Source organism: uncultured Altibacter sp. (assembly GCF_963972995.1).
Taxonomy (GTDB): Bacteria; Bacteroidota; Bacteroidia; order Flavobacteriales; family Flavobacteriaceae; genus Altibacter.
Window position 1 is genome coordinate 1 of sequence record NZ_CAXAXI010000002.1, and the last position, 57671, is coordinate 57671.

45 protein-coding genes (1 of these 45 running past the window's edge) are annotated in these 57671 nt (G+C 41.9%); 23 read left to right on the top strand and 22 right to left on the bottom strand.

Going from position 1 to position 57671, the window contains the following annotated elements; translation table 11 throughout:
- Positions 1 to 196 precede the first annotated feature (196 nt).
- Entirely contained in the window at positions 197 to 448 is a 252-nt protein-coding gene (locus AACZ11_RS01115) for a GIY-YIG nuclease family protein (protein ID WP_339831239.1), read from the top strand.
- Positions 449 to 563: 115 nt separating this feature from the next.
- Here AACZ11_RS01115 and AACZ11_RS01120 read toward each other — a convergent pair whose 3' ends face one another.
- A complete protein-coding gene (locus AACZ11_RS01120; protein ID WP_290628935.1) occupies positions 564 to 1262 on the bottom strand; it encodes a T9SS type A sorting domain-containing protein in 699 nt (232 codons plus the stop codon).
- 2 nt (positions 1263 to 1264) lie between these two features.
- Positions 1265 to 2368: a T9SS type A sorting domain-containing protein gene (locus tag AACZ11_RS01125; RefSeq protein WP_290628937.1), complete on the bottom strand. Its 1104-nt coding sequence runs from the start codon at positions 2366 to 2368 to the stop codon at positions 1265 to 1267.
- A gap of 94 nt (positions 2369 to 2462) precedes the next feature.
- On the opposite strand from AACZ11_RS01125, the gene AACZ11_RS01130 reads away from it, so the two are divergent.
- The 3 genes from AACZ11_RS01130 to AACZ11_RS01140 all read left to right on the top strand — a co-directional run bounded on the left by AACZ11_RS01130 (position 2463) and on the right by AACZ11_RS01140 (position 5147).
- Positions 2463 to 3041 (top strand): HupE/UreJ family protein, encoded by a 579-nt coding sequence (locus AACZ11_RS01130; protein WP_290628939.1) that lies wholly within the window; start codon positions 2463 to 2465, stop codon positions 3039 to 3041.
- Positions 3042 to 3128: 87 nt separating this feature from the next.
- Positions 3129 to 3560 (top strand): dCMP deaminase family protein, encoded by a 432-nt coding sequence (locus AACZ11_RS01135; protein ID WP_290628940.1) that lies wholly within the window; start codon positions 3129 to 3131, stop codon positions 3558 to 3560.
- Positions 3561 to 3563: 3 nt separating this feature from the next.
- On the top strand, positions 3564 to 5147 hold the full coding sequence (locus AACZ11_RS01140; protein ID WP_290628942.1) for a S41 family peptidase: 1584 nt from the start codon (positions 3564 to 3566) through the stop codon (positions 5145 to 5147).
- 4 nt (positions 5148 to 5151) lie between these two features.
- On the opposite strand, the gene AACZ11_RS01145 is transcribed toward AACZ11_RS01140, so the two are convergent.
- Entirely contained in the window at positions 5152 to 5346 is a 195-nt protein-coding gene (locus AACZ11_RS01145) for a hypothetical protein (protein WP_034259780.1), read from the bottom strand.
- Positions 5347 to 5373: 27 nt separating this feature from the next.
- Positions 5374 to 5958 carry a MarC family protein gene (locus AACZ11_RS01150; RefSeq protein ID WP_290628945.1) on the bottom strand — a complete coding sequence of 195 codons (585 nt, stop codon included), beginning with the start codon at positions 5956 to 5958 and terminating at the stop codon, positions 5374 to 5376.
- A 206-nt stretch (positions 5959 to 6164) separates the two neighbouring features.
- Between AACZ11_RS01150 and AACZ11_RS01155 the strand changes: the two genes are divergently transcribed.
- The 6 genes from AACZ11_RS01155 (at position 6165) to AACZ11_RS01180 (ending at position 12810) form a co-directional block, all read left to right on the top strand.
- Positions 6165 to 6746, top strand: coding sequence for a DUF3109 family protein (locus AACZ11_RS01155; protein ID WP_290628947.1), 582 nt, complete (start codon positions 6165 to 6167; stop codon positions 6744 to 6746).
- 144 nt (positions 6747 to 6890) lie between these two features.
- A complete protein-coding gene (locus tag AACZ11_RS01160) occupies positions 6891 to 7493 on the top strand; it encodes a hypothetical protein (RefSeq protein WP_290628949.1) in 603 nt (200 codons plus the stop codon).
- 426 nt (positions 7494 to 7919) lie between these two features.
- Entirely contained in the window at positions 7920 to 8897 is a 978-nt protein-coding gene (locus AACZ11_RS01165) for a ribonucleotide-diphosphate reductase subunit beta (RefSeq protein ID WP_290628951.1), read from the top strand.
- A 127-nt stretch (positions 8898 to 9024) separates the two neighbouring features.
- Positions 9025 to 11454 (top strand): ribonucleoside-diphosphate reductase subunit alpha, encoded by a 2430-nt coding sequence (locus AACZ11_RS01170; protein WP_290628954.1) that lies wholly within the window; start codon positions 9025 to 9027, stop codon positions 11452 to 11454.
- Between the two features lie 89 nt (positions 11455 to 11543).
- Positions 11544 to 12041, top strand: coding sequence for a zinc ribbon domain-containing protein (locus AACZ11_RS01175; protein ID WP_290628956.1), 498 nt, complete (start codon positions 11544 to 11546; stop codon positions 12039 to 12041).
- 10 nt (positions 12042 to 12051) lie between these two features.
- Entirely contained in the window at positions 12052 to 12810 is a 759-nt protein-coding gene (locus tag AACZ11_RS01180) for a CPBP family glutamic-type intramembrane protease (RefSeq protein ID WP_290628957.1), read from the top strand.
- On the opposite strand, the gene chrA is transcribed toward AACZ11_RS01180, so the two are convergent.
- The 3 genes from chrA to AACZ11_RS01195 all read right to left on the bottom strand — a co-directional run bounded on the left by chrA (position 12805) and on the right by AACZ11_RS01195 (position 17606).
- Positions 12805 to 13944, bottom strand: a complete 1140-nt coding sequence (gene chrA / locus AACZ11_RS01185; protein ID WP_290628959.1) for a chromate efflux transporter — start codon at positions 13942 to 13944, stop codon at positions 12805 to 12807. The two genes, AACZ11_RS01180 and chrA, sit on opposite strands and share 6 nt — an antisense overlap.
- Positions 13945 to 14059: 115 nt before the next feature.
- A complete protein-coding gene (locus AACZ11_RS01190; protein WP_290628961.1) occupies positions 14060 to 16303 on the bottom strand; it encodes an inorganic phosphate transporter in 2244 nt (747 codons plus the stop codon).
- 79 nt (positions 16304 to 16382) lie between these two features.
- Positions 16383 to 17606 carry a porin gene (locus AACZ11_RS01195; protein ID WP_290628963.1) on the bottom strand — a complete coding sequence of 408 codons (1224 nt, stop codon included), beginning with the start codon at positions 17604 to 17606 and terminating at the stop codon, positions 16383 to 16385.
- Positions 17607 to 17795: 189 nt separating this feature from the next.
- On the opposite strand from AACZ11_RS01195, the gene AACZ11_RS01200 reads away from it, so the two are divergent.
- The 4 genes from AACZ11_RS01200 (at position 17796) to AACZ11_RS01215 (ending at position 21388) form a co-directional block, all read left to right on the top strand.
- A complete protein-coding gene (locus AACZ11_RS01200) occupies positions 17796 to 18098 on the top strand; it encodes a hypothetical protein (RefSeq protein ID WP_290628965.1) in 303 nt (100 codons plus the stop codon).
- 74 nt (positions 18099 to 18172) lie between these two features.
- Positions 18173 to 20014: a SulP family inorganic anion transporter gene (locus AACZ11_RS01205; protein ID WP_290628967.1), complete on the top strand. Its 1842-nt coding sequence runs from the start codon at positions 18173 to 18175 to the stop codon at positions 20012 to 20014.
- Positions 20015 to 20056: 42 nt separating this feature from the next.
- Entirely contained in the window at positions 20057 to 20686 is a 630-nt protein-coding gene (locus tag AACZ11_RS01210) for a carbonic anhydrase family protein (RefSeq protein WP_290628969.1), read from the top strand.
- 342 nt (positions 20687 to 21028) lie between these two features.
- Complete coding sequence (locus AACZ11_RS01215) at positions 21029 to 21388, top strand: nicotinic acid mononucleotide adenyltransferase (RefSeq protein ID WP_290628971.1); 360 nt, start codon at positions 21029 to 21031, stop codon at positions 21386 to 21388.
- An 82-nt stretch (positions 21389 to 21470) separates the two neighbouring features.
- On the opposite strand, the gene AACZ11_RS01220 is transcribed toward AACZ11_RS01215, so the two are convergent.
- Both AACZ11_RS01220 and AACZ11_RS01225 read right to left on the bottom strand, forming a co-directional pair.
- Positions 21471 to 23405: a hypothetical protein gene (locus tag AACZ11_RS01220; RefSeq protein ID WP_339831253.1), complete on the bottom strand. Its 1935-nt coding sequence runs from the start codon at positions 23403 to 23405 to the stop codon at positions 21471 to 21473.
- Between the two features lie 41 nt (positions 23406 to 23446).
- A complete protein-coding gene (locus AACZ11_RS01225) occupies positions 23447 to 26221 on the bottom strand; it encodes a TonB-dependent receptor (RefSeq protein ID WP_290628975.1) in 2775 nt (924 codons plus the stop codon).
- Positions 26222 to 26470: 249 nt separating this feature from the next.
- Between AACZ11_RS01225 and dgt the strand changes: the two genes are divergently transcribed.
- Both dgt and AACZ11_RS01235 read left to right on the top strand, forming a co-directional pair.
- Positions 26471 to 27811, top strand: coding sequence for a dGTP triphosphohydrolase (dgt, locus tag AACZ11_RS01230; protein WP_290629003.1), 1341 nt, complete (start codon positions 26471 to 26473; stop codon positions 27809 to 27811).
- A gap of 109 nt (positions 27812 to 27920) precedes the next feature.
- Positions 27921 to 30515 carry a T9SS-dependent M36 family metallopeptidase gene (locus AACZ11_RS01235; RefSeq protein WP_290628977.1) on the top strand — a complete coding sequence of 865 codons (2595 nt, stop codon included), beginning with the start codon at positions 27921 to 27923 and terminating at the stop codon, positions 30513 to 30515.
- Between the two features lie 43 nt (positions 30516 to 30558).
- Here the strand turns inward: AACZ11_RS01235 and AACZ11_RS01240 are convergent, their stop codons facing one another.
- The gene (locus tag AACZ11_RS01240; protein ID WP_290628979.1) at positions 30559 to 32337 is read right to left on the bottom strand and encodes a 1-deoxy-D-xylulose-5-phosphate synthase; all 1779 of its coding nucleotides are present in this window, start codon (positions 32335 to 32337) and stop codon (positions 30559 to 30561) included.
- Positions 32338 to 32388: 51 nt separating this feature from the next.
- Here AACZ11_RS01240 and AACZ11_RS01245 point away from each other — a divergent pair, with 51 nt between their 5' ends.
- Complete coding sequence (locus AACZ11_RS01245; protein ID WP_290629005.1) at positions 32389 to 32844, top strand: nucleoside deaminase; 456 nt, start codon at positions 32389 to 32391, stop codon at positions 32842 to 32844.
- A 55-nt stretch (positions 32845 to 32899) separates the two neighbouring features.
- Here the strand turns inward: AACZ11_RS01245 and AACZ11_RS01250 are convergent, their stop codons facing one another.
- From AACZ11_RS01250 to aspS, 4 genes are all read right to left on the bottom strand, one after another.
- The gene (locus AACZ11_RS01250) at positions 32900 to 33097 is read right to left on the bottom strand and encodes a cold-shock protein (RefSeq protein ID WP_034259745.1); all 198 of its coding nucleotides are present in this window, start codon (positions 33095 to 33097) and stop codon (positions 32900 to 32902) included.
- 94 nt (positions 33098 to 33191) lie between these two features.
- The gene (locus AACZ11_RS01255) at positions 33192 to 33437 is read right to left on the bottom strand and encodes a hypothetical protein (RefSeq protein WP_290628982.1); all 246 of its coding nucleotides are present in this window, start codon (positions 33435 to 33437) and stop codon (positions 33192 to 33194) included.
- A 6-nt stretch (positions 33438 to 33443) separates the two neighbouring features.
- Complete coding sequence (locus tag AACZ11_RS01260; RefSeq protein WP_290628984.1) at positions 33444 to 35240, bottom strand: chloride channel protein; 1797 nt, start codon at positions 35238 to 35240, stop codon at positions 33444 to 33446.
- A gap of 40 nt (positions 35241 to 35280) precedes the next feature.
- Positions 35281 to 37035, bottom strand: coding sequence for an aspartate--tRNA ligase (gene aspS, locus AACZ11_RS01265; protein WP_290628986.1), 1755 nt, complete (start codon positions 37033 to 37035; stop codon positions 35281 to 35283).
- A gap of 181 nt (positions 37036 to 37216) precedes the next feature.
- Here aspS and AACZ11_RS01270 point away from each other — a divergent pair, with 181 nt between their 5' ends.
- Together AACZ11_RS01270 and AACZ11_RS01275 are read left to right on the top strand one after the other, a co-directional pair.
- A complete protein-coding gene (locus AACZ11_RS01270; RefSeq protein ID WP_290628988.1) occupies positions 37217 to 40195 on the top strand; it encodes a SusC/RagA family TonB-linked outer membrane protein in 2979 nt (992 codons plus the stop codon).
- A 17-nt stretch (positions 40196 to 40212) separates the two neighbouring features.
- Entirely contained in the window at positions 40213 to 41520 is a 1308-nt protein-coding gene (locus tag AACZ11_RS01275; protein WP_290628991.1) for a RagB/SusD family nutrient uptake outer membrane protein, read from the top strand.
- Positions 41521 to 41577: 57 nt separating this feature from the next.
- Here the strand turns inward: AACZ11_RS01275 and AACZ11_RS01280 are convergent, their stop codons facing one another.
- The 4 genes from AACZ11_RS01280 to AACZ11_RS01295 are packed head-to-tail and all read right to left on the bottom strand — an operon-like array spanning position 41578 to position 48247.
- On the bottom strand, positions 41578 to 45087 hold the full coding sequence (locus AACZ11_RS01280) for an efflux RND transporter permease subunit (protein WP_339831261.1): 3510 nt from the start codon (positions 45085 to 45087) through the stop codon (positions 41578 to 41580).
- Positions 45080 to 46258 (bottom strand): efflux RND transporter periplasmic adaptor subunit, encoded by a 1179-nt coding sequence (locus AACZ11_RS01285; RefSeq protein ID WP_290628725.1) that lies wholly within the window; start codon positions 46256 to 46258, stop codon positions 45080 to 45082. Before AACZ11_RS01285 ends, AACZ11_RS01280 begins: the two co-directional genes overlap by 8 nt.
- 25 nt (positions 46259 to 46283) lie before the next feature.
- Positions 46284 to 47642: a TolC family protein gene (locus tag AACZ11_RS01290; RefSeq protein WP_290628724.1), complete on the bottom strand. Its 1359-nt coding sequence runs from the start codon at positions 47640 to 47642 to the stop codon at positions 46284 to 46286.
- Positions 47642 to 48247: a TetR/AcrR family transcriptional regulator gene (locus tag AACZ11_RS01295; protein ID WP_290628723.1), complete on the bottom strand. Its 606-nt coding sequence runs from the start codon at positions 48245 to 48247 to the stop codon at positions 47642 to 47644. The genes AACZ11_RS01290 and AACZ11_RS01295 overlap by 1 nt, the downstream gene beginning before the upstream one ends.
- Before the next feature lie 166 nt (positions 48248 to 48413).
- On the opposite strand from AACZ11_RS01295, the gene AACZ11_RS01300 reads away from it, so the two are divergent.
- Entirely contained in the window at positions 48414 to 49388 is a 975-nt protein-coding gene (locus tag AACZ11_RS01300) for a polyprenyl synthetase family protein (protein WP_290628722.1), read from the top strand.
- Here the strand turns inward: AACZ11_RS01300 and AACZ11_RS01305 are convergent.
- A complete protein-coding gene (locus tag AACZ11_RS01305) occupies positions 49385 to 49915 on the bottom strand; it encodes an alpha-ketoglutarate decarboxylase (protein ID WP_290628721.1) in 531 nt (176 codons plus the stop codon). The genes AACZ11_RS01300 and AACZ11_RS01305 overlap by 4 nt on opposite strands.
- A 112-nt stretch (positions 49916 to 50027) precedes the next feature.
- On the opposite strand from AACZ11_RS01305, the gene AACZ11_RS01310 reads away from it, so the two are divergent.
- Positions 50028 to 52778 (top strand): 2-oxoglutarate dehydrogenase E1 component, encoded by a 2751-nt coding sequence (locus tag AACZ11_RS01310; RefSeq protein WP_290628720.1) that lies wholly within the window; start codon positions 50028 to 50030, stop codon positions 52776 to 52778.
- A gap of 33 nt (positions 52779 to 52811) precedes the next feature.
- Positions 52812 to 54116 (top strand): 2-oxoglutarate dehydrogenase complex dihydrolipoyllysine-residue succinyltransferase, encoded by a 1305-nt coding sequence (gene odhB, locus AACZ11_RS01315; protein WP_290628719.1) that lies wholly within the window; start codon positions 52812 to 52814, stop codon positions 54114 to 54116.
- 304 nt (positions 54117 to 54420) lie between these two features.
- On the opposite strand, the gene AACZ11_RS01320 is transcribed toward odhB, so the two are convergent.
- From AACZ11_RS01320 to AACZ11_RS01330, 3 genes are all read right to left on the bottom strand, one after another.
- Positions 54421 to 55053, bottom strand: a complete 633-nt coding sequence (locus AACZ11_RS01320) for a response regulator transcription factor (protein ID WP_290628718.1) — start codon at positions 55051 to 55053, stop codon at positions 54421 to 54423.
- Positions 55053 to 57071: a sensor histidine kinase gene (locus AACZ11_RS01325; RefSeq protein WP_290628717.1), complete on the bottom strand. Its 2019-nt coding sequence runs from the start codon at positions 57069 to 57071 to the stop codon at positions 55053 to 55055. The genes AACZ11_RS01320 and AACZ11_RS01325 overlap by 1 nt, the downstream gene beginning before the upstream one ends.
- Positions 57072 to 57145: 74 nt before the next feature.
- Positions 57146 to 57580: a retropepsin-like aspartic protease gene (locus tag AACZ11_RS01330; RefSeq protein WP_290628716.1), complete on the bottom strand. Its 435-nt coding sequence runs from the start codon at positions 57578 to 57580 to the stop codon at positions 57146 to 57148.
- Positions 57581 to 57626: 46 nt separating this feature from the next.
- On the opposite strand from AACZ11_RS01330, the gene AACZ11_RS01335 reads away from it, so the two are divergent.
- On the top strand, positions 57627 to 57671 hold the start of the coding sequence (locus AACZ11_RS01335; RefSeq protein ID WP_290628727.1) for a TatD family hydrolase. Its footprint extends 723 nt past the window's final position; the window shows 45 of its 768 coding nt (coding positions 1-45); its start codon is at positions 57627 to 57629; its stop codon lies beyond the right edge, outside the window.

Consider the following 57671-nt stretch of genomic DNA (forward strand, 5'->3'; position numbering starts at 1 on the left):
ATTGGAAGTCTGGAACAGGCAAAAGGCAGCTTCGCCAAATGAGGGAATCACTAAATAAATAACCTGGATTCAAAATCTAGTGACTTCGGTCGTGTGGGCTTGCCTGTCGTGCCTCTGGCAGGCAGGTTCGATTCCCACCTTGAGTACAAAATCCCCTTACGATTGTTCGTTTGGGGATTTTTCTTAATACCGGTATATGTTTTTTGTTTATGCTATTTCAAGTTTGTGCAGAAACTATATCTATGTTGGAATGACCGATAATCTTGAACGTCGGGTTCAACAGCACAACGATGGCAAGGAAAAGACTACAAAGCCATACCTACCATATATTCTTCTTTATTCTGAAAGTATAGATAATAGGATCGATGCCAGAACACGTGAAAAGTATTGGAAGTCTGGAACAGGCAAAAGGCAGCTTCGCCAAATGAGGGAATCACTAAACAATTAACCTGGATTCAAAATCCAGTTCTTTCGGTCGTGTGGGCCTGCCTGTCGTGCCTCTGGCAGGCAGGTTCGATTCCCACCTTGAGTACGAAAGTGCTTCTTTTTAAAAGGAGCACTTTTTATTTTTTAAAGAATTTCTGAAGGTGCTTCCCCTTGACCGTAATGATCTCCAAAAAATACAATCCTTCCGAAAGTCCTGAAACATTCAGCACGTTTGTATTTTCAGTGAACTCTATTACTTTTTTTCCCGAGACAGTATATACCGAAAGCGATTCGATTATTTCTCCTTCCGAAGAAATAATAAGGGTCTCGGTGACCGGATTGGGATACAACGTGAAGGTTTTCTTTTGATTTCCGGGTATTGAAAGTGGAGTATTAGAATACCAAAGATCGAAGCCGGCAGCTACAAACAATAACAATTCCTTAGCCCCTGTCCCACTATTATATACCTCGTAGGTGTAGGCAGCTCCTTCCCCAAAATAATCGAAATAGTCATCTTCCAGCGTTACGTGAGAAGCCGGGGGGTTATTACAACTCCCGCAGATACAAACGTAAAAAAAATCCATCACCAATTTGTCGGTAGCACTGTTGTAACTGAACGATCCTCCGTACTCATTACACACTTGCCCCGTAAAATTTAGATTGGAGTCAATCACTAAAGTAGGATTAATACGCGGGTTGACATCTTCTATATAAAAAGTATCACCAAGATCATAGCTGTATGATTTAAGATACCAAGTGTCGTAAAGCTCCGCATCTTGGGCAATGCATTGAAGGCTTAAGCACATTGCTACGAAAAGAGAAAAACATTTTTTCATATCTACTCTTTTATAAATTTTTGAATAGCTTTTCCACTTGAAGCAGCTATTTCTATAAAGTATACCCCCGGCGATAGACTTGAAATGTCAACACGGTTTGACTCAGCTTTAAAATCAACCATTTTCTGCCCAATCATGGAATAGATTGAGATGGATTCTATAAGTATTCCCGTGGCAGCAATAATAATTTCATCCCCCGCAGGATTTGGATAAAGGGAGAATGTAATCTCATTATGGTCTTTAACCCCCAGAACAGGTGAATTTTGAAAATTCATATATCCTGCGGCGGTATTGGTTGTATTTAGAAAAGCTCTTTCGGTCGTAGTGTCGTATGCGGTAAAGAACAAATTACCGCTTTCGGCAAGTACTTTTTCATAATCTTCTTCGAATGTTATGTGGTCCGCGTGCGAACAATCGTTATTGGTCTTAGAAAAATTATCAATGTAATATCCCCCGTTGGTTGTATCTTCTATAAAAGTCCCACTAAATGTATTACAGGCTGCTTGGGCTGTAAACTCATAATTGGGCATAATCACCAAGGTCGGATCAATAGGAGGGTCAATCTCTAAAATATTTAAACTCTCCTCCATATCATTATAATAATTCCTTAAGTACCATGTGCCAGGAACAGTACCTTCTGACAGGAATGGTTCACGCTGAAATACAAGACCAAATCCGGGGGCAAAATCTAATTCCAAAAATTCATTATCATTAGGATCTGTGTAAAGCCAATAACGTACTATTCCTTCATCACTATATTCACCACTAACGACACCGAAAAAAAAGTCTTCATTATTATTTTGCGTAGGAGTTCCACAGTCAAAATTGGTTCGTGTAAAGGAAACAGGAATAAAATTTGGATTACCACTGCCTTCCTCATATTGTCCCGAATATGAATTACAATTAACAGCACCCTCATAACTAAGGTCTGTATTTAAAATGAAGTAAGGGTTATTGCCACCAAAGTCTTCATGATTTATATACCAAAAAGGCCCTAAATCTCCTACTTGTGCAAACATATACCATGTCCCATAGAGGTTGGGGTCTTGCGAAAAACTCTGGAAGGTACACCCCACCCCGAGTATGAAAAGGAACAGTTTTTTCATAAGCCATAAAATTAAAACCGGGGAGTTCGTTTAAAGATATGAAAATTCTCACATATTGCATATATTTGACCAAATCTAACATCCCCAAAACTCCATGTCCGATTTCTGGTTATATTTTAAACTGGGTTTAGAACACGTTCTCGATTGGAAAGCTTACGATCACATCCTGTTTTTGATCGTACTCTGCGCTGCGTATACCTTCAATTCTTGGAAGCGGTTGTTATTGCTCGTTACCCTATTTACCATAGGCCACACCGTTTCGCTCCTTATGGCCAATTACAACGTAGTGAGCGTCTCAACGCGCTGGATCGAATTCCTTATCCCGGTAACCATACTTATTACCGCTTTGTTCAATCTTTTTACCGCCGGAAAAGAAAAGCGGGCAGAAAAATTAGGACTGTTTTACATAGCGACGGTGTTCTTCGGACTTATTCACGGTTTTGGATTTGCTTCGTATTACAAAATGATCAATGCCGATAATGACATTCTTCCGTTGTTAGAATTTGCTTTGGGCGTCGAAGCTGCACAAATTATCGTGGTCATTATCGTGCTGATCCTGGCCTTTATTTTTCAGATGCTGTTTCGTTTTAACAAACGCGACTGGGTATTGGTGGTATCTTCCATAGTAATAGGAATGATCATCCCCATGCTTATTGAGAACTGGATCTTCTAATTTCCCGGGAAACTTTTATAAACATTTAACAGCCAGAATTTTTGATAGGCTGTAACTTCGGCTTAATTTCGCTACTTATTATTCTATATGGCTTCCAAAAAACAGCACAAATACGATGTTGCCTATCTTCGCATGGCACAAGAATGGAGTAAGTTGTCTTACTGTCTTCGGAAACAAGTTGGCGCACTTATTGTTAAGGATAAGATGATCATTAGCGATGGATACAACGGAACACCCACCGGTTTTGAGAATTTTTGTGAGGATGAAGAAGGCTATACAAAATGGTACGTATTACACGCCGAAGCAAATGCGATCTCTAAAGTGGCTTCTTCCACACAATCCTGCAACGGGGCCACCCTCTATATAACGATGTCACCCTGTAAAGAATGCAGTAAGTTGATCCATCAAGCGGGAATTAAAAGACTGGTCTATCTGGAAGAGTACAAGGACAATTCCGGCGTAAAATTTTTAGAAAAAGCAGGCGTTAGTATAACGCACATCACAGATCTAAACAGTTAGCCTATGGGCTTTGACAGAAAATACCTTCCTTTGTTGATTGGTGCCGCTGTAGCGGCAGGGGTTTTTATTGGCTCTAAACTCAATTTTAATGATACTACTGAGAAGATATTTGCTACCAATTCAAAAAAAGACAAGCTAAACCGCCTCATCGATTATATCGACTATGAATATGTGGATAAGGTGAATACCGATAGTATCGTAGATGTTACCGTAAACGGAATCCTTGAAAATTTGGACCCTCACTCTGTTTATATTCCCCGGGATGACTATGCCAACAATGCCGATGACATGCGCGGAAAGTTCGTAGGCATCGGGATCAGTTTTTACACGTATAAAGATTCGATCGCAGTCATACGCGCTATTGAAGGAGGGCCTGCTGCCAAAGCGGGAATTAAAGGAGGCGATCGCATATTGTATGCCGATGGCAAAAAAATGTTCGGGGATAGTTTGAATAGAGACAGTATTTCTTCGTATTTAAAAGGTGAGATCAACACACGCGTCAATTTAAAAGTATACCGGGCAGGGAAACCCGAGTTGCTGGATATTAAAGTAAAACGAAAAGAAGTTCCGCTGGTAAGTGTCGACGCGGCTTATAAGCTTACCGACAATTTAGGCTATATCAAGATCAATCGTTTTTCTGAAACAACCTACAATGAATTTAAAAAGGCGCTTTCCCAATTAAAAGATGAGGGTATTACCCGTTTGGTGTTGGACCTGCGCAACAACCCCGGGGGATATATCTCTACGGCCGAACGGATTGTAGATGAATTCTTGGAAGACGACAAACTTATTCTTATCACCCGAAATAAAAGCGGGGAAGAGAATCAAACCTTTGCCACACGACGCGGGGATTTTGAAAAAGGGAAGTTGTATGTACTTATTAACGAGAATTCGGCTTCGGCAAGTGAAATTGTGGCCGGCGCTTTACAGGATAACGACAAAGGGACGATCATTGGGCGACGATCCTTTGGAAAAGGGTTGGTGCAACGGGAAATGTCTCTGGGAGACGGCAGCGCGGTACGCCTCACCATTGCACGCTACTACACCCCTACGGGACGATCCATTCAAAAACCCTACGGGAACGGAAACGATGCCTATTACAAAGATTATGAAAAGCGGTACCGCAACGGAGAATTGATTAGTGCCGATAGTATAAAAGTGGAAGATTCGTTGCGCTATGTAACTCCTAAGGGGAAAGTGGTCTATGGAGGTGGTGGGATCATTCCGGACATCTTTGTACCGAAGGATACCAGTGTGGAAAACGAGACCCTCCAGTATTTGTCCCGCAGCGGCTTCATGAGCTATTTTATATTTGAATTTTTAGAGCAGAACCGAAAGATCTTTTCTAAGATGACTTTCAAGGATTTTGTAAAATCGTATCAGGTGGAGGATCAATTAGCTCAGGATTTTATTGCGTATTCTCGCTTCAGTGAAGCGCAGATCGATATGAGTAAGTATTCCGAAGAACTAAAAAAAGCGCTTAAGGCAAACATTGCCCAGCAACTTTTTGGCCCGAACGCGTATGAGTACATTCTCAATGAAGGCGATTTTATGATCGCTAAGGTATTAGAGCTCGAAGCTCGCTAACACATTACTTCTTCTTTTTGGCGATTCGCTGTGACGTACGCAGAATCAGTATAAGTAAAATGGCACAGGCCGCAGCAAGAACGCTAATTACAGCCACACTGCTGTCTCCTTCAAAAGGAGCGCTATAGTCGATTTTGGTAAGGTTGAAAATAATGAGACCAATGGCGATGGCGATAAGGATATAACTAAATATTTTCATAGTACTGTTCTTTTGAACACTCAATGCTTAATTGAACAATTCTTGAATGTTCGAGGTGAATAATTTAACTGCAATGGCCAAAAGGATCACCCCAAAGACCTTCTGTATCACGGCGATCCCATTCTTTCCTAAAAAACGTTGAATGCGTGCCGATGTCTTGAGCACGATAAAGATAACTACAATATTAACAATAATCGCAACGATGATGTTTTCGGTCTGGTACTCAGCCCGAAGCGATAACAATGTTGTTAAGCTTCCGGGGCCGGCCAAGAGCGGAAACGCCAATGGGAAAATGGAAGCGAGATCAGGACTGGTATGTTCCTCGTCCTTGAACAAAGTAATGCCTAAAATCATTTCCAAAGCGATAAAGAAGAGGATGAGCGCCCCTGCCACTGCAAATTCATTGACGTTAATCCCAATAAGTCTTAAAATACTCTCGCCCAGAAATAAAAAGAGTGTCATTAAAACAGCTGCGATTATGGAGGCCTTTCCGGAATTGATATGACCCGCCTTTTCACGTAAATTAATAATGATCGGGATACTGCCAATGATATCGATTACCGCAAAAAGGACCATGGTGGCCGTCGCTATTTCCTTAAAATTTAAATTCATCGAGAACATTTCTATTTGGGTGTAAAATTAGCGATTCTCTATGGGCTTTCGACATTGATAAAAGCAATTTTTAAAATGTGTTGCTGTCCTTTTCTAAGGCCGAACTGATAAGAGTATCTTTTTACCTTCGGAAACTTCAGTGGTAACCCTTCTTTTTCTTCTGAAGGATGTGCTTTGGATGATGCATAAAAAAGTATCTTTGCCGAATGTTTCAGCTAGGTAAAACAATTATTTCCGAAGACCTTATTGAAAAGGACTTTGTGTGCAATCTCACAGCTTGCAAGGGTGCTTGCTGTATCGAAGGAGAGGCGGGTGCTCCTGTAACCGAAGCAGAGGTCGCCATACTGCAAGCGATCTATCCAAAAGTAAAACCCTTTCTTCGTCCCGAAGGAATTGCGGCCATCGAAGCGCAGGGAACCCATATTGTCACCGGCAACGACGAGTTGGAAACTCCGTTGGTAGAGGGGAAAGAATGTGCTTATGTCACGTTCACTCCCACAGGTACCGCAAGTTGTGGTATTGAAGATGCTTACAATGCCGGCGTTATCGACCCGATAGCTACCGGGTTTAGAAAACCAATTTCGTGTCATCTATATCCTGTGCGGGTACAACAGTATAGCGAATTTGCTGCCGTGAACTATCACAAATGGCCTATATGCAATGATGCGTGTGTGCTGGGAAAGGAGCTCAAAGTGCCTGTCTACAAATTTGTAAAAGACGCCTTGATCCGGAAGTTTGGAACGCATTGGTATGCTGAGCTGGAAAAGGTCGCTCAAAAAATGGCGTAAGTTATTGTCGTTATTGCTTCGGAAGGCTTTGAAGCGAATCTTCTCAATATTTTTTCAGAAATCACCCAAACGGGTATTGGTTAGCAATCTGATTATTAGTACCTTAGTTTTATGTTAATCGATTACTAACCAATGCATCATATTATGAAAAAACTACTCGTATTAATGGCTGTTGTGTCTATAGGATTTGCCTGTGACAATCCGGTTTCTAAGAAGATAAAAGAGACTAAAGAAAATGTTACTACCACGACCAAGGCTGTGCAAGAAATGAACAATATGCAGGAGGATATTCAAGAACTTCAGCAACAGGAACCTCTCACCAACGACGAATTGAAAGCTTGGTTGCCCGATGAGATCAATGGCATGAAACGAACCGGTTACAAGGCCGGACAAATGGGTGTGGCACAAATCGCCAGTATTGAAGCCACCTATGGCAATGAGGATAAGTCTAAAACTTTTAAGATCGAAGTGATCGACGGCGCCGGACAAATGGGTGCAGCGATGACGGCTGCGATGCGTATGGCATTCGCCTCTCAGGATTTTGAGGAAGAGGATGAATACAAAACACGCAGAACCGTTAAGAAAAAAGGCGTAAAGGCCATTGAAGAATACCACAAGAACAACAATCGATCGGTTATAGAATTTTTTAAAGATGATCGATTCTATATGAAGGCTACAGGAACGAACATGGATATTGAAGCTACTTGGGACGCGATCGATGAATTGGATGCCAACGATCTGGGATAGAAATAGAAAGTGAACGAAACAACCAACCGTTTCTAATATTTTTTAGGAGCGGTTTTTTAGTTCAAAAGTTCATAATTGACGCCCGAATTGTTAAATTGATAAAAATGTACTGATTTCATTTTGTTGAAAATTAATCGACGGAAATGCCTTTCAAAACCACAAAGGAACTCCTGTATAATCGGAGCCTATAAGGGTTTTCAACGAGTATTTTTCGAATTGTTCATAACAATTGAAAATTATTTTAAAGCACTGAAAACAAGATCATTAAATAGTGTTTTTAACAAAACAATAGTAACACTCACAAAAGGGTCGTGTTGAAAACTTTGTTGAAAACCCAACAGCCATTTTCGGTTTTTTGCTTTTTAAATTTTTCATATTTGTTAGTCCCTAGTAATCAGAAATAGTAAAAATTTAAAACGAAGGACAATGAGCGCAGTAGAACCCATTTTACAAGAAAACAAGAATCGATTTGTAATCTTTCCAATCCAACATCACGATATTTGGGAATGGTATAAAAAATCGGAGGCTAGTTTTTGGACGGCAGAAGAGATCGATCTTCATCAAGATCTTACCGACTGGACCGGAAAACTAAATGACGATGAGCGCTATTTTATAAAACACATCCTTGCCTTTTTTGCTGCCAGCGACGGAATTGTAAACGAGAATCTGGCAGAGAATTTTGTGAACGAAGTGCAGTACAGCGAAGCTAAGTTCTTTTACGGCTTCCAGATCATGATGGAAAATATCCACAGCGAGACGTATTCGCTATTGATCGATACCTATGTGAAGGATGACAAGGAAAAGGATCAGTTGTTCAATGCCATTGAGAACTTCCCGGCAATTAAAAAGAAAGCAGACTGGGCCTTGAAATGGATCGAAAGTCCAAGTTTTGCAGAGCGTCTTATCGCTTTTGCTGCTGTTGAGGGGATCTTCTTTAGTGGTGCTTTCTGCTCTATTTTCTGGTTGAAGAAGCGAGGCCTTATGCCCGGCCTCACCTTTTCGAACGAGTTGATCTCTAGAGATGAAGGAGTTCACTGCGACTTTGCCGTGCATCTGCACAACCACCATTTGGTCAATAAAGTGCCAAAGGAACGCATCCGCGAGATCATCGTAGATGCATTGAACATTGAACGTGAATTTATTACCGAATCACTCCCGGCCAGCCTTATTGGAATGAACTCAAAGCTCATGACCCAATACCTAGAGTTCGTAACAGACCGCCTTCTGGTTGAGTTGGAATGTGAAAAAGAATACAACGCCACCAATCCATTCGACTTTATGGATATGATATCCTTACAAGGAAAAACGAACTTCTTCGAGAAACGTGTATCCGAATATCAAAAAGCGGGCGTCACTAACATGGACAAAGAGTCGAATAAGATAAGTTTCGACGCAGATTTTTAGAAGAGTATCCGCTTTCTCCCCAAGAAGCGGGCTTTTCGCTATAAAATGCTGATTAAGTGTTGTTTATAAACTTCACCACGGCATCTTTTTTCAAAAAAAATTAAATAACCTCATAAAGTAGAACAGAATGAATGTAATTAAAAGAGACGGCCGCAAAGAACCTATCATGTTCGACAAGATCACCGCACGCGTGCGAAAGCTGTGTTATGGTCTAAATGAATTAGTAGATCCGGTAAAGATTTCAATGCGTGTTATTGAAGGCTTGTACGACGGGGTAACCACAAGTGAATTGGATAATCTGGCAGCCGAAGTAGCCGCTACCATGACCACATCACACCCCGATTATGCACGTCTTGCCGCTCGCATCTCTGTCTCTAACTTACACAAGAATACCAAGAAGTCCTTCTCTGAAGTAATGACAGACCTGTATACGTATGTAAATCCGCGTACAGGAAAGGATGCACCCTTACTAAGTGATGAAGCGTATAAGGTCATTAAGGAGAATGCCGAAGAACTGGACTCGACCATTATCTACAATCGTGATTTTGGATATGATTACTTCGGATTCAAAACATTGGAACGTTCTTATTTGTTGAAATTGAACGGAAAGATCGTAGAGCGTCCACAACACATGTTGATGCGTGTTTCCGTAGGGATACATCTTGACGACCTGGCCGCTGTCAAGGAAACCTACGAACTCATGTCCAAAAAGTTCTTTACCCACGCAACACCTACTTTATTCAATAGTGGTACACCAAAGCCACAAATGTCATCTTGTTTCCTTTTAACGATGAAGGATGACAGCATTGACGGTATCTACGACACACTGAAGCAGACTGCCAAAATCTCACAATCTGCCGGTGGTATTGGATTGTCAATCCATAACATTCGTGCAACCGGTTCCTACATCTCCGGAACTAACGGAACATCCAACGGGATTGTTCCTATGCTTCGTGTGTTCAATGATACCGCGCGTTACGTAGATCAAGGAGGAGGTAAGCGAAAAGGCTCCTTTGCGATCTATGTTGAGCCTTGGCACGCCGATATTTTTGACTTCCTCGACCTGAAGAAGAACCACGGAAAAGAAGAGATGCGTGCTCGTGACCTGTTTTATGCCATGTGGATTCCGGATTTGTTTATGAAGCGCGTACAGGAAGATGGTGAGTGGACGTTGATGTGTCCAAACGAATGTCCCGGATTGTTCGATTGTCACGGCGAAGAATTTGAAGCTTTATACCACAAATATGAAGCAGAGAACAAAGGGCGTAAGACCATTAAAGCCCGGGAACTTTGGGAAAAGATCATGGAGTCTCAAATCGAGACTGGAACCCCATATATGCTGTATAAGGATGCCGCCAACCGAAAGAGTAACCAGAAGAATTTGGGAACCATCCGTTCTTCCAACTTGTGCACAGAGATCATGGAGTATACGGCACCGGATGAGGTTGCGGTATGTAACTTGGCATCCATCGCACTTCCCATGTTCGTAAAGAACGGAGAGTTCGATCACAAAGAATTGTTCCGGGTCACGAAACGAGTGACCAAGAACCTAAATCGCGTAATCGACCGCAACTATTATCCGGTTAAGGAAGCAGAAAACTCTAATTTCCGCCACCGTCCGGTAGGCTTAGGTGTGCAAGGATTGGCAGATACCTTTATCATGTTACGACTTCCTTTTACCTGTGATGACGCTAAAAAACTAAACCAGGAGATCTTTGAAACCTTATATTTTGCAGCCGTATCTGCTTCCATGGAAGAAGCCAAAGCAGACGGTGCGTACGAAACCTATAAAGGTTCTCCTATTTCTCAAGGCTTGTTTCAACACAACCTTTGGGGAATTAAGGATGAAGAACTAAGTGGTCGTTGGGATTGGGCGAAGCTTCGGAAAGATGTAAAGAAACACGGCGTTCGTAATTCGTTGTTAGTGGCTCCGATGCCTACGGCATCAACCTCTCAAATTCTTGGGAATAACGAGGCATTTGAACCCTATACCTCCAATATCTATACCCGAAGAGTGCTTTCAGGTGAGTTCATCGTGGTAAACAAACACTTGTTGGAAGACTTGGTAGCATTGGGACTTTGGAACGAGGATCTCAAAGAAGAGATCATGCGCGCCAATGGTTCTATACAGGATGTAGATATTATCCCTCAGGAATTGAAAGAGCTGTATAAGACCGTTTGGGAATTGAGCATGAAAGATATTATCGACATGTCGCGTCACAGAGGCTATTTTATCGATCAGTCGCAATCACTCAATCTCTTTATGGAGAATGCGAACTTTGCAAAACTAACCTCCATGCACTTCTATGCCTGGAAGAGCGGCCTAAAGACAGGAATGTATTACTTACGCACTAAGAGTGCGGTGGATGCTATTAAGTTTACCCTTAAGAGTGAAACCAAAAAAGAACCGGTTGCTGCCGTTGCAGCAACCACAGCAGCGGTGGATGCCACTTCGGCGACATCCAATCAACCGCTTACGCCCCAAGAATTACGCGAAATGTTAGCCAAATCTCGTACAGCCGATGAGGACGATGATTGTCTCATGTGTGGTTCTTAAATTTTTAAGTGTTTTAATGATAAAAAGGAAGGCGTTTCGTCTTCCTTTTTTTATGGATTCTTTTATATTAGCTTTCTTTAAGCCTATCTATGGAAGAAATCTTGGTCCCTGCTGTACATTGCTCCCAGTGTAACACTCAAATATTAGACGAACAGGTGTTCTGTACAGCCTGTGGTTACCCGGAGCGCGGGACAGAAGCACAGCAATCAGGTTTTCACGCCAAACGTGTCATCGCAAATCAGACTACACAAAACGCATCCAAACGCATCAAATCTGCACGAAACAGTTTGTATGTAGTGGCGGGACTTTCCTTGTTCTGGGGCTTGATCTATTTTTTCAGATTTGAGGACAGTGCGACCTTGATCGCAACAGGCATTTTAGCCGTAATCTATGTTGTGTTAGGATATTGGTCACAAAAACGACCACTCATTGCACTTGTACTTGGATTACTGGTTTTCCTTACCATTGTGGTGATCGATGCGATTCTGGATCCGTCTACCATATATAAAGGGATTATTATAAAAGTTTTGGTGATTGGCTACCTGGCTAAGGGAATCAACTCTGCCATGCAACTTCGCAATATTTAAAAACCCAATTATGGACGCTCATTGTTCGCGTTGTAAGAACCTACTCCCCGAAACGGCACGTTTCTGCGGTCATTGTGGGAATAGATTGGTAACACGGCAATCTTTAAAAGAGCGAAGGAGCATCCAGCTCATTATTGCTTTTTACGGCGCCTATCTATTATATGCTGTTATTGCTTATGCCATCTATGCTGAAAGTGATTCTCTCTTCACCGAAATAGCTCTGGAGAGCGTCTTTGTGCTCCTCACACTATTGTTCACCTTCTTTGACGCCAGAAACGTATTTTCCCTTTACAATGTAGTCAGGATCGAATGGAAAGGCTTACTGTTCTCTCTTCTTTTTCCGTTACTCACAGGGTTAACTGTGTATTACAGTGTTGATTGGTTGAACATGATGTTGTATGAAGAAGATACCAATTTGTTCTATGATTACATGTTCTATGACAGCCCCTTCTTTTGGGCCTTTATCTTTTATGTGATCATTCCCCCGGTTTTTGAAGAATTGGCGTTTCGGGGATTTCTCTTTAATCAGTTGCAGATCGTTACAACACCTAGGATCACTATCTTAGCGACAGCTTTCATATTTGCGTTGATCCATTTTTCATTGCTTTCGTTTGTATGGATATTCCCCTTCGGAATAGTACTAGGTTATCTTCGTCACAAATACAGCACGCTATGGCTGGGAATGCTTATTCATTTTATCCACAACTTGATCATAGTACTCTTGGACTATTATTATTTTGAAGGTTATTCTTTTTCAGAAATACTATAAATACTGAAGCAGATAGCCTAACACGGCACCCACTACGATCACCCAAACAACACTCACTTTTTGAAACCGAAACACGAGAATGGCGCTTATTGCCAATATGACCATTGCACGCCAATCTATTAATGTCTCAACGGCCATTATATATAGAACCGCTAGCATGACTGCTACGGCAGCAACGTTCACACTGTCTAGAAAATAACCAAACAAAGACGAACGGCGCATTCTGGGCACCCACGGGTTAAGGATCCAAACAAAAAGAAAAGAAGGAGTAAAAATACCTGCAGTGGCTGCTACCGCACCCCAAAATCCGCCAAGTTGATAGCCTATAAAGGTAGCTGTAGAAAGTACAGGACCTGGGGTGAATTGTCCAATACCAATGGCTTCAATAAGTTCGGGGCGTGTTAAATAACCCGCTGTGACCAATTCGGCATCGAGATATGCAAAGAGTACGTACCCGCTGCCATAGAGTATACTTCCTACTTTTAAGAAGGTCAAAAAGATCTTGAGGGTTGACAGTTTTGCAAGAACTTCGGCGGAAACGAAATAGATAAAGAAGGGAGCAAATTGAGCGTGAGGGGGTCGCTTCAACGTATTTTTCAGAAAAAAATAAAAAAATCCTACGACACCACCTAGAAGTAGCGCCACTACCTCGTTGATACCCAACAGTGCTGCGGCAAGTACAAACACACCTATAATCCCTAATTCCCATGTTTTTACCGCCTTTTTGCCTAATTTTAGTATGGCAGCCGCTATAATGGCCAATACAGCAGGTTGAATGCCTTGTATAAAAGGCGCAACTTGAGGAAGTGAACCGTAGCGAACATATACGAAAGCGAGCAGCCCTGTGATCACAACGGCCGGAAGGATAAAACTTAGGCCGGCCACCACGAGCCCTTTTTTACCGGCTCTTTCATGGCCACAATGCATAGTCATTTCGGTAGAATTGGGTCCCGGAATAAGATTTGTTGCCCCTATAAGATCTAAAAAATGTGGGCGGGTCATCCATTGTCGTTTTGAAACAACCTCTTGCTCCATCATAGCGATGTGTGCAGCCGGTCCGCCAAAGGCGAAGCAGCCAAGTTTGAAGAATACTGCGGCTACTTCCTTCAGATTTTTTGAAGACGATATAGGCATATGGTTGTTATTGGATGGTGCGATAGGTGTGTCATTCTATTTAAAAAACCCATAAAAAAATCCCGTTCCTTGAAAGAAGCTCAAGACAACGGGATTTTTTAGTAGGATCATACACTTATTCTTTGCTGTAACTCTTATAGTACTCTTCCATAAGGTGCATAAGCGCTGTTACCAGGTCTTTTGTTTCCAATAGCAGACTAAAATACAGCGTTGTGTTTTTAGGACTGGATTCTTCGGTGCGGGTTCTAGTGATCTGTTTTTCGATCATTGCTGAAATATCGTCGAACGCTTTTTTCTTGCGCACTAAAATATCACCTAATTTTTCAAACTCGCGATTCTCAAAGATATCTTCGATGTCCTTCAGCAGGGATTCAAAAGAGCTGTCGATCTCCTGAAGATCCTTTATTTGGTTAAATCGAAGTGCCTTGTGATTGTTGTGCACGTGTTTATAGCTCACTTTTGCAATGTACTCCAACGATTGTGTGACATCGGTGAGGTAGCCCAAAATGAGGATATAGAAATTACTTCCTCGTACACTTCCTTCGTCAAGATTCTTAATGAAGTAGAAGATGTTATTGCGAAGTTCGTCCACCTCATCACTTAGCTTAGAAACGCGCTGTTTGCTCTTCTTAAGCTTGGAACTTTCTTGTTTGGCCAAACCGCTAATGATGGAAGAATAGATCTTGTTGGTTCGTGCAACGGCTTTCGCCACATTGTCGGCACTTTCTTCGATGATACCTTGCACGGTACTGCTTTCGGCTTTTTTCAATTCATCGTGAGGAACGATCTTGTTGGATTTATTTTTATGTAAAACATAGTTTCTAATCAATAACCCAATGGCCACCAACAATAGAATAGCAATGGCGGTTCCTTTTCCTAAATAAATAAGATACGCCATGGTCCCGGCAGCTACAAATGCACTGAAGGCTGTAAAGAACCAACCGCCAATAACATTAAGAACACCCGCAACACGATACACTGCACTTTCACGTCCCCAAGCACGATCGGCCAAAGAAGTACCCATGGCAACCATAAAGGTTACGTAGGTAGTAGAAAGCGGTAATTTCATTGAGGTTGCTATAGAGATAAGCACACCGGCCACTACAAGATTTATCGAAGCGCGTATCATATCGAATGCGGGTAACTCGTATGTTTTATGCTTCGGAAGGTGTACCACGGGTTTTTCAAAACTCGCACTAATCTTATCTTGTGTAGCTTGGGGGATCATTCCGCCTAATAAGGAAACTAATTTAGTGCTTCCCTTTACAACGGCACGCGACAGTGCGTTCGGACTAAATTTTTCATGCCCTTCGCCTTGTCGGGAAAGCCCAATCTCTGTGTCGGTAACGGTCTTTGCCTTTTTTGAGAACCATAGCGTAAGTACCATCACCGCCCCTGCAATAAGAAGCAGAATAGGCTCTGCAGGTACCTTAGACTCTAAGATGTTCATTGAAAAGGAGGAAGCAGCTTCCCCGGACGCTACCCATGCCTCATACGAATGATAGGCGGCCATAGGAACGCCAATAAAGTTTACAAGGTCGTTTCCGGAGAAGGCTAAAGCCAATCCGAAGGTTCCCACGGCGATAACCACAATTAGAATACTTTTCTTGAAAAGCTTCATGAAAAGGAAGGAGAACAAGGTCCAAAAGACAAAACTACCAGCTACGAGCAGGAGCGTTTGCTCTTCGAGTACCCATTTAAAATCATCGTAATAAGGAGTTCCTTTTAAACCTTTCAGAAATATAAAATAACCAATAGCTGTTAGAGCTACACCACCAAACAGCGCTCCAAAATTTTTGATCTTCTTTTCATAATGGAAGGTAAATATCAAGCGCGAGAGCCATTGGACCAGTGCTCCTATGGTAAAGGCGATCACGACGGATAAGAGGATGCCCGATATGATTTCGGTGGCCTTTTCAGTATTGATGTAGTTACCGAGATTTGCAATGGTTTCACTGTCTGATGCACTAATCTTAATGAGCGCCATCACTACCGCGGCACCCAATAATTCAAATACAATGGATACCGTTGTCGAGGTAGGCATCCCTAGTGTGTTGAAGAAATCCAACAGTAGGATGTCGGTTATCATTACCGCCATAAATATGATCATGATTTCCTCAAAATAGAATTGCCCCGGAACAAAGATCCCTTTTCGAGCTACCTCCATCATACCACTGGAGAAAACCGCTCCTATAAAGATCCCCAAACTGGCAACAATCATAATTGTTCTGAAAGAAATCGCCTTAGATCCTATTGCAGAATTCAAGAAATTAACCGCATCGTTGCTTACTCCTACAACCAAGTCGGCAACTGCCAAAGCGGCAAGGGCAACGAGCATTAACAAATAAATATTTTCCATGTTATCTAATAGGTATTAGTGGTGCAAATGTCACAATTAAATTAAGTTTCATTGTTACCAAATTGTTATCTCTTTTTGTTTAGAAATGAAGGTCGAAACCAATCCTAAACTCAATAGAATCGGGTTCTCCGGCTAAAGTTGTATAACTAATATCCGACTGTACTTTCAGTTTATGACCTACAATATATTTTGAAAGGCCCAGCGTATATTGTTCCGGGTTTGCAGTTTCAGTTATTGCATCATAGTCCACGGTTGTAAATCGTCCTGCGATCTCATAATTCGATTCGAATACATAACCTGCTTGTAAATTTAAAGCGTTTCCTACTAGTACCACATCTTCCGTAACATTACCCTCCTCATCCATGGCCGGGAGTCCATTGGTTTCAACTGCTACTGGAGCATCGGCCTCCCGTGCGGCAAATTCACCCATAAAAGAAAATCCTTTATACTTGAACATGGCATCCACAAAAACGGTGGTGATATCCGTTTCGTACAATCCGGTAGAAGTAACCATATAACTGCCCAAGTTACTACGTGTCTTTACCGCATTGTCGTTAAAATCGTAGGTGACCCCTACCATTAGTTTAGGGGATTGTTCACGGCTTAGATCACTTTGAATGTAATCGCCTTTTCCTTCAAACGCCCCAAAAGGGAGCAGTTCCAGTCGGCCTGTATATTGAAGGCCTCCAAGATTTCCGGTAGTAATATTTCGTCCTTCCCCTTGAGATAACGCAAATTTTTCACGCAGAAGTATGGTTTCTGAAAGTTGGGTGTAATGACGTAATTGGAAGCCAACATCGCGGTCAATATTAAAACGACTGTTAAGTAAGGATCGATCGATCAACTGAAGGTTTGCCGAAGATACAACACGCTCTACATTACCGGGTAGTTTGGTTTGACCCACCCACAGTTCGAAATTTTCGTAGAAATTCCACATCACAACCGCATCGAGAATATAGCGTGGTGCATCGCCTGTAAAACGGTTTGCCCCGGAGATATCTCGGTTGGAAAGACCTAACTCTATCTTATATTTTAAAGAAGGGGAGAATGCAAAACCATCAAATTTTAATCGCGCTCTCCGAATAAGAAAATTGTATTCGGGGTTACCGTAGGTATCTCCGTCATGATCCCATTGGGAAGAGGCCCTGAACTGGATGCGAGGTGCAAATTTAACACTCCATGAGCTGTCCTTAGCGACCAAATTCAACATTCCTTTGCCAAAAGAAGTTTCGGTGATTTCCTGTGAATTGGCTGTGTGTAGTACAAAGCATACCACAGCCATTGCTAGGTGGTGAAGTTTCATTAAGAATCGTTTAAAGTTTTTGTCGCTGCAAAGAACTTACTTCAATGTTAAGTTAACGTTAAGACTAAGTAAATAAAAAAAGAAATACCTCTAACCGCTTCATTGAATATGAATTTTAAAGGTTTTTTAACAGTTCTCCCTCGTAACTATTTAACATTTGCGGTTATATTTGTCCAAAACCTGTCGAAATTGCTTAAACAAGCGTCCATTATCTTTATAACCATAGCCATGACGGTAGCCATTCTTGCGCCTCCTGTGCTAACATGGCTCAATATGGACACCAATAATATTGTTTTGGTCGAACTTACCGAGGAAGAGCCGCAACAAAAAAGTAAAAAGCAATTGGAAGAGAACAAGATCGTTCAGCGCCTACCGTCGTACATGTCACTTGCGGCTTCACAAAAGCGCACAAAATCCTATATATATTACAAGGAGGATACTTCTACTTATTTTTCGGAAATATATCTACCCCCTCCCGAAACACATTCGTAATACCTTCAATTTCATTACATTAGTAACACGGTCCTGCATTGGTAGTGACTGATTATTCATTTTAATATAATTCAATGAAGAAATTATTCGACTTTTCACATTTTCGAGGAGATCTATTTGGTGGAATTACCGCCGGGGTCGTTGCCCTGCCTTTGGCTCTTGCCTTTGGTGTAAGTTCCGGGTTAGGACCTAGTGCAGGTCTTTACGGAGCTATTTTTGTTAGTTTTTTTGCAGCCCTCTTTGGAGGAACCAACACCCAGATTTCCGGACCTACTGCGCCTATGACAGCTGTGAGTATGGTGATAATAGCGGGAATTATTGCCGTAAATGACGGTGATGTAAACAAAGCATTGCCTGCTATTCTCACTGTTTTCTTACTCGCCGGACTGATGCAGATTGGATTGGGATTAGTTGGACTAGGAAAATATATTAAATATATTCCTTACCCAGTGGTTTCAGGATTCATGACGGCTATCGGTGTCATTATATTGGTTACACAGATCCTGCCTGCCGTGGGATATTACCCAAAAGAAGATATGGAGTATGTAAACCGGTTCAAGCCTATGGCGGAAGAAATAATTCTAGATAACATTTTAAAAGAAGAAGCAGGTGAAGGTATATTGGTACTGGAGGACTTTAAAGAAACGATTAGGCGTGCCGATATGATAACACAAGATGATATTCTGAAGGAATCGCAAACCCTTGCGGCTTCCGAAGCTTCCGGTGTAATAGGGGCGATCAAGATGTTTCCAAAAGCATTAAATAATATTAATTGGTTAGAATTACTATTAGCATTGGGAACCATTTTTATCATCTATGGTTTTAAACGCATCACAACGGTAGTGCCTAGTACATTGGTTGCCTTATTGGTGATGTCCGGAATTGCCTATGGTTTCAATTTAGACTATAGACCTATTGAGGAAATTCCAAGCGGTCTCCCTATTCCGAATTTGGAGATTATTACCGGATTCAGTTTGGCAAGTATTACGCCCTACATTTTCACAGCCTTAACACTGGCGTTATTAGGTGCGATTGATTCATTACTTACCTCGGTAGTAGCCGATAATATGACGAAGACAAAACACAAACCTAATAAGGAACTGGTAGGACAAGGAATTGGAAATAGTATTGGTGCCCTATTTGGGGGAATCCCGGGTGCCGGAGCGACCATTCGTACGGTTGTCAACATTAAGTCGGGTGGTAAAACCCGTTTGTCTGGTATGATCGCAGGGGTATTACTATTTATAATCTTATTGTCATTAGGCCCGGTTGCCTCACAAATTCCGGCAGCTGTGTTAGCAGGAATTTTGATCACCGTAGGTATTGGTGTTATGGATTATAAAGGATTAAAAGCGATTCCTAACATGCCGAGAACAGAAGTAGCGATCATGCTTATTGTATTGGTGCTTTCTTCGGTGTGGAACTTGGTATATGCCGTAGGTATAGGACTTGTGATCGCCTCATTAATGTTTATGAAGAAGATGGGAGATCTTACCTTTGAACGTTCGGATGTAAAACCGTTGCTAAAAGAGCAAAAATGGGATGACGAGCACAAATTTCCTGAGGCACTTAAAGAAGAAGTTTTCATAAAGCATATCAAAGGACCGCTATTCTTTGGATCCACCAGTGACTTCCAGCAGTTGGCTTCACAGATTCCTTTTACGGCTTCTGCGGTCATCATTCGCATGGGGAGGATGCAGTATATTGATCAATCGGGCCTCTATGCCTTGGAAGATGTATTGGTAGACCTCTCACAAAGGGGTATAAAAGTACTCTTTGTGGATGTTTTAGCACAACCACGATATATGATGGAGCGTATTGACATCATACCGGACCTTGTGCCGGAGGAGCAAATTTTTCCAACCTTTAAAGAATGTTTAAAGTGGATCAATGCTAATGTTAAAGATAAATATTAAAAAGATGAACTGTCAGATTACTGACGCAAAAAATATAAAAGAATGAAAGCACATACAAGAGAAACACAAGCAACCATGACGCCGGAAAAATCCCTTCAGTTTTTGAAAGAGGGTAATGAACGGTTTCAGAATAACTTAAGAGCAAATAGAAATTTACTGCAACAGGTAAATGATACTGAGGAAGGACAGTTTCCTTTTGCCACTATTTTAAGCTGTATAGACTCTAGGGTTTCTGCCGAGTTGGTATTCGATCAAGGATTAGGAGATATCTTCAGTATACGTATTGCAGGGAATTTTGTGAATGAGGATATTTTAGGAAGTATGGAGTTTGCCTGTAAGTTAGCGGGTACAAAATTAATTGTGGTCCTTGGCCATACAAGTTGTGGAGCTGTAAAAGGAGCTTGTGATCATGCACGATTAGGTAACTTGACGAAGTTAATTGAAAAGATAGAGCCTGCCGTAGAAGCAGTAAAAGAACCGGCAGCAGCGGATCAACGTAATAGTAAGAACCTTGATTTTGTAGATCGAGTGGCCGCAAAAAATGTTCAATTGACCATAGAGAACATCAGAAAAGAGAGTCCTATCCTGGCTGAAATGGAAAAGAAAAATGAAATCATGATCGTTGGAGGCATGTACGACATAAGTACAGGAAGCGTTACCTTTGATCAATAATAAGTTACTTTTTAAAATAGAAAACCCGCAATTTCTTGCGGGTTTTTTTATGACAGAGGCCACCCTTAGGTAGCCTCCACACTTGCAAAGTCAAGTTGACAAAAACTAAACGATTTTTACAAAGTGTGTTACAAAGAAATGGCAGGAATGTAGTTTTAGTGTCAAGGGAATATTAAAATAACATTAAGAAAAACAGTGTTATATACAATTCCAATGTTAAGTTTTAGCTATTAAGTAATTGATAAACAGATATATAAATTTCCAATGTAAATTTAATGTTAACTAAACCTTTCTAAATTGTTATCTATTTTGTACATTTGAGTATCTATTAAAATCAGCACCATGAAAAAGATAACATTATTGTTCATATTACTCTGTTCCATGAACTTTGTTCTAGGACAGGAAGCCCAAAAAAATGAATATGTTTTAAAGGGAAATTTAATTGAAGCGATCTTATATCACGACAATGGAGAAATTGCTCAAACAGGATTCTATACTGTAGAGAACAAGTTACAAGGTGAGTGGACAAGTTACGATGCACAAGGGAATAAAACTGCCATCGCTTATTACGATAATGGTGAAAAAGTAGGAACTTGGTATTTTTATCATGGAGATACTATGAAGCAGGTCACTTACGACAATGCTAAGATCGCTGAAGTAAAAACGTGGCAAGTAAAAGACACCCGTGTAGTTACGAACTAAAAGAACAATACTCAAGTATAAAAAAGAGCTCCCAATGGGAGCTCTTTTTTTGGCTAATTGAACTTAAATTATAAGGTCTTCTTTATAATCTTGCATTTATCCAAGCCCACCCTGAGATGTCAACAGCAGTCCCATTGAACACATCATCAACAGGAGAACTTAGTGGTACTCCATCTACAATCACGTTAGCAATAGGGCCGTTATCACGCATATCTACGTTGGTAACATAGCCTGTAAGTAATACATTCACCATCGTGGTACCGGACTCCTTCTTGAACTGTAACGCAGTTCCTCCTGTGTTTGAGATCGCCGTGAAGTTCGTAAAAGTTGGATTGTTGTTTATGCCATCGGCTTCAATAGCAGTAGAGAACCCTTCAATAGAATGTATCACGTAGGTATTGGTTACGCTACCATTCCATCCTTCGGTCCAATCTACTGAATCATCTTCGTTGTTTTCAAAGTACAAATTGGTAACATTTACAGTTCCGCCAAAAAACTCGATACCATCATCCGCTCCGTTGATCACGGCCAAATTATTGATACTTGTTTGGTCTCCCACTGCATAGAGCGATACACCATTGTATTGGGATTCAGAATTGATCTGTGCTCCTGTTCCAAGGATCACTAAATAATCAATATTTCCGGAATCGTCATTAGGGTTATTACCGCCATAAATGAAGCCACCCACTTCGGCAGTGGCATTAACACCCTCGGTGGTAGGCGCATCGCCACAAATGGTCAAGCCACCCCAGTCTCCGGGTTGTGCAGATTGTGATGACATTACCACAGGATTAGAAGAAGTCCCATTGATCTCGATAGACCCTCCTTTAAGGACCGCAATATATACTTCAGTACCTCCATCACGCGCCGTGATCTTTGTTCCTGCCGGGATGATGAGTTTACCGCCGTTTTGTACGATGTAGGCATTGTTCAATAAATAACGTTGCGCAGGATCTAAGGTAATTGTGGTTGTAACATTACCTTCCAAAATAGCAAATTCTGAACCGGATTGATTTGAATTTACCCAGGCAAACATTGAAACATCTACGGTTGGAGGTGCGATATAGGTGGTATTGGGATCTCCAATCTCACCATCAATGATTACGTTCGATAACGGACCATTATCTCTCATATCAATAGAAGTCTCGTACCCTGTTAAAGAAAGACCTGTAATAGTAGCCCCGGACTCTTTTTTGAACTGTAAGGCAGTTCCTCCGGTACTGGAGAAAGCGGTAAAGTTTACCAATTTAGGATTATTGTTTACGCCATCGGCTTCAACAGCGGTAGAAAATCCTTCGATAGTATGCAGCACATATGTATTAGTTACGGTTCCATTCCATCCCTCGGTCCAGTCTACGGCATCATCTTCATTATTTTCAAGATATAAGTTGGTAACCGAAACAGTTCCGCCAAAAAATTCAACCCCGTCATCTGCACCGTCAATTATGGCTACATTGTCAATGGTAGTACCGCTTCCTACGGCATAGAGCGTCAAACCATTGTATTGGGATTCAGAGTTGATCTGTGCTCCGGCGCCTTGAATAATAAGGTAATCGATATTTCCTGAACTGTCATTATTGTTCGTACCTCCGTAGATCAATCCGCCTACTTCGGCAGTTGTATCAACGCCTTCGGTGGTGACTGCATTACCACACAGTAACAAACCTCCCCAGTCACCGGGAGCATTATTTTCAGAACGCATAATCACAGGAAGGGTAGCTGTACCCTGAATATCGATCTCTGCACCTTTTTCTACTGCAATATACCTGTCTTGTCCTACTTCAGAAATGATCACAGTTCCCGCAGGAATGGTTAACTTGGCGCCCGATTTTACCAAAAAAGGTCCGGTTACTGCATATTCTACTGAAGGATCCAGTACGCGGTCTTCGGTTAGATTTCCTGTAAGATCTGTTGACCCCGAAGGATCATCGTCTACAGGAATCGTATCATCATTGCTGCTGCAACTTGCAAAAGTTACGGCCGTTAAAACAGCGAACATGGCTGCTATGTTTTTCATAGTTTTCATACGTTTTCTTTTTGTGTTATACATTAGTAATTTTAGAATGAATAGTTAAGGTTAAAGCCTATTTGAATTCCTTTCGTGTAAGAAAGGACAGTTTCTTCGGATTCTATACCCGTGGTGCTTGGACGGATCAATTGTGTTCGCTCGATCTCGGGATTAAGGAGGTTCTTTCCTGATAGCCCAATCTTGAGATGTTCATTCAATTCCTTGCTTAGAATAAGATCAAGCCGAACAAATCCTTTCTCCACAATGGCATCATTGTAATTGGTTTCACTGGCAGTTTGAATTTCGGGCGCTCCCAGGGCATATACTTTGTCTGAAGCATAATTTCCGGTAATCGCTGCTTCAAAAGGATTTTCAGTATTGGTAGAAAAATTGAAGGTAGTATTCACGATCCAGTCTGAAGCGCCTTGAAGATCGGTCTCTGTCAAACCTTTGTACCTAAAGGTTCTCACAAAGTTGCCATTGGCATCGAAGATCTCAAGTAAGTCTTGTTTATGCCACATGCGTGATGCATTCAAATTGAGTTTCAAGCTAGGCTGATCTTCTACATTCAAGATATTTACACGGGTTTCTAATTCAATCCCGTATACTTCGGCTTTTTCTCCTGCATTAAAATACGAGAAGACACCTGCCGAACCTCGATCCTGAACTTTACTAATAGGGTCCTCGATCTTCTTGTAAAAACCGGTAAGTGAAAATAACTGGTCTGTGGTGGGGAAGTATTCCCACTTCAAGTCGTAATTATAATTGATGGACGCTTCAATATCCGGGTTTCCTCGAGTTACCTGGCCTACCGGAGATACATATTCAAAAGGTGCTATTTCCTTAAATTCCGGTAATGTTGTCGTGGAGCTGTTGGCAAATCGGATGCTGTGTTTGTCGTTGATCGCATACTTTATATTCACTGAAGGATATAAGCGACGGTAATCTTTGGATTCACTTCCTAAACGACCCGGGATATTCCCTACATCGTATCGTACGTCGATATCATCCTTTTGATAGCGCAAACCGGCAGATACCGTAAATTTTCCTACGGTACCGGTCGCATCTATAAATCCGGCGATGGACTGCAGATCACCTTCGTATCGGTCTGCTTGTAGCGTATTTAATTTTAGGATCCCGTTCTCAAATCTTGAGGGGGTAAAGATCTCGGAGATCGCATCGATGGATTCCGGATTGATGGCATTGGTAAACGCTTCCTCAACTCCAAAGAATTGCGACTTAAAATCCCTTGTTTTATTTCTGAAGTTAACGCCTCCGGCTAATTGGAAAAGGTCGTTCTCACCTTCATAAAAGGTATGCACATCGGCCAATCGTCCGTTATATTCAATATCCTCAATGCGCTGAAGGCTTTTACGTTGTTGAAAACCACCGGTTCGTCCCAATTGAACGATCTCGTCATTGAAGTTCACCTCGTTCCGGATACGCTTTGGCTCATCGGCGCCAAGAAAGTTATACCCTGCAGCCCAATCCAACGTGTTCTTTTCAGAAATATCGTGCGTTCCTGTCAATTGTGTTACAGAGAGTAGGGTTTTCTTTAGATTTTGGTCTCTAATAAATTGTCCAAGTCCTTCAGTAGGATCGGTCTCTTCAAAGATCACGGCGTTTCCGCTTCGGCCACCTTCAAAAACTTGATCCTGAACTTTATTAATAAACAATGAATTGAATTGGATCACATTCTTATCGTTGGCTTTCAATTCAATGTGCCCCAACCCTGAAGTGGTAATAGTTCGTGACCACGTTATGGCATCGGGTATCACATCGTCTAGGAAGTTAGAGCGAAACTGACGGAAGAAACCGTCGCGGTATTCATACTCGTCCGATTGGCCGGCTGTGATAAGAACACGTAACTTTTCTCCAAATTTCTTTCCGGCGCTTAGTCCGAACGATCGGTTGATAGGAGCCGAGATCACTTCGGGACTCCAACTTTGTTGGGTGATCGCGTCGCGAGCATTGACATCGCTCGAGTAAAACCCGAAGGTAATATCGTCATTGTTTGGTGAAACTTTAAACGTGTCGAATACACCGTCGGATACGACATTGGAATTTGCCGAACCACTAAGGTTCACCGTCAATAATTCACTTTTATTAAGTTGTTTTGAACTTATGTTTATATTTCCGGAAGATTGGTCTGCAGAGATACCGGAAGACGTTGTTTTGCTTACTGAAACGCTTTCGATCAATCGAGCAGGAAATAATTCCAAGTCAATGTTCTTTCGTTCAATATCATCTGAAGGGACAGGAAGACCGTTTAAGGTAGTTGATAAATAGCGATCCCCTAGGCCACGCACATATACGTCACCTCCGGATCCGTCTGTTTTGTTAACTCCGGAAATTTTCGTGGTAGCCGCCGAAGCATCACTTACGCCTAATTTTCCCATTTCTTCGGCACCAATGCTTTCTTTGATCGCCACGGCTTTCTTCTGCTCTAGCAGTAGTGCTTCAACTCGTTCTCTGCTGGTTTGTATCTTAATAAAGACTTCATCAAGTGCTGCGGCACTTACGCCAAGACCTGCGTCCACCCGGGTGAACTTTCCTGCTTCAACAACCACATCGGGTATTTCGAGTGTTTCGTATCCCACAAAACTAAATTCCAATGTATAGGTTCCCGGGGAAACATTCTCTAGAACATAATTCCCATCGAAATCGGAAGTTGTTCCGGTGGTCGTTCCTTTAAGTATAATATTGGCAAACGGAAGCGGTTCTCCAAGGGCTTCTTTGTCGGTTAAAGTTCCTTCGATTGTTCCGGTTTGCGACATAGCTAAAGCGCTAAAAAACAACGCTGTAAGTAAGATGATTCGTTTCATTAATTATTGTTAATTTGTATGCCGCAAAGGAACCTTAATTGTGCTGCCATGCAGTTAGCTAAATGTTATGTTTCCTTTAGTTAATTGTAACATCTGTGTTAGCTAAGTGTTAACAAAGACAACAGCTTCAGTGTCTCCGGCAACAAAAGTAACGGGGGTGCATTATGCCTGTGTTAATTCAGTTTTAAGAATGAAATAAATTTTACATTTGTCACTTTCAGTTTAATTAGAAACTCAAAAAGATCTATGATGCAATGGGAACAACTCTTGTCGCTGCGACGTCAAGGGGATACCAACAAGCGCTTGCGTATCGAACAGGATGAGACCCGACTGGGTTTCGAAGTAGACTATGATCGTGTGATTTTTTCGGCGGCCTTCAGAAGCTTACAGGACAAAACGCAAGTAATACCACTTTCTAAAACGTCTTTTGTACATACCAGACTTACACATAGTTTGGAAGTATCGGTGGTAGGTCGTTCTTTAGGAAGAACGGTTGGAAAGAAAATATTAGAAAAACATCCACAATTGCAAACCGTCCACGGGCATCAGTTTAACGATTTTGGAGCCATTGTTGCAGCGGCAGCGCTGGCCCACGATATTGGAAATCCTCCCTTTGGTCACAGCGGTGAAAAGGCCATTGGGAATTATTTTCTGAATGGAAAGGGGAAGCGATTCAAAGATCAATTAACAGATAAACAATACCAGGATCTTGTAGATTTTGAAGGGAATGCCAATGGATTTAAAATTTTGACAGAGACGAGGAACGGGGTGACAGGAGGGCTGCGGTTATCGTTTGCAACATTGGGAGCATTTATGAAGTACCCAAAGGAATCGCTGCCAAAAAAACCGAGCAAACATATTGCTGATAAGAAGTACGGAGTGTTTCAGTCTGAAACGGAATTCTTTAAAGAAATTGCAACCGAACTGGGACTTGGAAACCGAAGCGATAAGGGATATCTTTCTTATAACAGGCATCCCCTTACCTTTTTAGTAGAGGCAGCCGATGATATTTGTTATACTATTATTGATTTTGAGGATGGAATCAACCTTGGCTGGATAGAAGAAGAATTTGCCTTAGAATATCTTATTAATTTGGTGAAGGAACATATCAATACCAAGAAGTATCAACAACTCACTCAGTCTTCAGACCGCTTGGCCTACCTTCGTTCCTTGGCAATTAATTCACTCATTGCCGAAGCATCTGCCATTTTCTTAGAAAATGAAGAAGCGATTTTGGCAGGGGATTTTGCCGAAGCACTCTTAGATAAAAGCCGCTTTAAAGCACAGATCGATGATATTTTAAAGTTAAGTATTGAGAAGATTTACCGAAGTCCGGAAGTGATAGAAAAGGAAATAGCAGGATACCAGATCCTAACATCATTATTGGACACCTACACAACAGCTTTTGAGAACAGTTTTAATAATGCTGCTACGCATTACGATTCTTTAATCGTTCAGTCCTTCGACAGAAATCACGAGCCCCTTCAGTCGGTGTATGCGTATTTAATGGTATGTTGTAGCTTTATCTCCGGTCTTACCGATGGGAATGCCTTACAGCTATTCAAGCGAATACAGGGAGAACCTCAATAATTTATAAGGAATACTGTTAATATTGGTCAATTTGTTAGGTTGTTTAATTTTTTACGGTATTTTTAGAACAAAATTTAAATAGACTTCATTTAATCATTTCAACATCAGTATGAAAAAAATTCTACATGTAGTAGCACTATTGGTTGTAACCATGAGTGTCGCTCAAAATTTCGAAACCCAAATTACGTCTTACTTAAGTGCCAATAGGGCGCAGTTGAATCTTGAGCCGGAAGATATCACAGACATCCAAATTACTTCCAATAGTTTTTCAAAAAGTATGCAATTGGAAAATGTCTATGCTTCTCAAAGACACAATGGTATTGCCGTATATAATTCCTCTTCTAGTTTTGCTATAAAGAACGGTCAAGTTGTGTATGCAGGGGTCAATTTTACTTCCGGCCTTCGGCAAAAAGTAAATACTACAACCCCCTCAATTACACCTAATGCGGCAATCTTAAAGGCGATTACTGCCTTAGGTCTTCCCAGTCCGACTAATTTGGAACTTTTATCACGGGATGGTAATGAATATCTGTTTTCAGACGGGGGAATCTCATTGGAGGCCATTCCTGTGACCTTGGTTTACCAAAGAACCCATGATGAGCGCGTTCGATTGGCTTGGGATCTAAGGATCTATCTTTTGGATGCGAGCCATCATTACAGTATGCGTATTGACGCTGTTACGGGTACGGTATTAGAAAATAACGATTGGGTTATTAGCTGTAATTTTGGAACGGCACCACACAGCCATGGAAACAAGGTTGCAGCTCCGCTTGAGAGTGTATTGTTCAAAAAAGAATCGAATGTGGAATTCACTACGGGAGGAGCACAATATCGTGTGTTCCCACTTCCACTGGAAAGTCCGTCACATGGCTCAGAACAGTTGGTGGCAGACCCTTCCAATGCAGTAGCCTCTCCATTTGGGTGGCATGATATCAATGGAGCTCCGGGAGCAGAGTATACCATAACGCGAGGTAATAATGTATGGGCTCAGGATGACATCAATAACAATAACGGGACCGGAGCTTCACCAGACGGTGGCGCCGGACTCAATTTCGATTTTCCATACGACTTCAATACGGCACCCGTAAATATGTTAGATGCAGTAACCACCAACCTCTTTTATTGGAATAATATCATGCACGATGTATGGTACCATTATGGGTTTGACGAAGCAAGTGGAAACTTTCAGGAGAACAATTATGGCAACGGTGGTGTAGGAAGTGATTCTGTGAATGCAGACGCACAAGATGGTGGCGGATTAAACAATGCTAACTTCAGTATTACGGTAGAAGGAAGCAATCCAAGAATGCAAATGTATTTGTGGTCTCCCTCCGACTATTTAGAACTTCTTACCATCAACAACGGTCCTCTTGCCGGAGGCCACGTGGCATTAGCGGCGAATTTTGGTGCTCCAATTACCGCAACACCTATCACGCAAGACCTAGTTCTAGTTGAAGATGACGATGCAGGTGATTCTACAGACCCTAATGATGGTTGCGATACTATTACAAATACCGCAGCTATTAACGGGAAGATCGCTGTGGTACGCAGAGGTAGTTGTGAATTTGGGTTTAAAGCCTTGGCGGCTCAAACCGCCGGAGCAATTGCTGTAATTGTAGTAAACAACGAACCGGGAGATGCCATAGTGATGGGGCCGGGTGCACAAGGAGGCAGCGTGACTATTCCCGCCATCATGGTAAGTAAGAATGTGGGCGATGCTATTATAGCCGAATTACTTTCAGCAACTGTTAACGGGACCATTCAAGATGTGCCCCCTGGTCCGCAATTGGACGGGGACTTGGATAATGGAATCATTGCACACGAATACGGGCACGGGATCTCCACCCGACTTACGGGAGGACCTGCAAATCCGGCATGCCTTTTTAATGACGAACAAATGGGTGAAGGCTGGAGTGACTATTTCGGACTTGTACTCACAATGGAAACTGGCGATGCTGGTACCGATATTAGAGGTATTGGAACCTATGTGAACGGGCAAAGCACAGAAGGTGGCGGAATTCGTGAAGCTCCTTATAGTACAGATTTTGCGATCAACGATTATACCTATGCAGATACCAACAACAACGTTTCACAACCCCATGGGATTGGATTTGTTTGGGCAACGATGCTATGGGATATGACTTGGGATCTTATCGATGTATATGGTTTCGATCCGGATGTCTACAACGGAACAGGTGGAAATAACATTGCGATGCAGCTAGTCATCGACGGACTTAAGCTGCAAAATTGTAGTCCCGGTTTTGTCAATGGCCGTGATGCCATTATAGAAGCCGATGAGATCACGAACGGAGGTGCAAACAAATGTCTTATTTGGAATGCATTTGCACGCAGAGGTTGCGGTTTTAGCGCAAGCCAGGGGAGCAGCAATAGCCGTACCGACCAAGTTGAGGCATTTGATCTTCCTGCAGAATGTTCATTAGGTGTTGAAGATGTAGAAGGGTTTCAAAAGAATTTTGTACTCTATCCAAATCCTACTACAGGGACGATTAATATCGCTTCACGACGTCCAGCCGGAGACGTTACCGTATCTATTTTCGATCTAAACGGGCGAAAAGTGTTTGCACAACAATTGGAGCTACAAACGATCGGAACTATTCAAGCTGAAGGTCTAAATGCGGGAATGTATTTGGTGACCATTGAAGGTCAAGCAGGAACTCAAACAGAGAAGTTAATAATTAAATAGAATTGAAGTGATTTAGAAAAAAGAGGCTTTCGGGCCTCTTTTTTTATAGATATTTTTGTAGGGCTGTCTTTATTTTTTCTGAAGTAATACCCACATAATCCTTGAGTTGAAGAACGGTTCCATGTTCAGGAAAAACATCGGGGATACCCAATAGGTCTATAGTATTGGAATAGTTATTTTTTACGGCAAATTCGGCTATAGCACTGCCGAAGCCTCCGTGGATCACTCCATCCTCTACGGTGACAATGGTCTTGTATTTCTGAAAGACGGTATGCAACAAAGTTTCATCCAATGGTTTTACAAATCGCAGATCGTAACTTCCTATTTTTTCCTTTTCTGAAAGTGTCAGCATATTGATAGCTTCCATTACTTCCGAAGCAATAGTGCCAATACTTAATACGGCAATTTTCTCACCTTCCTTTACAACAACGCCTGTTCCAATTGTGATTGCTTCAAAGGGTCGTTGCCATTCCAGAATATCGCTGTGACCACGAGGATACCGAATGGCGATTGGATGGTCAAGTCCTAATTGGGCGGTATACAAAATATTGCGAAGGTCGATAGCATTGCGAGGCGCAAATACAATGAGATTTGGAATACACCGCAGGTATGCTATATCAAAGATGCCATGATGTGTGGCTCCGTCTTCCCCCACAAGTCCAGCTCTGTCCAAACAAAAGATCACCGGGAGATCTTGCAGGCATACATCGTGGATTAATTGGTCGTAGGCACGTTGCATAAAGGTTGAATAGATGTTACAAAACACCGTGCACCCTTGTGTTGCGAGCCCGGCAGCAAATGTTACGGCATGTTGTTCGGCGATCCCTACGTCAAAAGCACGATCGGGGAAGGTTTCCATCATTAATTTTAGAGAACTTCCTGTGGGCATAGCGGGAGTGATACCAATGATGGTATCATTTAAACGAGCCAGTTCAACAAGGGTTATTCCAAAAATATCTTGGTATTTTGGAGGGATACCTTCATTGCTTTTAGGCGCTAATTCCCCTGTGGTCGCATCGAATTTACCGGGCGCATGGTAGGTTACTTGATTTTCTTCAGCTTGCTTAAGTCCCTTTCCTTTCTTTGTGATGACGTGAAGTAGCCTAGGGCCGGGTACTTGCTTTACATTTTGTAAAGTCTGTAACAATGCCGGAAGATCATGTCCATCTATAGGACCGGAGTACTTAAATTTTAAGGCTTCAAATATATTATCTGTATCCGGTGTTTCCGCGAGGTTTACCTTAGTGAGATATTCTTTAAGAGCTCCAACACTGGGGTCGATCCCAATGGCGTTATCGTTCAAGATGACCAACAGATTGGTATTGGTGACACCGGCATGGTTCAAGGCTTCGAACGCCATGCCACTGGCAATGGATGCATCTCCAACCACGGCAATATGCTGTCGTGTTGTATCCCCTTTTAACTGCGCTGCGATGGCCATTCCCAAAGCGGCAGAAATGGACGTGCTACTATGCCCTGTACCAAAGGCATCATACTCACTTTCGCTGCGTTTAGGAAAACCGCTTAGTCCGTTCCACCGTCTGTTCGTTTGAAAAATAGATTTTCTACCGGTAAGTATTTTATGACCGTAGGCTTGATGTCCAACATCCCAAATGAGTATATCCTTTGGTGTATTAAACACATAATGCAGGGCGATGGTCAATTCCACCACGCCCAAACTTGCCCCTAAGTGCCCTTCTTTTACTGCGACAATATCAATAATGAAATCGCGTAGTTCTTTTGCCAATTGAGGAAGCTCTGACCCTTCGAGACGGCGCAGTTCGTTTGGAAACTGAATACTTTCTAATAACTTCTGTGGCACCTTGCAAAGATACATTTTGCTTTTGTACTTTTACGGGGATTAAAAAAAATGATGAACGAGCTTACCCCTTACGATGACACCTATTTTATGAAGCGTGCGCTGCAAGAAGCTGAAGCTGCGTATGAAAAGGGAGAGGTGCCTATTGGGGCCATTGTGGTCATCAACAATCAAATTATTGCAAGGGCACATAATTTAACAGAAACACTTAATGATGTCACTGCGCATGCTGAAATGCAAGCTATTACAGCAGCAGCAAATTTTTTAGGTGGTAAGTACTTGTCGAATTGTACATTGTATGTTACGCTTGAACCCTGCCAAATGTGTGCAGGCGCACTATTTTGGAGTCAGATCTCAACAATAATATATGGCGCGAGAGATTCACAACGTGGTTGTATAGCTCTTGATACAAAGTTGCACCCTAAAACGACCCTGCGTGGAGGCATCTTAGCCGAGGAAACATCACAATTGTTAAAACGTTTCTTTGTAGAGAAACGCAACCTTAATTAAAAAGGCCCGCTATTGATAGCGGGCCTTTTTTCGGTCAGTTGTTAAGATATATATCTTAGTCGTGGATCACGCGCACCTTTGCGGCAACCATTCCTTTTCGTCCTTCTTCTTCAACATATTCAACTTTGTCACCTTCGTTAAGGGCTTCGCCATTAAGTCCGGTCACGTGTACGAAAATGTCTTTTCCGGTTTCGTCATTGGTGATAAAACCGAAACCTTTTGACTCGTTAAAAAACTTTACTGTTCCTTCCATTGTAAATAAAAAAATAAATTAATAATGAACAAATGTACTATTTTTATGACCTCAAAGGTTAAGAAAATCTTAATTTTTTTTAAAACCAATTGATTTATAGCTTCTTGTCCTTGGTGTAATTTCGCATCTTCTCGATGTTCTCTTTAGTAAGCATATAGTCTTTTACGCTCCTGTTCTTCCAGCGTCTATAGATAAATACAGGCATGGTGATAAAAAAGGTGACTGCTATGGAAATTCCAATGAGGAACTCACCGGTTTTGGGATCTGCTTCTCGAATATAGAACCCAATACAGCAACTTACAATAGCGGCTAACATTAAAAAAACGAGGACATACTTCATATTCTATTATTTTCCTGAAAAGTCAATTAGTTTTCGTCTGTACGCCGTTAAAAGTTTCGATTTTGAAATAAAACCATAATACTTTCCATCGGCAATAACAGGGAGATTCCAAGCCCCTGTATCTTGGAATTTCTTCATTACCTGGGTCATTTTGTCTTCGTCTAAGATAATAATCGCAGGTGGATTCTGCATTAAATGTCGGGCAGTTACTTCTTTGTATAAGGATTGATCGAACATCACCGGACGTAAGTCGTCCAACAAAATAATACCTTCCAACACTTCGGTGTCGGGGTGAACTACAGGGAAAATATTCCGGTTCGATTTTACCACAGCTTGATGTACGATCGCTTCTAAGGTCATCTCGGGATGGAGAACTGCAAAATTTTGTTCCACGACCGATTTGATATTCATTAAAGTTAACACCGCATGATCCTTATTATGTGTGATCAACTCACCTTTACGCCCCAATTCCATTGCATAGACCGAATGCGGCACGAAATATTTGGTAATGGAGAAGGAAATTGCAGCGGCGATCATCAAAGGGAGGAAGAGTTCGTAACCTCCCGTTACCTCAGCAATTAAGAAAATGGCTGTCAATGGGGCATGCAAAACACCTGCCATAAGTCCGGTCATTCCTACCAAGGTGAAATTACTTTCTGAAACAGGGGTGGCTAAAAACTCCAAGGCATTGAGTATTTTGGCCAAGCAATAACCCATGATACTTCCCATGAAAAGGGTAGGGGCAAAAATTCCGCCAACACCTCCTGCCCCAAACGTAAGTGAACTGGCGATCACTTTAAAAACAACGAGTCCGCCCAATAGTGCAATCGTTACCCATACATTGTTGAGGTCCAGATCAAAGAAGTTGTTTTCGAGTGCTTTTTCGGGATTCCCTTGAACCAAATTATTGATGACGTCGAATCCTTCACCGTATAAAGGGGGAATAAAATATACGAGAATTCCTATACCGATACCACCAATTATGAGTCGTTTTATTGGAGAACCGATCCTTTCAAAGAACTTCTGAAAGCGTTCATAAGTTTCAGTAAAATAAATGGAAACAAATCCGGCAACGGCGCCTAAGAGCATGTATAGTGGAATGTCTTTCAGTAAAAATTCGTCCTCGATACTAAAAGGCAGCAGTATATCATTTCCGAAGAAAAAATAGGACGTAATTATTGCCGATACCGAAGCCAAGAGCAATGGGATCAAGGAAACCAATGTAAGGTCCAGGCTAAATACTTCAATAGCAAAAATAATGGCAGCGATAGGCGCTTTAAAGATGGACGACATGGCACCTGCTGCGGCACACCCTATCAATAATGTACGCGTTGCCTGATTCATATGCAACAGGCGGGATACATTAGAACTTATGGCTGCCCCGGTGGCTACGGTGGGACCTTCCAGTCCCACAGATCCTCCAAAACCCACCGTAATGGGAGCGGTCAATAAACTGCCATACATCTGGAATCGTCTCATGATACCCTTTTTCTTGGCGATGGCGAATAAAGTGGCCGGAATTCCTTGTGTAGGTTTGTTACGAATTATAAAGGTTAGGATGAGATAGGTAAGTGTTAATCCGATGATAGGAAAGATAAAATAGAAAGCGCTGTGATATTCTTGAATTAATTTACCTTCCAAGAGTAATTGAATAAAGTGTGTACCGTTCTTAATCAGTACCGCCCCCATTCCGCTAAGAAATCCCACGAAAATACTCACGATAAAAACAAACTGCTTGTGCGAGATATATTTCAATCGCCATATAAGGAATCGCGTGAGCAAGGTTCGTTGTTGTGCAGACATTTCTACGGTATTAAAAAATCCTGCCGAAGCAGGATTAAATTTAACCTTTTATATTAAGCTGTAAACTTAATTCTTCAAGTTGCGCAGTATCGATAGGCGCCGGGGCATCGATCATGACATCCCGCCCTGCATTGTTCTTCGGAAAGGCAATGAAATCGCGAATAGTTTCTTGACCGCCTAAAATCGCAACCAAACGATCTAATCCAAATGCGATCCCTCCATGTGGAGGTGCACCATACTGAAAAGCATCCATTAAGAACCCAAATTGAGCTTTGGCTTCTTCAGGAGTAAAACCTAAATAGTCAAACATGAGCGATTGGGTTTCCTTGTCGTGAATACGTATGGAACCTCCGCCAATCTCATTTCCGTTTAACACAAGATCGTAGGCATTCGCTTTAACAGCACCCGGATCGGTCTCTAACAAATCAAGTTGTCCGGGCTTAGGAGACGTGAATGGATGATGCATAGCGTGATACCGCTGCGTTTCCTCATCCCATTCCAACAAAGGGAAATCCACCACCCACAGAGGGGCAAAAACCTTGGGATCACGAAGGCCTAGCTGTTGTGCCAGTTCCATTCGCAACGCACTCAACTGTGAACGGACTTTATCTGCCGCTCCGGAAAGCACACAAATAAGATCTCCGGGCTTCGCACCGGTGATATCTGCCCATCGTTCCAAATCATCCTGATCGTAGAATTTATCGACAGATGACTTGAAACTTCCGTCTTCGTTGCAGCGGCAATATACCATGCCCATGGCGCCTATTTGTGGACGCTTTACCCAATCGATTAGGGCATCGATCTCTTTTCTGGTAAAACTATTTCCTCCCGGAACTGCTATGCCAACAACTAGTTCTGCTTGATTGAATACATTGAAATCCTTGTGCTGTGTGACGTCATTCAATTCGCCAAACTCCATGCCGAAGCGAATATCCGGTTTATCATTTCCGTAGGTACGCATGGCCTCATCGTAGGTCATCCTTGGAAAATCTGAGACTTCAACTCCATTGATTTCTTTGAGTAAATGGCGTGTAAGTCCTTCGAAGGTGTTTAAGATATCTTCCTGTTCTACAAATGCCATTTCACAGTCGATTTGCGTAAATTCCGGCTGACGGTCGGCCCGAAGGTCCTCATCCCGAAAGCATTTTACAATTTGAAAATATTTATCCATTCCACCTACCATAAGCAACTGCTTGAAAGTTTGTGGAGACTGGGGTAGTGCATAAAACTGTCCTTCATTCATACGAGAGGGTACTACAAAATCGCGGGCACCTTCAGGTGTAGATTTAATGAGATACGGAGTCTCTACTTCCACGAAATTCTTTTCCGATAGATAATTGCGAACCGCCATGGTGACTTTATGGCGAAACACAAGGTTTTCTCGCACGGGTTTTCTTCGGATATCCAAATAGCGGTACTTCATGCGAAGGTCTTCTCCGCCGTCGGTTTCATTCTCAATGGTAAAGGGTGGGGTAAGTGACTTATTGAGCACTGTGATGTTCTTGACAAGGATTTCTATATCGCCCGTTGGCATATTGGGGTTCTTGGATTCCCGTTCGATCACGGTTCCATCGATTTGAATAACAAATTCCCTTCCCAATTGCGAAGCAATTTCCATAACCTTTTTTGATGTGCGTTCCTCATCGAAAATAAGTTGTGTGATACCATAGCGATCCCGAAGGTCTACCCAGATCATGAAACCTTTATTTCTAATTTTTTGGACCCACCCGGCAAGCGTCACCTGTGTATCTATGTGCGAGGCGTTTAATTCGCCATTGCTATGCGTTCTATACATTGTGTTGTAAAAATTAGGTGCAAATTTAGGAAGATTAAAGAGCAATTCGCCATATTTTTTTAAACTTTACTACCCTTAGTCGCAAGAACTTGTTAAGAAACTGTTTGTTAATATTCATTTCAATATTAAATAATGGTTAAATCTTTACTACCTTGGTAGAAACAATCAAAAATTCATAATTATGAAACAAAAAAACTCAAACAGCAGGATGTTCCTGTTTGTACTTTTAATTTTTCCGTGTTGGCTGTTCGCACAGACCACCTTAACCGGGAATGTAAAAGAGCCAAGCGGTAAGACTGTTCCCTTTGTTAATGTCATTGAGAAAGGGACTACCAATGGCACAACTACCGACATGGATGGAAATTTCACACTAGCGGTGAATAATTTACCCACAACGCTTGTATTTTCATCAATTGGTTTCGAAACGGTCGAACAGTCTGTATCAAGCACGACACCAATGAGTGTTACTATTTCTGAATCTGCTGAATCATTGGAGGAAGTGGTGATCACGGGTCTCGCCACCTCGGTAAAGCGATCCAATGCAGCGAATGCGGTAGCCTCCATTTCAGCTGAAGAATTAGCGGGAAGAACACCGCCACAAACGCTCGATGGGGCATTGGCAGGAAAATTTGCAGGAGCTTTGGTTACCAGAAGCTCAGGAGCTCCGGGAGGGGGAATTTCAGTAAAACTTAGAGGGGTTACCTCTATTAACGGGAATTCTCAACCGCTGTACATTGTAGACGGGGTATACGTTAACAACAACAGTATTTCTGCGGCAGGTTTGAATTTTGTTTCGCAAGCGGCCTCCGGTGGAAATGCCTCCAGTCAAGACAACCCATCGAACCGTATTGCAGATATCAATCCGGATGATATTGCAAATATTGAAATCTTGAAAGGAGCTTCTGCTGCTGCGATTTACGGTTCGCGTGCTGCTGCCGGTGTGGTTATCATTACGACTAAGAAGGGAAAAAGAGGAGAAACAAAGGTCTCTTTTTCTCAAGAAGTTGGTTTTAACAGGATCATTAATTTAAGAGGACAGCGAAACTTTACCGCTGAAATTGCAGAAAATGGTTTTGGTGAAGGACAGGGAGCATTATTCTTGGCCGCCCAAGCCAACGGAACTTTGACAGATTATGAGAAAGAAATATACGGAGAAGATGGATTTATATCTAACTCTTCTGTGAATATTTCCGGCGGATCTGATAATACCCTGTTCTACGCTGCATTTTCTAATAATGAGGAAGCTGGTATTGTAAAAAATACCGGATATGACAGAAAGTCTATTCGATTGAACCTAGAACATACTTTCTTTAAAGACCGTGCGAAAATCTCAGTAAACAGTAATTATATAAACTCTACGGCAGACCGTGGATTCTTCAATAATGATAACACGGGAACAACTATTGGTGTTGCTTTAACTTCTACACCGCCATGGGCGCAGTTATTCCCTGATGCCAATGGAAATTATCCTGATAACCCATACGGGGGTTCCAACCCTTTACAAACAAGAGATCTTGTGACCAACAGGGAAGATGTCAATCGTTTTATTACAGGAGGTACTTTAGATTTTGATATTTATAGAGCCGACAATTCTAATTTGAAACTTCAGCTTCGAGCCGGGGTGGATTATTATGAATTGGTCAATACTGCGATTTTCCCAAAAGAGCTTCAGTTTCAAAAGCCATCAAACGGTGGATTGAACGGAGTAAGCGCTTTAACCACTACTGAAAACAAGGACGCGAACTATTCGGCATTCTTGGTACATAATTATTTTACCGATAATGAATTGAACTTCACAACACAAGCAGGTTTAACAAAGCAAACCTTCAGTGTAAATACCGTACGTAATATTGCTACGAACCTTTTGGCTTCGGAAACGAACCTGGATCAGGCAGCAAATATTGCGGTAACTCAGTTTAGACAGGAACAGGAAGATGCCGGTTTCTTTGTGCAGGAGGAAGTGAATTATCAGGATAAATTTATAGCCACTGTAGGTGTTCGAGGGGATAAGTCCTCTAATAATGGCGACGCCAACGAGCTTTTTTATTATCCTAAAGGATCACTTGCGGTGAATTTCCACAATTTTGGTTTCTGGAATGATAGCTCACCATGGAGTCAGTTCAAGATTCGAGCTGCTTATGGAGAAGCAGGGAACTTTGCACCAAACGGAGCATTATTTACTGCTTATGTAAGTTCGTTAATCGACGGTATCCCAGGGATCGTGGTTCCCGGTACTTTAGGAGATCCAACAATCTCTCCCGAACGACAAAAGGAATTGGAATTTGGTTTTGATACCGGACTGTTTGGTAACAGAGTGAATTTAGAATTCACTTACTACAATAAAAATGTAGACGACCTTATATTATTAGCCAACAATGAATCTTCTTCAGGATTCGTTTCAAGATTTGCCAATGCAGGTAACTTAGAGAACCGAGGTTTTGAAATTGGATTCAATGCCGATGTATTCCAGGGGGACGCGTTCGAATGGAATACCGGAATATTATTCTATAAGAATACATCCGAAATCACTCGATTAGATGTAGACCCATTCAACTTGGGTGGATTTGGAACAGGATTGGGAACCTTTAGAATTGAAGAAGGAGCAAGTGCCACTCAAATTGTAGGAAACAATGCCGATGGAGAGTTGGTGGTTCTTGGAGACGCCGAGCCGGATTTTCAAATGACCTTCAACAACTCGTTAAGGTATAAGAATTTTGACCTGTCCTTCTTATGGCATTGGAAAAAAGGGGGTGACAATATCAACCTTACCAACTTATTGACAGACTTTGGGCAAACCAGTCCAGATTACGATGATTTCACTTTAGACCCTTCAGGGCAACTTAACAATGGGGATTTTCGTATTTCAGCATTTAGAGGAGGTTTTGCAACGCCCTTCGTAGAAGATGCATCGTATCTTCGTTTGAGAGAGATTGGGCTATTCTATACCTTTTCAAATAAAGTGCTGGAATCAACTTTCAATGGGTATATTTCTAATATAAAAATTGGATTCTCTGGGAATAACGTGATCAATATTTTTGATTACAACAGTTACGATCCGGAGGTTTCTAACTTTGGTTCCAATGGATTATCCACAGGGGTAGAGGTGACTCCGTTTCCATCTTCAAAACGCTACTTGTTTCACCTAAAAGTTGACTTTTAATCTAAAAAATTAATCTTATGAAAATAATAAAGATATTTCTAACACTTATTCTTACCGGTCTAATCACAGTTTCTTGTGAGGTAGAAGAAGGTCAGAATTTAAATGGACCCACTACCGATACGGTAAGTGATGACCTATCCCGAGGGGAACTACAGGAGGCCATGGGAGGTGCCCTGTCTGACATGCGTGAAAGACTTGGAACACAGGTTGACGCAATGTCGGTAGCAGGACGCGAATATTGGAGAATTCAAAGTTCAGATCCTCGTTGGACTGCCGATTTGTTGACGGGAGTTTTAGATAATAATACATTCTATACAACCAACCCGTATGCTGCCAGATATGCTACCATTAAGGATATCAATTTGCTGTTAACCGGTTTGGAGAATACAACAGCGGATTTTTCGAATCAGGAGATCGCAGCCACTCGTGGTTTTGCAAATACAATCAAAGCTCATGAATTGCTTATGGTATTAAATCATCAATATAGGAATGGGATACGCATTGACGTTGCAGATCCCGATAATTTGGGACCCTTTGTGCCTTATGAGGAAGCCTTAGCAACAATATTTCAGTTGCTAGCTGATGCTGCTACGGATCTTTCGAACGGAGGTGGGACTTTTCCATTCTCAATTCCTTCAGGTTTTGCAATTGCAGCTACGCCTTCAGATTTCTTAGAATTCAATAGAGCGTTAGCAGCAAGAGTTGAAGTGTATCGAGGGAATTACGCCTCTGCTAATTCATTGCTTCTGAATTCATTTATGGATCTTTCAGGAAATTTGGATAAAGGGGTATATTTCACTTTTTCATTGACTGGAGCCGATATGATCAATCCGTTGTTCTTTGCGCTTAATTCCACAGTAGCTAATGCCCGAATTGCACATCCATCATTTATTGATGACGCCTTGCCAGGAGATGAAAGAGTCAATAAGGCAGTGCTTCGGGATGAGCCGCTCACCTCCGATAATTTAACGGGGTCTTACGATGTCTTCGTGTATCAAAGTAATGTAGATCCCGTGGCAATCATTCGAAACGAGGAGTTATTGCTTTTATATGCTGAAGCCAATCATATTTCAAATCCTACCGCTGCCATTGCAGCCATAGATGTTATAAGAGATGCTGCCGGGTTGGACCCCTATGCAGGTGGAACTGCTCCTGCCGATCTAGTAGATGAGATCTTATACAACCGCAGGTATTCTCTCTTTGCTGAAGGAGGACATCGATGGATCGATCTTCGTAGATTCAATAGATTGGGAGTACTGCCTATCGATAGGGCGGGAGACGCTATTTTCGAGCAATTCCCTATTCCGCTCACTGAAAATCAGTAGCAAAAAAAAACCTATGAATAAAAAGAAAAACCCTTTCCATCGGAAAGGGTTTTTTTGTTACATAGCTGCTGAGTCGGAAGGGATAGGTTCCTCGGTTTTAGGCTTTGAGCGCCAGTTTCGAAGTCGCAGCTTCAGTTTGTGTACCATATAGAATAACACAGGTACAATGATCAATGTAAGGAAGGTCGCAATGATCAAACCATAGATCACAGACCAAGCCAACGGTCCCCAAAAGATCACGTTGTCTCCGCCAAAATAGATCTTCGGATCGAATTCAGCAAAGAGCGAGAAAAAGTCAATATTAAACCCAATTGCTAGCGGAATAAGTCCTAACACGGTGGTTATAGCCGTTAATATCACCGGACGCAAACGTGCTTTTCCTCCTTTAATAATAATGTCCTTCACTTCCTCTTTAGGGAGTAATTCTGAATCGTCCATCTTTAATTCTACCATGCGTCGGTCTATGAGCAATTGCGTATAATCCAACAGTACTACCCCGTTATTGACTACAATTCCCGCCAATGAAATAATACCCATCATAGTCATCATGATCACAAAAGACGCTCCGGTAAGTAGGATACCGCCAAAGACCCCAATGAAACTCAAGAAAATAGCAATCATGATTATCGTTGGTTTAGAAATAGAACTAAATTGAAAGATCAATATAAGCATGATCAACCCAAGGCCCGAGAAGAAAGCACCCATTAGAAAAGCCATTTGTTTGTTTTGCTCTTCTATCTGACCCGTATAGTCAATAGAAACACTTCGCGGCAGCTCTTCAAAGTTAGCCATTTCGGTTTGTATCTGACTTACGATCGCGCCTGCGTCGGTATACCCGGCCTCCAACGCCGAATAGACAGTAACCACTCGCTTCGTGTCCCTGTGTTTTATGGCACTGAAGGACGATGTGTTCTTTTGGGTAGTTACTGCCGAAACAGGAATTTCTTTGATCTTCCCAGTCGCTTGATCTCTAAAAGTGATGTTTTGATTGAAGAGTGCGCTTTTGTTGTATTTGTTCTCCTCATTAAAACGAACATAGATATCGTAGTCTTCTCCATCATTCTTATAGACACCGGCCTTTTCCCCAAACAGGGATCGTCGCAACTGATTTCCTACCTGTCCTGCAGACACGCCAAGCTCTCCAGCCTTTTCTCTGTCCACATATACCTGCATGGCCGGCTTTCCTTTGTTTACGTCTATCTTAAGTTCGTCGATACCGGCGATGTTTCGGGAGTTGATAAAATTTCGCATCCGTTCGGCTACTTGTATCAACTCATCGTAATCATTTCCTTCAATTTCAATATTGATAGGATATCCCACAGGCGGACCTGCAGCATCTTTTTCTACTGAAATGGCCACTCCCGGATAGATGCCTTTGAGTGCTTCCTGTACTTGCTTCCGAAGCGCTTCACTGTCTTCTCCTCTTCTAAATTTATACTCCCGCATGGTCGCCGTGATCTTCCCTCGGTGCGGCATCTCGGCTGCCGAACCCCCATCAGTTTGAGGATTTCCGGCTCCTTCACCTACCTGAGAAACGGCAGATTCTACCATGTAGTTGTAACCATCGTCCATATAACGAGGCGCATTGAGTACATCATAGACACGAGTTTCTATGTCTTTGGTGATCGCGTTGGTCTTCTCAATGTCGGTTCCTTGAGGATATTCAATGTATACAATAATCTGGTTGGGCTTATTGTCGGGAAAGAATTCCACGCTGGTCCGCTGACTTGCCACGGAAGCTCCAAAAAGTCCAAACACCACGAGGAGCAGTAAAAAGGTTCCTCCTACAAAAGCACCTGCGCGCCAGCCGGTAAGTGCAAATTCCAAGAATCGCTTATACCTGTCTTCCAGTCGTGTTAAAAGGTTTCGTTGAAAATAGATCGCCCAACGCTTCAGGAAATATTTGTAGATCCAGAAAAGGATTGCAACCAGGATCATAAGATTACCGAGGGCGCTCATTTCCCCTCCAAATAGGGAGATAAGAAGACCAATACCCCCCAAAATAATGGACAAACGAATAAGTTGCTTTCGGGTAAGCTCTTTCTCTCCTGTCTCCATGAACTGAGACACGAGCATCGAGTTGAAAAAGATAGCAACAAATAATGAAGATCCCAATACTACTGAAAGAGTGATGGGGAAATAGATCATGAATTCGCCCATAACGCCGGGCCACATGCCCAATGGAACGAAAGCAGCTACTGTGGTCGCTGTTGAAATAATAATTGGAAATGCAATCTCACCTATTCCCTTTTTGGCCGCTTGTATACGGGACATGCCCTCTTCGTCCATCAATCTATATACATTTTCGACAACCACAATCCCGTTGTCAACGAGCATTCCCAACCCCATGATCAATGCGAAGAGGATCATGGTATTCATGGTATAGCCCAATGCCGAAAGAATCATAAAGGACATGAACATGGACATGGGAATCGCAAAACCTACGAACAACGCATTCCTGAATCCTAAAAAGAACATCAAGACAGTAACCACTAGGATGATCCCAAAAATGATATTGTTGACTAAATCATCAACCTGATTTAAGGTCTTTACGGACTGGTCGTTTGCAATAGTAACTTCAACATCGGAAGGGAAGACGTTTACCTGCGCCTCGGCTACGATCTTCTCAATTTTCTGTGCGGCTTCCACCATGTTCTTTCCGGCGCGTTTCTTGACGTCTAGCATCACAACCCCTTCCCCAAATTCGCGGGCATAGGTAGTTTTTTCTTCTTCTTTAAAACGAACCATAGCGATGTCCTTTAAATAAACTGCCCCGTCTTGCGACTTCACGACAAAATCATTCAACTCACGGGGCTGTTCTACTTCCCCTAATATTCGAATGGTTCTGCGCTGTCCGCTGGTTACCAAATTTCCGGCCGAAAGTGTCATATTACCATTGCGAATGGTATTGATCACATCATCAAAACTCACTTGAGCAGCCATCATTTTATAAATATCCACGGCAATCTCCACCTCTTTGTCTTGGGCACCACGTATATCAGCTTGTTTGATCTCCGGGAGGTCCTCGATCTCATCTTCTAAATATTCAGCAAACTCCTTTAGCTTTTCAGTAGGATAGTTTCCTTTAATATTAATATTACTAATGGGCGCTTCTTCAGAAAAATTTAGATCGAAGACATTAGGTTCTACCTTGGCATTGTTGAAGGTAGGCCAATCTTCACTTGCTTTTTCACTGTCTACTTCATCCTTCACCTTTTGTTTGGCTTCCTCTACCGTGATGTCCTCATCAAATTCAACAGTAATGATCCCGTAATCTTCCTGAGAGGTGGAAATGATCTCTACAACGTTACTGATGTTCTTCAACTTGTCTTCTAACGGATCAACGATAAGCCGTTCAATGTCCTCGGCCGTATTTCCGGGATACGGAGTGCTTATATAGATCTTGGTTTCCTTTATTTCGGGAAAACTCTCACGAGGCATACTACTGTAGGCCGAAAAACCTAATACCAAGATGATGCCGATCATTACATAAATGGTCGTTTTATTATCGATCGCCCAGGAAGAAAGACGGAACTCTTTATCGACACTCTTTTGTTTTTTACTCATTGTTTTCTATACTTTTAAGTTCCACTAGCTGACCATCTTTTACACTTCGGGCTCCTTCTTTTATAATGGTGTCACCATCCTTTAAACCTTTCAAAACTTCCACATAGTCTCCTTGAGTTTTTCCGGTTTCAACGATCACACGTTTTGCGACCGCCTCATTTGAGCTAGCTGTCGTGGTCGTGACATATACGTATTGCTCACCGTTGGCATTTTCTGAAATAACACTTTGAGGTACAAGAATAGCTTCAGAATTGGTGTAGTCGTTGATCTTTACCTTGGCCGTAAGATTGGGTTTTATGTTTCCGTTCTTATTAGGAACATTGATCTCGATCTTGAAGGTTCGGTTGTTGGGGTTGATGTAATTCCCAACCTGCGCAACTTTGGTGGTTACTGTCTCTCCTAGAACCGGGAAATAGACTTCTACATCCTTGTCTTCAGAAATATTGGGGAGATACCCTTCCGGAACATCGGCCTGGATATACATGTCACCTAGATTTACAAGTCGGAAAACAGCAGTTTGTCCCGCAGAAACTACGGTACCCTGTTCGGTAAGAACGTCGTCGATGATGCCCGAAAAGGGAGCTCGAATGTTGGTTTTCGCCACTTGAGAGCGCATTTGATTCACCATTTTTTGCTGACCTTCGTAACTGGCTTTTGCCTGTAGAAATGTAATCTCACTGCCAATCTTTTGTTCCCACAACCGCTGCTGACGTTCAAATGTTGTTTTGGCAAGATCGGCTTGCACTTCCATTTGTGCCAACTGCTGTGAGAGTCCTCCATCGTCGATGGATGCCAGTAACTGACCGGAAGACACGCGTTGTCCTTCCTTTACATAGACTCTGGTGAGAAGTCCGGAATATTCGGGGTATAGCAGTATGTTCTTCTTTGTCTCAACACTCCCTTGCAATTCCAAAAAGTGATCGAATGTTTCCTGCTTCGCCGCAAAAGCAGTTACCAAAGGAAGTTTTTTTACGGTATCCAATCGAGAGAGAGCCGCATCGATCTCGTCTAGTTGTTGGTTGATCTCTTGTTGTTGAAGCACGATCTCTGCACGCTTAGCACGGATCTCCTCCAAATTTCCGGATTCGACAATGCTTTCCACCGACTTCGAATCACCTCCGCAAGAGGTAATGGCCAAGGTAGTTACAAGTAGTATGAATAATTTTTTCATGGATATGGTATTTCAGTATGATTGGTTATTCTAATGATTTTAATTGCGGTGTATTTAACAGGGTCTCTAAATTTGCCTTGGTGTTGACTACTTCAAGCATGGCTTGAAAATATTGTTGTTGGGCCGTGTAAAGTTGCGTTTGTGCTTGACGAAGATCAAAACTAGTACTAAGGCCTTCGGTGAACTTTACTTGGTTCTTTCCTTCAATACGCTCGGCCAAAGCAAGATTCTTCTTGGCGTTCTCATAATTTTCAATAGCGAATTGGTAGTTGCTCTTAGCCGAATTTACTTCCAATCGGACCGTTTGGATGGTTTGTTCCAATTGCGTTTCTGCTTGGTCCAAAGCTATTTTTGCACGTTGCGTCCTTGCCGCCCGCATTCCGCTGCTAAAGATCGGGATATTCATATTTACACCCAGTATGGACGACTGGAACCAGCGCTGATCATTATCAAAAAAGGTAAAATCGTCACTATTGGCCATTGTTCCGTAGTTTAAAAAAGCTGTGATACGAGGCAGGGCCTTGCTTTTTTCCAATTTTAACTCCAGGGAGCGTTGCTCGGTTAAATTGTATGCGATCTTGTAGTCTACATTTTCTTCAACGTTAAGCGTACGGTCCAAAAAGCCTAGCTGCGTATACTCTTTGGCCAATTGATCTAAGGAATCTTCAAAGACCACCTTGGCAGACACATCAATTCCTAATGCTACATTAAACATTTGTCGGGCAATACTAGCACTGCGTTGAGCATTGTTTAGTTGCGTTTCAACATCGAGCAACGTTACTTCCAATTGTTCGACACTTTCTTCCTCGGTGAGGCCATTCTCATAGATCTTTCGGGTTTCGTAAAGGTTCTTTTCAAGTGTGGTTTTATTCTTCTCGAAAATGGCAATGAGTTCTTCGGAAAGTAATACACTGCCGTACGCATTGATGACACCTTTTCTCACTTCCAAATTGGTTTTTTCTGCCGCATTTTCAGAAAAATCCAAAAAAGCACGCGCTGCTTGCAACCCGACCAAATAACTACCGTCAAAGATAAGTTGGTTGAGCGTAGCGGTGGCCGATGCATTTTGTTCGGTGCCAAAAGTGACGGGTACGAAGGTTCCGGGATCTCCACCGGCTATTTCTCCCGGGATGAGTGTGACGGGTTGCTTTAAATTATTTTGATAGGCAATATCGGCGCTAATCTGAGGTAATCCGCTGGCTGTGGTTTCCCATTTTTGTTTAATAGCTTTGGCAATATCACGCCGTGCATTGAGCGCCGTATAGTTGCTGTCTAAGGCAAATGTGATTGCCTCCTGCAAGGTAAAACTATAGGGTTCTCTTTGTTGTGCGCTACTTAGTGAATGAAGCAGCAAAAAAGCAGGTAGCATGAAAAAATACTTCATTAGTTGGTCTGTTGATTTATAAATTGATTGAGAATTTTAAGTCCGTGAGGTGTTACGATCCCTCTAAGGTGATATTCCAAATAATCCTCCATGAGTTTTGCTTTCGGGAACTGTGATGAGGGAAATAAATGGTCGTCTTTAATGCCGCTTACTCCAATAAAATAGATACGTGAGACAAATTCAATATCCAACTTTTCCCGATACAGACCCAAAGCAACACCTCGTTTCAGATTGGATAAGGTACAACTGGCCATTTTTTCGAACTGTCGCTCCTTTAACGTTGCAAAAATCTCTGGATAGTACTTCTGTAATTGATATTGTGGCGAGGACTTTTCGTTCTTGAGTTGTTGTAAAGCGAACTTCTTTATCTCGTACAGCTCTTCAATAGGATTTTTTTGTAACGCCTGTATATGATCGATTCCACACGTGATCTCATGAAAAACGGCAAGTACTGCTTCAAGAACAAGTTCGGTTTTATTGTTAAAGTGTGTATAAATGGTTTTTTTGGAAATACCCATCTCATTGGCTATATCGTCCATAGTAACACTCTTAAAACCAAGGTTCAAGAATAGCTCTGATGCTTTTTGAATAATTTTTTCTTTCATAAACGACGGCAAATGTACAACGTGGAAACTATAAAAACAATAAAAGTTTCCAAAGTTTTACAATAATTTAACATGAGATCCGGTGGCATATTTTAGTTCATTTTATCAATTATTTATGTTTGTTCTCGGCCTCAACTCGTATTTTAGCGGCAAATATTCTTTTTGAATGGAGGTATTAAAAGTATACAGTGAGGCGCTCGAAAAACAATTACAGGCGTCTGTTGCCATCAAGCAACCCGTGCAATTGTACGAACCTATTCACTATATAATTTCTTTGGGTGGGAAACGGTTACGTCCCATTTTAACATTGCTTACCTGTGATTTCTTCGGAACCGATTTTAACAAGGCCATGAATGCTGCTTTGGCCGTTGAATTATTTCATAATTTTTCATTGATCCATGATGATATCATGGACGATGCACCGTTGCGCAGAAGTAAACAAACCGTGCATGAGAGATGGGACCTCAATACCGGTATCCTTTCCGGCGATGCCATGTTGATCTTAGCGTATCAACTGTTTGAAGAATACGAAGCACCTCTTTTTCGGGAATTGGCGAAATTATTCAGTAAGACGGCTTTGGAGGTTTGTGAAGGTCAGCAATACGATGTCGACTTCGAAACAAGAGACGACGTTACCCTTTCGGAATACATTCAAATGATCGACTATAAAACTGCGGTGTTGCTAGGTGCCGCCATGAAGATGGGGGCCATAGTTGCAAATGCCTCAGATAGTTGCCGGGATTCCATCTACGCATTTGGACGCAATTTAGGGATCGCTTTTCAACTACAGGATGACTACTTGGATGTCTTTGGAAACCCAAAGACCTTTGGAAAGCAGTCCGGGGGTGATATTATTACCAATAAAAAGACTTTTTTATACTTGACGGCGGTTTCGCGCAGTATTCCTTCGGAAGCAGAGGCCTTGCAACATTTATACAGTATTTCACCTGCCGATCCTTCAGACAAGATAGAGACCGTGAAAGGCATCTTTGAAGTTTCCGGCGCGGCCGAAGCCATTCAGAAGGAAATAGAAATGTATACCAACAAAGCGTATGATGTGCTCGAAACTATTCAGCTTTCAGAAGAAAAAAAACAAACATTGCGTGCTTTTGGCGATTGGTTAATGCAACGAACCGTCTAAAAATAGAATCTTACAAAGGGTAGCCAAGGGCTTATATAGATACTTTTTTCTTCATCGTACAATACATCATACCGAATACCTACTGTAAAAGTACCTGTCCGAAATCCTGCGCCGGTGAACAAGGCAGGGTACCAATACAGGTCATTTTCCAATCCCAGTCCGGCCTCGAAGGAGCGTGAAACATTCAGCATTTCAAATTCTGCCGATAGCTGTATCTCCGGAATTACATTGTACAGTCCAATGAGACTTCCGCCAACAATAGTGGAATTATAGAAGTTCCTTTGCGAATTATAGGTGAAAGATGTTCCCAACCCCATGGCTAGTTGCTCGTTGAATTCATAGACTGCACCGGGAGCAAGTGTTCCTCCAAAAAAACCATTACCTACACTAAGTCCCAGTCCTCCTCCATAACGCACCTTAGCCCAAAATGAAGGTGGGGCGTCTTGTGCAGATATTGACAAGCAAATAAGCAAGGTTAAAACAGTAAGGACCGCGCCTCGATGGGGTGTTTTAAAGGCATTTTTCATTAGGAAATATTTAAGACTTTTCTCTTATAAATATATACATTCCAATCAGGTAGTTTATGGATTTGTTGTACTTTTGTAACGTTTTTAGTAAAAAGACCACTTTATTCCTATTATGGATAGATTTTCATTTCTCAATGCGGTTCACCCGGCGTATATCGCAGAACTCTACGATAAATATTTACAATTTCCAGACAGTATCGAGCCTAGTTGGCGTGCCTTTTTTCAAGGGTTCGATTTTGGCATCGAGAATGGTTCTCTGGAAGCCTTGGGAATTGAGCAAGAGGGTACAGACGGATCTCAAAAAGTACTTAAGGAATTTCAAGTCCTTAAATTAATCGACGGGTATCGAACCCGGGGGCATTTGTTCACCAAGACCAATCCGGTTCGGGAACGTAGAAAATATACGCCAACCTTGGATATTGAGAATTTCGGTCTTTCTCAAGGCGATCTAAACACCTCTTTTAAGGCGGGAGAAGTTCTGGGGATTGGTGAAGCCACCTTAGAAGAGATTATTCGGCATTTAAAGAGTATCTACTGTGATTCTATTGGGATTGAATATATGTACATTCGAAAACCGGAAGAAATCGAATGGATCCAAAAGAAGCTGAATGTTAACGATAATCAGCCCAAGTTCACAGCGGAACAGAAAAAGCATATTCTTAAAAAATTAAATGAAGCCGTTTCTTTTGAAACCTTCTTACATACTAAATATGTGGGGCAGAAGCGATTTTCACTTGAAGGTGGGGAAAGCTTGATTCCGGCGCTGGATGCGCTCATTGAGGGGGCGGCAGAGAAAGGTGTCGAAGAGTTTGTAATGGGGATGGCTCACAGGGGCCGACTTAGTACCTTGACCAATATTTTCGGTAAAAGTGCCAAGAACATCTTTAGTGAATTTGACGGGAAGGACTATGCTCAAGATATATTCGACGGTGATGTAAAGTACCATTTGGGTTGGACTTCAAAAAGAAAGAGCCATTCGGGAAAGGAAATCAACTTAAATATTGCACCTAACCCCTCTCACTTGGAGACGGTAGGAGCAGTCGTTCAAGGGATCGCCCGTGCAAAACAGGACGATCACCATAAAGACAACCCGATGGCCGTGTTGCCAATTATAGTGCACGGAGATGCCGCCATTGCCGGACAAGGATTGGTCTATGAGATCATTCAAATGGCACAGTTGGACGGGTATAAGACAGGAGGAACAATTCATATTGTGGTAAATAACCAAATTGGTTTTACTACCAATTATTTGGACGCGAGATCTTCTACCTATTGTACCGACGTTGGAAAAGTTACATTGTCACCCGTACTGCATGTTAACGCAGACGATGCCGAGGCAGTGGTGCATGCCATGATGTTCGCGTTGGATTTCCGAATGGAATTTGGACGTGATGTATTCATCGACTTGTTGGGATACCGAAAGTACGGTCACAATGAAGGAGACGAGCCCAGATTTACACAACCAAAACTTTATAAGGCCATTGCCAAACACAATAACCCGCGCGATATCTATGCCGAAAAGTTATTTAAAGAAGGTCTTATTGATGAAGGGTATACGGCAAAATTAGAACAAGAGTATAAGGACAAACTGGAAGAGAACCTGGAAGATTCCAGAAAAGAAGAAAAGACCGAGATCACGGCCTTTATGCAGGATGAGTGGCAGGGATATATCTATGCCGAAGAGGACACGATGATGGAAGCGGTCGATACCCGAGTAGAATTGGATACCCTTACCGACATCGCTAAAGTGATTACCCAACTGCCGAAGGATAAGAAATTCTTGCGGAAGATATCCAAACTTATTGAAGCGAGACATACGATGTATTTTGAGGACAATAAGCTGGATTGGGCCATGGGAGAACTCTTGGCTTACGGAACCCTTTTAAAGGAAGGCTATGATGTGCGCATGAGTGGACAGGATGTAGAAAGGGGAACCTTCTCACACCGTCACGCCGTCCTTAAAGTGGAGGAAAGTGAAGAAGAAATAGTATTGCTGAATGAGTTGAAGGACGCGCAAGGAGACTTTTATATTTACAATTCGTTGCTTTCGGAATATGGCGTTGTTGGATTCGATTACGGATATGCGATGGCAAGTCCGAAGACACTCACCCTGTGGGAAGCACAGTTTGGTGACTTTAGCAATGGAGCACAGATCATGATCGACCAATACATTTCGGCTGCTGAGGACAAATGGAAATTGCAAAACGGATTGGTGTTGTTATTGCCTCACGGATACGAAGGACAAGGCGCCGAACATTCCTCGGCACGCATGGAAAGATATCTTCAATTATGTGCAAAGGATAATATGTTTGTAGCAGATTGTACAACTCCTGCCAACATGTATCACTTACTGCGCAGACAGATGAAAGTACAGTACCGTAAACCACTTATTGTGTTTACGCCCAAGAGTTTGCTAAGACATCCCAAAGTGGTTTCCACCAAAGAAGAATTGGCCAATGGGTCTTTCCAAATGATTATTGATGATGCCAATGTAAAGGTCGCATCGGTTACTTCATTGGTTTTTGTGACAGGTAAATTCTATTACGACCTTCTGGAAAAAAGAGAGGAATTAGATCGAATGGATGTTGCACTGGTGCGGGTGGAGCAATTGTTTCCATTGCCAACAGAGGGCATGAAGGAAATCATTAAAAAATACAAGAATGCTCAAGATGTGGTATGGGCACAGGAGGAACCCAGAAATATGGGAGCCTATGCGCATATATTGCTGCATTTTGAAGAGGCCAAGAATTTTAGAGTATGTAGTAGAAAAATGTATGCAGCACCTGCCTCAGGAAGCAGTGTACGTTCAAAATTGCGTCACTCTAAAGTGATTGAAAGTGTTTTCAATCGCGAAGAAGAATAGAATAAAAACTCCTATTAGGAAAATAGATATATTATGGCATTAGAAATGAAAGTCCCATCTCCGGGAGAATCCATAACCGAAGTAGAAATAGCACAGTGGCTCGTTGCCGATGGTGATTGGGTGGAAAAGGACCAAGCCATTGCAGAAGTAGACAGTGATAAGGCGACCTTAGAACTTCCGGCTGAAGCCAGTGGAATTATTACACTAAAGGCGGAAGAAGGGGATGCCGTGGCCGTGGGTGAAGTCGTTTGCCTAATTGACACGGAAGCTGAGCGACCAGACGGAAAAGAAGATATAGAAACCTATAAAAATCCGGGTGATGAGTCGGGGGGAGAAAATGCTGCCCCGGATCTGGATAAACAGAATGCCAAGCAAAAGGATACAGGAGAGAAGGCCGCACCCAAAGCCGAAACGCCTTCTAAATCCTCGACGCAATCACAGGCACAGGATACAAAGAGTTATGCAACAGGTACACCCTCGCCTGCTGCCAAGAAGATACTTTCTGAAAAAGGAATCGATGCCTCTAGCGTGAAAGGATCGGGCAGAGATGGAAGAATCACTAAAAGCGATGCCGAAAACGCCACACCGTCCATGGGAACACCGGGCGCAGGAGGACGCGGAACAGAACGCAAAAAATTATCCATGCTTCGCCGTAAGGTAGCGGAGCGATTGGTGGCGGCTAAGAATGAGACTGCCATGCTTACTACTTTCAATGAAGTAGACATGGGCGCTATTTTTGAAATTCGGGAAGAGTACAAGGAAAAATTCAAGGAAAAACACGGGGTAAGCCTAGGCTTCATGTCTTTTTTCACCTTGGCGGTAGTTCGCGCTTTAGACCTGTACCCGGATGTTAACTCCATGATCGATGGTGACTACCAAATAAAACATGATTTTAAGGACATCTCTATTGCTGTGTCGGGTCCAAAGGGTCTTATGGTGCCGGTAATTCGCAATGCAGAGAATCTAACATTTAGAGGTGTCGAAGCCGAAGTAAAACGATTGGCAATACGTGCACGAGACGGACAGATCACTGTTGATGAAATGACGGGAGGGACCTTCACCATATCCAACGGTGGAGTCTTTGGAAGTATGTTGTCGACCCCAATTATCAATCCGCCTCAATCGGGGATCCTGGGGATGCACAACATTGTAGAACGTGCCGTGGTGCGGGATGGCGCCATTGCCATTGCACCAGTGATGTTCGTTGCGTTATCCTACGATCATAGAATTATCGATGGAAGAGAATCTGTTGGATTCTTGGTTGCTGTAAAAGAAGCATTGGAGAATCCTACAGAACTGCTTATGAATAATGACATAAAGAAAGCCTTGGAACTGTAGTTTATAAGCCTTTTAAACATAAAAAACCCGATGCAACTGCACCGGGTTTTTTCATTAGATTAGTTAGTTGAAATTCTAATCAAAAACTTATTTATAAGAAACAAAATAATTTATTACGTTTAGTAAGACGATGGCGACGATGAAAATAACCAGAAGCACCACAACAACTTTTTTGCCCCGGTCCTTCTTATGTTTTTCTTCGCTTATCAACATCGAATCTTTCATAGGGTAAAAGTGAGAAATTATTGACAAATTTGAAATACGTGTAAACACGTAAATTGGATAAATAATTGAAGAACAAGACTTATATAAGCTTATCGTGATGCTCTTTAGCCCAAATGAGAAGGCTGTTGGTCTTGTGTTCCAAAGCGAGTTTTGAGATGATATTGCTTCGGTGTTTCTCGACGGTTCGATACGAAATAAAAAGAAGGGAGGCGATCTCCTTATTGGTTTTGTCGTTTGCAATAAGCTTTAATATTTTCTTTTCGGAAGGGGTCAGGTCTTTCAGTGCTTCATTTTCTACATTGTTGTCGCCCAGCAGTTCTTTTATTTTAGGACTAAAGAATGGATTACCTTCAGAAACCATTTTAATGCATGTCTCAATTTCTTCTAAAGCAAACTCTTTAAGAACATATCCAAAGATATTGAGGTCTTGCGCTTGCTCATACAATTCCTTCTCTTTGTGAAGTGTAATTAAAATGATCTTGGTGTCCAAGCAATTGGTCTTACATTTTTGCGCAATTTCTAAACCCGACATAAAGGGCATTTGAATGTCTAAAATTGCAATGTCAGGGTTTAATTTAGTGATTAGATTATACGCTTCGCGACCGTTATTTCCACTTCCTATGATGTTGTACTTTTTTTCCACCAAAAAATCATTCAGCCCCTTTAATAAGAGCGGATGATCGTCTGCAATAATAATGGTGTCTTTTTTCATTATACAGGAAATTGAAATTCTAAAGTAGTCCCTCCATTGATCTTGGATTGTACCTTCATTTGACCCTTTAGGAATTTGGTTCGCTCAAGCAAGGTTTTTAATCCCAGCGAGCGTGTGTCTTGAAACTTTTCAGCAAAATCGAAGCCTTTGCCATTATCACGAATCGAGATTACAATATTGTTGGTTAGTTTCTTGATAGCAACCTTACTTGCTTCCGCTTTGGCATGCTTTATTACATTGTTCAAACTCTCTTGAACAATTCGGTATATATTAACTTCTTGCTCCGGTGTAAACAGATCGTCTATATTATCTATTTCCGAAGAGATAAATAGGGTAGTGTTCTCATCGATTTGGGTAAGTGTGTGTTGTATCGCTTTGGTGATTCCCATCTCCTGAAGCTGGAACGGATGAAGGTCACGTGATATGGTACGAACTTCATCAATGGCGCTGTCGACCATTTTCTTGGTATCATCATCCCCATTGGAAATCACTTTATTTTTAAGCAGGAGAAGTCGCTGGCCAAGGCCATCGTGCAAGTCTTTAGAGATCCTTTTTCGTTCTTCTTCCTGAGAGACCAGTAATTTTTGACTAAATTTTTCTTGAAGGTCTTTATTGTTCTTCAAGTTTTGCTGATTTCTAAAAAGCAAGATCAACCCAAATAACAAGAGAACGGCCAAACTGGAAAAGGCAACCACTTTTTTAAAGGCTTCGTTGTCTTTTTCCAGTAGTTGTATGTTTGTGTTCTTTTCAACGAGTTCCTTTTCATTTTTTTCAGTTTCATACAAGGTTTGGTAATAGGCCAAAGCATTTGCAGTACTTCGATTGTAAATGGAATCGCTTATAGACGTATATGCATCCCTGCTTTCCAGGCTTTTCTTGTAGTCTCCCTTTTCAGCGTAGATCTTGGCTAACAGACCGTAGGAGTCTAGGATGGCGTCCATATAATTATACGATTTGGAGCCCGCCAGCTTTAACTTCGCATATTTCAGCGCCGTATCGAGATCGCCCAGCGCAAAATGATAATGTGCCAACGCTCCGTAAAAACTTACCTGTGTGTTGAGATCATCAATATTTACAAACCATTTTTGCAACAATTTCATTTGTTCTGTAGCCTTTTCGATGTCTTTTTCGGTGGAGTAATATTCTACCAATTTTGCATGAACATAAATGGATTGAAGAAGGTCTCGTTCTTCGGAAGAAGATTGGTCCAGAATGGCAACAGCTTTGTTGAGGTATTCCAACTGAAGCTCTTTCTCACCCATCTTTTTAAAATCGAGAGCTTGATTGTAATATTCTAAGGCAATATAATCGTTGAGTTTAAGGTCCTGTAACTTCTTAATAATTTTTTCACGCTCTTCAAGGGCTTTCTCATAGAATCCATTCATGCTGAACATAGTGATGATCCCTTGCTGCGCATGTACCATATACGGATAATCCTTTAACGCCTCGTAATAATCATAGGCTTTTCTATAGCTCTCACCTGCCGGCACAAAATTTCCCAAATTTGAATATGCCTGTCCTCGAAACAGGTACGCATCGGCAACATAAATAGAATCACCTTCCTTAGAAAAATTTTCCAAGGCCAGGGTATAATCTTCAATAGCTTCTTTAAGATCTATGCGGTAGTTGGCACCTCCTCTTTTAAGATACAAACCCCCTAACAAAAAACTGTCTTTGATCTTATACTTGTGCGCTAAAACACCATTGATAACCGAAACAGCCTTCTTGGGTTTGTTTTTTTTATTAGTTAGAATGAACTGTAGGTTCATAGCCTTGCGGGCGGCCTGTTCTATACTGTCTAGGTCCTTTGCCAGATCAATATACTCAAGACTGTATTGTACAAAACTGTCATCGTCCTTTCTGCGAAAGGAATTTATAATAACCGAATCGAGCATTTCCAACTTTACAAGAGGATCGCGTGCTGTATCTGCGGCCTTTTGATAATACCCAATATCCTGAGTATACCCAAAATAAGGGTATAAAAAGCTAATGACGAGAAGAGCCAGGAATTTAATCAAAATTTGTTAGGTTGTTAGGTACTATTTAAAAGTAACAAGTTTTTTTAAAGTAAACTGTTAATATTTCGCTTTTTCTACTTGACATACAGGCAATTTCTGCCATAATCGATCACGGCTCTTACATCTTTTAGGAAATCGGCTCCTATAATACCGTGAACCGGCCCTTCTTCCACTTGCCGCAAGGCTTCATTTACATGTGAAAGGTCGAACAATACAAAATCTACCTTCTTTGTGGACCAAAGGCCAATGGCAATGTGATTGTTGCGTGCAACTTCAGTCTTCATATTTACGGCACCTGCTCCGGCTGCGGTTACATCACTTTTTTCATTGTTTAACTGAAAGTATTCAATGCTTTCAAAACCAATACAGCTGGTTGAAGCACCACTGTCCAAAATAAAGACCCCCACATTTTTGTTGATCTTAACTTGAAAGCAATAGTGTCCCGATTTCAGTTTTTTCAAAGGAATTCTGTAAAAACCCTTGGTTTCTAGTAAATTTCTTAGTTGCATCACACAATTTTTTTCAAAGATAGGGAACAAAATAGTTAGCTTTGCCATCATGTTAACAGATACCCACACGCATTTATACAGTGAGGCTTTT

Bases quoted from the DNA above. Each gene is read 5' to 3' on its own strand.
- AACZ11_RS01115 (WP_339831239.1), top strand. From the start codon at position 197: ATGTTTTTTGTTTATGCTATTTCAAGTTTGTGCAGAAACTATATCTAT.
- AACZ11_RS01120 (WP_290628935.1), bottom strand. From the start codon at position 1,262: ATGAAAAAATGTTTTTCTCTTTTCGTAGCAATGTGCTTAAGCCTTCAA.
- AACZ11_RS01125 (WP_290628937.1), bottom strand. From the start codon at position 2,368: ATGAAAAAACTGTTCCTTTTCATACTCGGGGTGGGGTGTACCTTCCAG.
- AACZ11_RS01130 (WP_290628939.1), top strand. From the start codon at position 2,463: ATGTCCGATTTCTGGTTATATTTTAAACTGGGTTTAGAACACGTTCTC.
- AACZ11_RS01135 (WP_290628940.1), top strand. From the start codon at position 3,129: ATGGCTTCCAAAAAACAGCACAAATACGATGTTGCCTATCTTCGCATG.
- AACZ11_RS01140 (WP_290628942.1), top strand. From the start codon at position 3,564: ATGGGCTTTGACAGAAAATACCTTCCTTTGTTGATTGGTGCCGCTGTA.
- AACZ11_RS01145 (WP_034259780.1), bottom strand. From the start codon at position 5,346: ATGAAAATATTTAGTTATATCCTTATCGCCATCGCCATTGGTCTCATT.
- AACZ11_RS01150 (WP_290628945.1), bottom strand. From the start codon at position 5,958: ATGAATTTAAATTTTAAGGAAATAGCGACGGCCACCATGGTCCTTTTT.
- AACZ11_RS01155 (WP_290628947.1), top strand. From the start codon at position 6,165: ATGTTTCAGCTAGGTAAAACAATTATTTCCGAAGACCTTATTGAAAAG.
- AACZ11_RS01160 (WP_290628949.1), top strand. From the start codon at position 6,891: ATGAAAAAACTACTCGTATTAATGGCTGTTGTGTCTATAGGATTTGCC.
- AACZ11_RS01165 (WP_290628951.1), top strand. From the start codon at position 7,920: ATGAGCGCAGTAGAACCCATTTTACAAGAAAACAAGAATCGATTTGTA.
- AACZ11_RS01170 (WP_290628954.1), top strand. From the start codon at position 9,025: ATGAATGTAATTAAAAGAGACGGCCGCAAAGAACCTATCATGTTCGAC.
- AACZ11_RS01175 (WP_290628956.1), top strand. From the start codon at position 11,544: ATGGAAGAAATCTTGGTCCCTGCTGTACATTGCTCCCAGTGTAACACT.
- AACZ11_RS01180 (WP_290628957.1), top strand. From the start codon at position 12,052: ATGGACGCTCATTGTTCGCGTTGTAAGAACCTACTCCCCGAAACGGCA.
- chrA (WP_290628959.1), bottom strand. From the start codon at position 13,944: ATGCCTATATCGTCTTCAAAAAATCTGAAGGAAGTAGCCGCAGTATTC.
- AACZ11_RS01190 (WP_290628961.1), bottom strand. From the start codon at position 16,303: ATGGAAAATATTTATTTGTTAATGCTCGTTGCCCTTGCCGCTTTGGCA.
- AACZ11_RS01195 (WP_290628963.1), bottom strand. From the start codon at position 17,606: ATGAAACTTCACCACCTAGCAATGGCTGTGGTATGCTTTGTACTACAC.
- AACZ11_RS01205 (WP_290628967.1), top strand. From the start codon at position 18,173: ATGAAGAAATTATTCGACTTTTCACATTTTCGAGGAGATCTATTTGGT.
- AACZ11_RS01210 (WP_290628969.1), top strand. From the start codon at position 20,057: ATGAAAGCACATACAAGAGAAACACAAGCAACCATGACGCCGGAAAAA.
- AACZ11_RS01215 (WP_290628971.1), top strand. From the start codon at position 21,029: ATGAAAAAGATAACATTATTGTTCATATTACTCTGTTCCATGAACTTT.
- AACZ11_RS01220 (WP_339831253.1), bottom strand. From the start codon at position 23,405: ATGAAAAACATAGCAGCCATGTTCGCTGTTTTAACGGCCGTAACTTTT.
- AACZ11_RS01225 (WP_290628975.1), bottom strand. From the start codon at position 26,221: ATGAAACGAATCATCTTACTTACAGCGTTGTTTTTTAGCGCTTTAGCT.
- dgt (WP_290629003.1), top strand. From the start codon at position 26,471: ATGCAATGGGAACAACTCTTGTCGCTGCGACGTCAAGGGGATACCAAC.
- AACZ11_RS01235 (WP_290628977.1), top strand. From the start codon at position 27,921: ATGAAAAAAATTCTACATGTAGTAGCACTATTGGTTGTAACCATGAGT.
- AACZ11_RS01245 (WP_290629005.1), top strand. From the start codon at position 32,389: ATGAACGAGCTTACCCCTTACGATGACACCTATTTTATGAAGCGTGCG.
- AACZ11_RS01250 (WP_034259745.1), bottom strand. From the start codon at position 33,097: ATGGAAGGAACAGTAAAGTTTTTTAACGAGTCAAAAGGTTTCGGTTTT.
- AACZ11_RS01255 (WP_290628982.1), bottom strand. From the start codon at position 33,437: ATGAAGTATGTCCTCGTTTTTTTAATGTTAGCCGCTATTGTAAGTTGC.
- AACZ11_RS01260 (WP_290628984.1), bottom strand. From the start codon at position 35,240: ATGTCTGCACAACAACGAACCTTGCTCACGCGATTCCTTATATGGCGA.
- aspS (WP_290628986.1), bottom strand. From the start codon at position 37,035: ATGTATAGAACGCATAGCAATGGCGAATTAAACGCCTCGCACATAGAT.
- AACZ11_RS01270 (WP_290628988.1), top strand. From the start codon at position 37,217: ATGAAACAAAAAAACTCAAACAGCAGGATGTTCCTGTTTGTACTTTTA.
- AACZ11_RS01275 (WP_290628991.1), top strand. From the start codon at position 40,213: ATGAAAATAATAAAGATATTTCTAACACTTATTCTTACCGGTCTAATC.
- AACZ11_RS01280 (WP_339831261.1), bottom strand. From the start codon at position 45,087: ATGAGTAAAAAACAAAAGAGTGTCGATAAAGAGTTCCGTCTTTCTTCC.
- AACZ11_RS01285 (WP_290628725.1), bottom strand. From the start codon at position 46,258: ATGAAAAAATTATTCATACTACTTGTAACTACCTTGGCCATTACCTCT.
- AACZ11_RS01290 (WP_290628724.1), bottom strand. From the start codon at position 47,642: ATGAAGTATTTTTTCATGCTACCTGCTTTTTTGCTGCTTCATTCACTA.
- AACZ11_RS01295 (WP_290628723.1), bottom strand. From the start codon at position 48,247: ATGAAAGAAAAAATTATTCAAAAAGCATCAGAGCTATTCTTGAACCTT.
- AACZ11_RS01300 (WP_290628722.1), top strand. From the start codon at position 48,414: ATGGAGGTATTAAAAGTATACAGTGAGGCGCTCGAAAAACAATTACAG.
- AACZ11_RS01305 (WP_290628721.1), bottom strand. From the start codon at position 49,915: ATGAAAAATGCCTTTAAAACACCCCATCGAGGCGCGGTCCTTACTGTT.
- AACZ11_RS01310 (WP_290628720.1), top strand. From the start codon at position 50,028: ATGGATAGATTTTCATTTCTCAATGCGGTTCACCCGGCGTATATCGCA.
- odhB (WP_290628719.1), top strand. From the start codon at position 52,812: ATGGCATTAGAAATGAAAGTCCCATCTCCGGGAGAATCCATAACCGAA.
- AACZ11_RS01320 (WP_290628718.1), bottom strand. From the start codon at position 55,053: ATGAAAAAAGACACCATTATTATTGCAGACGATCATCCGCTCTTATTA.
- AACZ11_RS01330 (WP_290628716.1), bottom strand. From the start codon at position 57,580: ATGCAACTAAGAAATTTACTAGAAACCAAGGGTTTTTACAGAATTCCT.